This is a genomic window from Chryseobacterium pennae (assembly GCF_003385515.1).
GTDB lineage: Bacteria > Bacteroidota > Bacteroidia > Flavobacteriales > Weeksellaceae > Chryseobacterium > Chryseobacterium pennae.
This window is the reverse complement of sequence record NZ_QNVT01000023.1, coordinates 1-57671: the sequence shown is the minus strand read 5'-3', so window position 1 is coordinate 57671 and position 57671 is coordinate 1. Positions and strand designations below refer to the sequence as shown.

Below are 57671 nucleotides of genomic sequence, written 5' to 3'. Positions count from 1 at the left end.
GTTGCTAAACATTGTGTGACAGGTCATGAAGTCGCATTTTGGAGTGATGGCTTTACAGAAACACTTTGTGCAATAAGTGGATTCTCAAATCCTGAAATATATGATCTGCCGTTACAATGGAAGTTTAAAAAAGAGGAAGAGATCGGTGATTTTATATACAAGTTCCACGCAATGATTTCAACAACTCCTGAAGATTGCCTGAATGCAGCACATGAATTATTGGGAGTTCAAAAACAAGAAGATGGGACATTTAATCTTAATTGGCCAATGAAAATCTTTGTTGCCACAAAATTGTAATTTTTAATAACCTGATATAAAAATAAGCTACTTCAAAAAATGAGGTAGCTTATTTTATAATAATGTGTTCTTAATATGTTATTTTTTAATGAACATCTTGGAGAATTTCTCAATTTGAATAACATAATTTCCTTTGATCAGACTGCTTACATTGATTGTTCCGTTCTGAAGAGCACCTTCCATGATCAGTTTTCCGGACATATCATAGATTTTATATCTTTCTGACCTTGTATTGGAAAGGGTTAGGATATCCGTCACTGGGTTTGGATACAGCTTAATTTCTACAGAATCTTTCAGTTGAGTCTCTGCGGTAGACAACTCGCCGGCAGTTACAGAAATATCAGCGTTATTGATATCAAAAAAGATATGATTGCTTCCTTTTACCATGAATCTCCCCGAATTGGTTGCAACATTAGGGATTACTACTGGTTCAGAACCGTCATTCGGTGTTCCTGTCAATAAAGTAGTCCAGGTTTCTCCATTATCAGTAGACCAAAGGATATCTACATTGGCAGCATTGATATTATTAGAGGTTGTGCCTGCCACATTCCAGGTTATTGTTTGTGAAGTTCCTCCTACATAAGATACTGCAGCATTCTGTGATGTGATAATAAAAGGACCCGCAACAGCGTTCACTCTGATTTTTGCATCATCAGAATTGTTTCCTGCTCCTCCTAATCTGTTGTCTCTTACGGTTAATCTGAAATTCAGATCTCTTGAAACAGAAGATAAAGCCTCCACTCTTATTTCTGATCCCATTGTTTCTGTTGCTCCTGTTAAAATAGTAGTCATTTTAGGGAAATATCTTACAGGTGAAGCAGAGGGCACCCATGATCTGAATGTTGGCCCATTTGTTTTTGTTGATGTGGCCGCAGAGTTACTTCCTGTTTGAGAAGAAGTTCCCTTATCCATCTGTTCCCAGATATAGGTAAGTAAATCTCCATCTGTATCAGTTCCTGAGCCTGTAAGTACAAATGGTGTACTTTTAGGAATAGTGTAATCTGCTCCTGCATTGGCTGTAGGAACTGAATTACCTGTAGGTGTATTTACAGAACAGGTTTTAGATTTAATAGTATTGGTGATCTGTTGAATGCTTATGGCATGGAAAAATGTATCAGAGTGAGGCTGAACATCATAACTTGTAATTCCGGCATATCCCATAATTGTAGATCCGGAGCCCGGTTCAACAGATTGTAAATCGCTTTGTGTAGAGTAGGACCATGTATGGTTTCCTCCGAATTGATGTCCCATTTCATGAGCTACAAAATCAATGTCGAAAGTATCACCTTTAGGACCTCCACTGGAAGGAGATGTATAGCCACTTCCTTTATAATTGATAGGAGTATTAACGCCCTGACTTACAACAACAGACATGTCATTACTGCAAATACATCCTATACACCCTGCATCACCACCACCTCCTGTAGCTCCAAATAAATGTCCGATGTCAAAATTTTCATTACCTATTTTTGAATTCAGATCATTCATAAGCTCGAAGTTCCATTTGTACATTTCTATGGATAGAGAGTAAGGATCATTGTTTGCATTAGTATAAATAATTGTGTCATTATTAGGGATCAGAACCATTCTTGCAGCAAAATCATTTTCAAAAATACCATTGACACGGGTCATGGTATTATTCATGGCTGCTAAAGCATCGGCTTTGGTTCCTCCAAAATAATTTGCATATTCCCCGGTACAGGATAATGCCAGTCGGAATGTTCTTAATACAGCATCATCAGCATTTTTGGCTGTGATCACGTTGGATGTTCCCTTTTGTGCAGATTCCAGAACTTTGCATTCAAAATTATTCAGGTCATTTTTTCTGTCTGATCTTTTGTAAACAGCATAAGTGGAAAGATCTTTGGCATAAGGTTCAATAAAAACAGCTGATTTATCACCATAAATTTCCATAGAAGACAATCCTAAAGAAGAAATACTGAAATAAACCGTAGAAGTTTTATCTTCTATTCCCTGGCCAATATAAGATTTAATATCCGGATATTTGGCTGCTAATTCAGGATCGAAATTTGAATTTTCTGTTACCCTGAAACGCTCCATCTTTCCTGTTGAATTAGGAAGAGAAATAATAACTGAAGATTTTTCTGTTGCTCTTTTTGGTGTTCTTGTAAGTGCGCTTTTTAATCCATTAATATCCAAATGGAAAATTCTCGGATTGTCAATATTTTTCATATTTTCAAAAACGGGTGAAGAATTTTCCTGGGACCTTTTAGACCATAAACGGTCTGTTTGCGCAAAAGAAATGCCTGATAACACTAGCATCCCCATCATTAATAATTGTCTTTTCATGTTGCCGTGATTTTTTAGATCATTCAAAACTAAGAAATTTTTATTAAAATATTATTTTTCTTTAGAATAATTTAAAATAATAATTTGATAAAATAGATAACTAACTGAATATAAACAAATAAAAAACTGCTCTGTAATAGAGCAGTTTCACATCTTTTAATTTTTTATATTAAGGCAATTAATCCTTAATGAATCGTTTTGTTGTTTCTCCTATCTGAATCATATAGGCTCCTTTTATTAGGCTGCTTACATTGGCTGTGCCTCTTTGAAGTTTTCCTGAGTGTACCAGTTTTCCGGACATATCAAAGATTTTATATTCTTCAGTATTTGTATTTGAAATCGTTAGAACATCTTTCACAGGATTTGGATATAGTTTCATATCTGCTGATGTTTCTCTTGATACTTCTTTATCTACAAGTTTTATAGCCTTAGGAGTTACTGAGATATTGGCATTATTCACATCAAAGAAAATATGATTGGTTCCTTTTACCATAATTCTTCCAGATGTAGTAGCAGCATTGGGGATTGTTACAGCCTGCGAACCATCATTTGGGGTTGCTGCCAGTAGAGTAGTCCAGCTGCTTCCATTATTAGTCGACCAAAGGATGTCTACATTGGCCGTGTTTACACCATTTGAAGTAGTTCCTGCCACATTCCAGGTAATGGTTTGTGTACTTCCTCCAGCATAAGAAACCGCACTATTCTGTGAAGTAATATTGAAAGGACCTGCAGTGGCATTTACTGTAATCTTTGTATCATCAGAATTATTTCCAGATCCTCCAGCTCTGTTATCACGAACAGTAAGTCTGAAGTTTAATGTTCTTGCTACTGAAGAAAGCGCTTCAACAGTAATTTCTGAACCTGCTGTAGTGGTTGCTCCGGTTAATATGGAAGCCATTCTTGGAAAGTATCTTATAGGTGAGGTAGTAGGCGTCCATGATCTGAAATTAGGGCCTGATTTTTTTGTAGCACTGGCTGCAGAGCTAGTCCCTTTTTGAGTAGATGAAGCATTATCTATTTGTTCCCAAATATAGGTAAGGGAATCGCCATTTGCATCGGTGCCCGATCCGGTCAGCATAAAAGGTGTACTTTTAGGAATGGTATAATCTAATCCTGCATTGGCTGTAGGAATTGAATTTCCTGTAGATGTATCTACAGAACATGTTTTCGTTTTAATATTATTGGTAATCTGCTGAATGCTTATAGCATGGAAAAATGCATCAGAATTAGGCTGAATATCCTGATCTGTAATTCCTGCATACCCCATGATGGTAGAACCTGATCCGGGCTCCATATTGACTCCAGTGCCTTCATTGTCAAAAGAAAAGGTGTGATTGCCGCCGAACTGATGTCCCATTTCATGAGCTACATAATCGACATCAAAAGCATCACCTGAAGGGATAGCATTTGCTGGAGAGGTATAACCGCTTCCTTTATTCTTATCTAAAGTAGATGATGTATCATCTACACAAATGCAACCAATACATCCGGCATTGCCTCCGCCTCCTGTGGCTCCGAACAAATGTCCAATGTCATAGGCGTTATTTCCTATAACATCAGTCAGCGTATTTTGTAATTGCAAACTCCAGCCTTTGGTGTTATTAGCATTGATTTTAGCAGTTCCTACGTTTGCGTCTGAATAAGGGTCTGTAGAGGCGTTGGTATAAATTAATTGATCATTATTAGCAATAATAACCATTCTTGCTGAAAAATCTTTTTCAAAAATACCGTTTACACGGGTCATAGTATTGTTCATCGCTGCTAACGCCAGTGCTTTCGTTCCACCGAAATACGTTGTGTATTCTCCTGTACAGGAAAGAGCTAATTTAAATGTCCTCAGTGTTGAATCATTGGCATTTCTGGCAGCAATTTTTGAAGAAGTTCCTTTTTGGGCTGACTCTAGTACGGTACATTCAAACTTACTTAAGTTATCTTTTCTATCAGATTTCTTATAAATCACATAAGAAGATAAATCTTTAGTATAAGGTTCAATAAAAGTGGCCGATTTATCCCCATAAATTTCCATAAAAGAAAGCCCTAAAGGGGAAATACTAAAGTAAACTGTTGCGTCAGGATTTTCTATACCTTCTCCAATGTAAGACTTAATGTCCGGGTACTTTGATGCCAGTTCGGGCTGGAAATTTGAATTTTCTGTCACCTTAAACTTTTCCATCTTACCTTCCGCATTGGGGAAAGAAATGATAATTTGAGATTTTTCACCAGCAGTCAGTCTTTTAGGAGCACTTGCCAATGAATTTTTCAACCCATTGATATTTAATTGGAGAATTTTCGGGCTTCTTATATTAAGCATGTTTTCAAAAACGGGTGAAGAATTTCTTTCCACCCCTTGAGTCCATAGATGATCTGTCTGTGCGAAGGAAAAACCTGATAGTACAAGCATTCCCATCATCAATAATTGTTTTTTCATATAAAAGTGTAATTTTATTTATCTTGTTTAAAACTATGAAAAAAGGATTATTTAAAATTTAAAATTATCATAGGAAATTTCAATTATTAGCAATAGATTCTATGATTAAATGAAAAATAACAATTAAAACAGCGATAAAAAGAAAGACTGTTCCATGTAGAACAGTCTTTTGTGTTATTTTAATTTTAATAGTTATTAATTTATAATAAATCGTTTTGATACTTCACCGATCTGAATGGTATAAGCTCCTTTAATCAGGTTGCTTACATTCACAGATCCTCTCTGAAGTTTTCCTGAGTTAACTACTTTTCCTCCCATATCAAAGATTTTATATTCTTCAGATGTTGTATTGGAGATATACATAATATCTTTTACAGGGTTAGGGTATAGTTTGATATCTGTAATCAGATTATTTGTATTCGAAAGTTCTCCTCTTCCTGAAGAAACAATGTTAACAGTGTAATCTTCAACTTGTCCGTAGGTATAAGCTTCACAAGATGAAGTAGGAATAGAGCTGTATTTCATCATCACTCTCATTCTTGTTGAACCAAGAGTTGCTGTTGATGGAATAGTAACTGATCCTGTAACAGGCGTTGTTGTAGAACCTGCTTTTGACCATACAAGTTCACCACTGTCTGTAAAGTCTCCATCTCCGTTATAATCAATATACACAGCATAAGCCTCATTGTACTTCGTAGAAGTCCAAACCGGAGTGATAGAAAGTGTATAAGCAGTTCCTTTCGTTACGTTAGTAGAAACGGTTGTAAAGTTTTCATATCCTGCTGTTCCTGTTGAAGTATTATTGATAGTCCCGAATTTCACATTTCCTATTCTTTCATCAGCAGTATTGGATGCTGAAGCTGAACAGTAAGTAACAGTTCCGCCACCGGCAAGTGTTGTAACATTCACTGTATTACTTGAAGAGGAAGCATTACCTGCTGCATCTTTTGCTTTTACAGAGAAGCTATAGGTAGTGGACGGAGTTAAGCTTGTTACGGTATAGGTAGTAGATGCTGTAGAACCGATTAATGAAGCTCCCATGTAGACATCATATCCTGTAACGCCTACATTATCTGTAGCACCTGACCAGGAAAGGTTTGTACTTGTAGAAGTAGTTCCTGAAGCTGCAAGGGTAGGTGCTGTAGGAGCAACCGTATCAGGGGTTCCTGATCCTGCATTTACAGAAATATTGGCATTATTTACATCAAAGAAAATATGATTAGAACCTTTTACCATAAGTCTTCCTGTAGTGGTAGAAGCATTAGGAATTGTTACAGCTTGTGAACCATCGTTAGGAGTTGCTGATAATAGAGTAGTCCATGTATTCCCGCTGTCTGTAGACCAAAGAATATCTACATTAGCCGTATTTACACCATTAGCTGTAGTTCCTGCCACATCCCATGTTACGGTTTGTGAACTTCCGCCGGTATAAGTTGTTGCTGAGTTTTGAGACGTCACAGCAAAAGGCCCTGCAGTACTGTTTACTGTAATTACAGCATCATCTGAATTGTTTCCTGAACCTCCAGTCTTGTTGTCACGGGTGGTAAGTCTGAAATTTAATGTTCTTGCTACTGAAGAAAGGGCTTCTACAGTAATTTCCGAACCGGCTGTTGTGGTTGCTCCAGCTAAGATAGAAGCCATTCTTGGGAAATATCTTGTAGGAACAGTTGTTGGTGCCCATGATCTGAAGTTGGGGCCTGAAGCTTTTGTTGCGCTTGCAGCAGAGCTTGCTCCGGTTTGAGAAGAAGAAGCATTATCCATCTGTTCCCAGATATAGGTTAATGAATCTCCGTCTGCATCTGTTCCGGTTCCGGTTAATACGAATGGTGTTCCTTTTGGAATTGTATAGTCCGAGCCTGCATTTGCTGTTGGAATAGAATTTCCTGTATTCGTATTGACTGAACAGGTTTTAGCTTTAATATTATTGGTGATTTGTTGGATACTTACAGCATGGAAAAATGCATCGGAGTGAGGTTGAACATCCTGGCTGGTAATTCCTGCATATCCCATAATGGTTGATCCTGAACCCGGTTCCATATTCACACCTGTGCCTTCATTTCCATGAGAAAAGGTATGATTTCCACCGAATTGATGGCCCATTTCATGAGCTACATAATCGATATCAAAATTATCTCCTGAAGGAATTGAATCTGCAGGGGAAGTATAGCCACTTCCTTTTGAGCCATTGGTACAGATACAGCCAATACATCCTGCGTTTCCTCCACCTCCGGAAGCACCGAATAAGTGTCCGATATCGTAATTCGCTTCTCCAATAACAGAAGTAAGTGTACTTTGTAACTGAGAATTCCAGCTGCTCATTCCGGATGAAGCAGAATAAGGATCCGTAGAAGCATTCGTATAAATTACAGCATCATTATTAGCAATAAGAACCATTCTTGCCGCGAAATCTTTTTCAAAAACACCGTTCACACGGGTCATTGTGTTGTTCATTGCTGCCAGTGCCTGAGCTTTTGTTCCTCCAAAATAAGTAGTATATTCACCTGTACAGGATAATGCCAGTCTGAATGTTCTTAATTTAGCGTCATCGGCGTTAGGTCTTGCTGCAATACTGGTATTAGATACTCCTTTTTTAGCTACATCTATTACAGTACATTCAAATTTACTAAGATCATCATTTTTATCAGATTTTTTGTAAACAACATACGTAGAAAGATCTTTTGAATAAGGTTCAATAAAAACAGCTGATTTATCACCATAGATCTCCATAGACGACAGTCCTAGTGGAGAAATACTGAAATACACTGTTGAATTAGGATCTTCAAGCCCTTGGCCAACATAAGATTTAATGTCTGGATATTTGGCTGCCAATTCGGGAGTGAAGTTGGAATTTTCTTTTACTTTGAAATTTTCCATTTTACCATCAGAGTTCGGAAAGGAAATGATGACTTCTGATTTTTCGCCGACTGCCAGTCTCTTTGGTGCTTTAGCAAGGGCATTCTTCAATCCATCGATATTCAGGTTGAATAATTTGGGATTTCGAATGCTGGTTTTGTTTTCAAAAGGCTGTGAATCTGTTCTTGAAACTTCCTGAGACCAAAGGCGGTCAGTCTGTGCGAAGGCAACTCCGGTAATAAGAAGCATCCCAAGCAGGGTTAATTGTCTTTTCATATTAAATATTTGTTTTTATTATGGTAAATCGAAATTAATAAAAATTATATTACGAAAAACAAAAATTTTTAAGAATTTTTTTGACTGTTCATTTAACATATTATGTAATACATTGAATATCCTTAAAATGACAATGTCCCAAAATGAAAAAATGACATGCGTAATTTACGCATGTCATTCATTATCAATTAAAATAATTTTTAGTTACATTTTATCATCAGCAGTAGGGCCGTAAAGACCGGGAACTTTATTTCCGGTTGATCTTAAATAAACAACCAGCTCACCTCTGTGATGGTACAAATGATTGTAAAGAAAACCTCTTACAACCTGGATTCTTGGAGAAGCAGGGAATATAGCATTCCCATTCATTTCCATCTTCCATTCGTTGAAATAAGTGCTTTCATCGGAATCTTCCAGGACTTTCTGTGCTCTAGCTACATTTTCTTCAAATTTCGCTACAATATTTTCAGCTTTGGAAATATCACCTTTATCGTACTGATAGTTACCCATGTCAAAAACATCCTGGTTAAAGGTAGGGTCGTACCAGTTGTAAACTTCTGCAATATGAGAGGCTAGCTGACCGGTAGTCCAGTTTTTTTCAGACGGTTTCCAGTCTAAAGCGCTGTCAGGGATTGCTTTTAAAATTTTTCTGGTGTTTTCCGCTTCATGCAGAAATTCACCTAAAAGTGCCTGTTTGATCATTTGTATGAAGAGATTAAAATTATTTTGTAATATCTCTTCCGATCACCAGTCTCTGGATCTCAGAAGTTCCTTCACCAATAGTGCAAAGCTTAGAATCTCTGTAGAATTTCTCAGCTGGGAAGTCTTTTGTATATCCGTAACCTCCGAAGATCTGAACAGCATTGTTGGAAATTCTTACACAAGCTTCAGAAGCATATAATTTTGCCATTGCTCCTTCTTTTGTCATTTTTTGTTTCGCATTTTTCAATGTTGCTGCTCTTTGAATCAAAAGTTCTGAAGCATCAATTTCTGTAGCCATATCAGCCAGCATAAAGTTGATTGCCTGGAATTCAGAGATTGATTTTCCGAATTGGTGTCTTTCTTTAGCATATTTTAAAGCCGCTTTGTAAGCTCCTCTTGCAGTACCTAAACTTAATGCAGCGATAGAAATTCTACCTCCGTCAAGGATTTTCATAGCTTGCTTGAAACCTTCACCTACTTCACCTAAACGGTGAGAATCTGGTACGCGTACATTATCAAAAATTAATTCTGCCGTTTCAGAAGCACGCATTCCTAATTTATTTTCTTTTTTTCCTGAAGTAAATCCAGGCATTCCTTTTTCTAAAACAAAAGCCGTAGAGTTATTTTTAGCTCCTATTTCACCTGTTCTGGTCATTACTACCGCAATATCTCCTGAAATAGCATGGGTGATAAAGTTTTTAGCTCCGCTGATGATCCATTCATCACCATCTTTCACGGCAGTGGTAGACATACCTCCTGAATCTGAACCGGTGTTGTGCTCCGTTAACCCCCAAGCTCCGATTACTTTTCCGGAAGCCAACTGAGGAAGCCATTTATGTCTCTGTTCTTCATTTCCAAACTCATAAATATGATTTGTACAAAGAGAGTTGTGCGCGGCTACAGAAAGGCCAATAGACGGGTCTACCTGAGAAATTTCATCCAGGATAGTAACATATTCGTGATAACCTAAACCGGAACCTCCGTACTGCTCAGGAACTACGATTCCCATAAAACCCATTTCTCCCAGTTGGTGAAATAAATCTTTTGGAAAAGTCTGGCTTTCATCCCACTCCATAATATTCGGTCGGATATTCTTCTCTGCAAATTCTCTAGCTGTCTCCGCTATCATTTTGATGTTGTCAATTGTCTCTGTATTCATATTGATAATAGTTAGTTCCCAAAGATAACCAAATTGACGGAATGCTAAAAAAAATTATTACATCCATAATAGGATCGTACCCAATATTTTAATTTCCAATTTTTTATATTTCAATATTTAATGTTTTCTTAATAAAATATTCAAACTTTTGCGTATTTTATTTTACTAATTTAGCCTCCCAATTTTTAAGGCATGAAAAAAATTCTACTTCCTATTATTTTGATTTCTTCTTATATTTCTGCGCAGGCTCCTGCCGGATATTATAATGGTACAGCCGGATTAACTGGTTATGCCCTGAAATCTAAACTTCATGATATTATTTCAGAAAAAACTGTCAATTGGCATTATGATGATCTTCCTGGACTTTACAGCCAGACGGATCTAGATAAATATTATGATCATAATGCTTCTAATACGGAATATCTTCTGGATATCTATTCCGAAATCCCATCAGGACAAGATGCTTATGAATACAAAATAGATCAATTGGTTTCAGGTGCAAGTGCTGAAGGAATGGGGTATAACAGAGAGCACATGATGCCTCAAAGTACATTCAGCACAAGCTCTAAGATTAGTGATTATCCCATGTATTCTGATCTGAATTTTATTGTTCCGGCAGACGCCAGAATCAATCAGCTAAGAAATAACTATCCTTATGGAATAGCAGGTACTACTAATTATTATACTTTCACCAACACTTCGAAGATATCCAAGGCTGCAATTCCTAATTATCCTTATGCAGGAAGGGTGTACGAGCCTATTGATGAATTCAAAGGAGATGTTGCGAGAACTTTACTGTATTTCGCTGTGAGATATGAAGGTAAATTAGGCTCGTTTAATACGGCATACAGCACATCTGCAACAATAACACCCGCTACAGATCAATGCCCGCTTGACGGGACAGAAGAAAGAGCAATTGATATTCCTTATGTTGCTATGCTTAAGCAATGGAGTGCAATGGATCCTGTTTCACAGAGAGAAATCGATAGAAATAATGCAATATATACCATACAGAAAAATAGAAATCCGTTCATTGACCATCCCGAATGGATTGGCATGATCTGGTCTGAAACCCCGGATAATATTGCTCCTGCAGCTCCCGGATCTCTGGTTTCAACGCAACAAAATGCTTATTTTGTCAACCTGAATTGGGCTGCATCACCTGATACAGATATTTTAGGATACAGGGTGTATATGAATGACTCAGTAACCCCTGTTGCCGTTACCAAAGGAACTTCTATAACTATAGATCACCTGAACCCGTCTACGACCTATACATTTACAGTAAAGGCTTTTGATAAAGGATATCTGGAGTCTCCGTTCAGTAATGCTGTTACAGCTGCCACTATTGCTTCAGACTCATATGCTGCTGATCTTATGATCACAAAGTATATCTCAGGAACCAATAATATAACCAATACTATTAAGAATAATGCATTGGAAATTGTAAATAAGACGGGGCATGAAGTTAATTTAAATAATTATAGGGTTAATATTCAGCTTAAGAATAATGTTTCAGGAGCTATTTATAATGCAGATACTTATGAATTGGAAGGTAAAATAGGCAATAATGAAATTTTTGTAATCCTGAATCCCAAAGCTACTTTATCGTGTTATTCTAATAATCAGGCTAAATTTGTCACGGCTTCTGATCCCATGACTTTCAAAGGCGAAAGTTATGTAGAACTCGCTTATAATAAAACAATTACTGTAGACGCGATTGGTACAAAATACGTATCCAACAACAACGGTAATGTTTCATTATATAGAAAGAGCTCAGTCAATCAGCCCAATAGTACATTTTAGTATCGGAGAATGGGACTCTTATCCATCCAATTACTGTCAAAACCTTGGAACACTGTCCACAACAGAACTTATTGCATCCAAAGATAAAAAATTAGGAATATATCCAAACCCAGTATATGATCGCCTTTTTGTAAACGGGGAAATTGAAAAAATAAAAACAGCTCAGATCATTGATTTTTCAGGAAAAGTGATTCTCACAGAGAAAGATCCGTTCAGAAACAAGAAAGATATTTCTGTACAAGGAATTCCTACAGGAACCTATATTTTAAGACTGGATGATCACACCCAGCAGTTTATTAAGAAATAGAGCAAGAGTATATACTTCATACCAACCTAACAGGTTTTATTTTTTAGAGATAATTTAACCTTGCCGGGGTTTGAAACCCTGACAAGGTTATTTAGCCCTGATAGTAGCGGTTACCCCACAGCATACGGCAGGAAAAGCCGGGCGCGAGGAGTATGAGCGGATAGCAGGAAGCAGCTTCTCGAATAAAAAAATATAAAAAAAGTTGAGTTAATATTCCGCTCATCATGAAAACCTTTCATTTTATTTTACTTTTTTGTAATTTTAAAATTCATCTAAATCCTTAAAAACCTTACGGTTACTATATAATCGATATAAGCATATTCACTAATAATCAATATCTATAAGTGTTTCTGCTTATATTTTTTATTTATAAGTAATTATGCTTATATTTGCAGTATGATAGCGGTCATTACTGGTGATATTATAAATTCACAGCATGCAGACACTGAAGTTTGGATTACCAAGCTTAAAAATCTTCTCGAAACCTGGGGAAGTGCTCCTTATACATGGGAAATCTACAGGGGAGATGAATTTCAGTTTAAATGCAGTATTGACTCTGTTTTCTGGCGTTTTCTAGCCATAAAATCCCTTATTAAAAGTCAGGAAAACCTGGATGTAAGAATGGCCATAGGTATTGGTGAAGAAAGTTTTTCTTCTGAAAAGATCACTGAATCTAATGGTACTGCTTATGTGAATTCCGGGAGACTTCTGGACGATTTGAAGAGTGATGGGCACACCGTAGCAATTAAAACTTCAAACGATTCTGTAGACAGGGATCTTAATATTTTATTGAAATGGTCATCTAAGGATTTTGATAACTGGACTATGGCTACTTCAGAGATTATTCATGAAATGATCATGAATCAGGATATTACCCAGGAGGATCTTGCCAAAAGATTTGCTATTTCACAGTCTTCTATAAGCCAGAGACTGAAACGAGCCAACTATGAGCTCATCGTGGAAACCAATCAGTATTTCAGAAAGAAAATATCAGAACTATAAGCATGATCTTTATCAAACTCATATTGGCACATCTACTCGGAGATTTTATACTTCAGCCAAATTCATGGGTTGCTGATAAGGAGAACAATAAACTGAAAAGTAAGTTTTTATACTTTCATATTCTGATTCATATCGCTTTAAGTCTTATTTTTCTTTGGGATCTTCAACTTTGGTGGGTTGCTGTATTAATTGGCATTACGCACTTCATTATTGATGCTGCTAAGCTTAGTTTCCAGAAGGCAAAAACGAAAAAAAGATGGTTTTTCATAGATCAACTGCTTCATGTTTTAGTGATTGCAGGGGTGTCCTTTTATTTTGGTGAATTTAACTTCAGTTTTTTACAGAATCAGGAGTTTTTAAAAATACTTATGGCAGCCTTGTTTCTTACAACACCGGCTTCCATCTTTATCAAAATACTATTGTCATCCTGGACACCCGCTCCGGATGGACCCAACACTATTCAAACCGAATCTTTAACAAGTGCCGGAAAATATATCGGAATTTTAGAACGTCTGCTGGTATTCACTTTTATTATGGTGAATCACTGGGAAGGGGTAGGTTTCATGGTGGCTGCCAAATCTGTATTCAGGTTTAGCGACCTTGCACAGGCAAAACAGAGAAAGCTTACGGAATATGTATTAATTGGTACATTGTTAAGTTTTGGACTGGCGGTCTTAACAGGAATTATAATAAAATAAATCAATAAATCTAACTACAATTTAGAAAGTAAAATTATGAGTCAAAAGAAAGAAATGTTGTACGAGGGGAAAGCAAAACAGGTATTTGCTACCGATAATCCTGATGAAGTAGTAGTACGTTTCAAAGACGATGCTACAGCATTTAACGCTCAAAAGAAAGGCCAGGTTGACCTGAAAGGAGAGATGAACAACGCGATCACAACCCTTATTTTTGAATATTTAAATGAAAAAGGAATCAAAACTCATTTCATCAAACAATTGGACGAAAGAGAGCAGTTGGTAAAAAAAGTATCCATTATTCCTTTGGAAATGGTGGTAAGAAACTACTCTGCAGGAAGTATGGCACAAAGATTAGGAGTAGAGGAAGGAATCAAGTCTCCGGTAACAATCTTTGATATCTGCTATAAAAAAGACGAATTGGGAGATCCGCTTATCAACGATCACCATGCCGTATTTTTAGGAGCTGCTACTTATGAGGAACTTGATGAAATGTATGAATTAACATCAGACATTAATGAGATCCTTATCGATCTGTTCGATAAGATGAACATCATCCTTGTAGACTTCAAAATCGAATTAGGAAAAACTTCAGATGGCGAGATCATCCTTGCAGACGAGATTTCTCCTGATACATGCAGACTTTGGGATAAGGATACGATGAAGAAATTAGATAAAGATAGATTCAGAAGAGATTTAGGAGAAGTTACTGAGGCTTATGTAGAAATTTACAACCGTCTTAAAAATCTTTTACAGAAATAAGATTTCAGACATCAGATTTCACATATCAGACATTGGTGCTGAAAATACTTTGTTAGTTAAAACAAAATTAAAATTTGAAGTTAGCTTTTAGTCTGAGATCTGAAATCTGACTTCTAAGATCTACAATTAGAAAAAATAGAAATGAAAAGTTTAGACATTCATAAAAGTGAATATTTAAAACAGTTTGAAAACCAGGTTTACGGAAGGAATCTTTTCAGAACTCAGGAAGAGGAAAGATTAGATGCTCCTAATGAAGAATGTGGGATCTTCGGACTCTATTCAGATGAAGACCTGGATACTTTTTCTCTTTCACAGTTCGGGCTTTTTGCATTACAGCACAGAGGTCAGGAAGCATGTGGTATTTCCGTTTTAAAGGACGGTAGAATTACCAATATGAAAGATGAAGGACTGGTTTTAGATGTTTATAAAGACATTCAGGAACCTGAAACTTTTATGGGAAATTCTGCAATCGGACACACTCGTTATACGACTGCAGGAGATAAAAAGAAATATAACTTCCAGCCATTCTTCGCGAAAAACGAATATGACCAGATTATACTTTCTATAGCACACAACGGTAACCTTACCAATGCGAAAGAATTAAAAACAGAATTAGAAGCTGAAGGCGTAGTTTTCAGGGCGACTTCCGATTCTGAGGTGATCTTAAGGTTAATTCAGAAAAACCTAGATCTTGGACTTCGTGGAGCTATTAAAGCTACTATGGAGAAAATTAAAGGTGCTTATTCAGTAGTAGGAATGACAAGAAATAAATTCTTTGCTTTCAGAGACTTCAATGGTATTCGCCCATTAGTTTTAGGAGCTATTAATGAACATTCTTATGTAGTGGCTTCCGAATCTGTAGCATTAGATGCTGTAGGAGCTCAGTATGTACGTGATATTCTTCCCGGAGAGATCATTTATACCAATGAAAATGAGCCTGGAAAACTTCATTCTTATATGATGGATGAAGCCAAAGGAAAACAGAGAATCTGTTCTTTTGAATACATCTACTTTGCAAGACCTGACTCTACTTTAGAAAACATTAATGTTTATGAAATCAGAGAAAAATCCGGTGAAAAGATCTGGGAACAGGCTCCTGTAGATGCTGATTTGGTCATCGGGGTTCCTGATTCCGGAGTTCCTGCTGCTATTGGATTCTCAAAAGCTTCAGGAATACCTTTCCGTCCTGTTTTGATTAAAAACAGATACATCGGAAGAAGTTTCATTGTTCCTACACAGGAGATGAGAGAAAGGGTAGTGAACCTTAAGCTGAACCCGATTATTTCAGAGATGAAAGATAAAAGGGTAGTAATCATTGATGACTCTATTGTTCGTGGAACGACCTCTAAAAGACTGGTTAAGATTCTGAAAGATGCAGGCGTAAAAGAGATCCACTTCAGGAGTGTTTCTCCACCGATTATTGCTCCATGTTATCTGGGTATTGATACCCCGTCAAAAGATGATCTGATCTCAGCGAATATGTCTACAGAAGAACTTAGAAAGTATTTAGGAGTAGATTCTTTAGAGTTTTTAAGCATAGATAATTTAAAAGAAATTTTAGGATCTTCTAACCACTGTTTTGGATGCTTCACAGAAGAATATCCGGTAGGAAAAGGAGAGGAGGTAGAATTATTTAATTAATATTTCTTACATAGAATAGAGAGAGCCAGGTAGTAAATGCCTGGCTCTTTTTTTAATTATACATTATACTATGTCATTCCAGGGAATCTCAGAACTCTTTTTCATATTGCTTAAAACTATATTCAGAAAGACTTTATTTCATTCAAAAAAACGATGAAATGTAGCATAACCTTAATATTCCGGTATTATATAGTACACAGGTAAGTTTTAATTTTATACGATTAAAATTTAAGGATATGAAGAATGCATTTTTATCAGGCTTATTTCTTATTGCCACTCAATTATACTCGGCACAGTCTTTCGATAACCAGGCACATCGTGGCGGAAAATCTTTATATCCGGAGAATACGATCCCGGCTATGAAAAATGCCTTAAAAATGAATACTACCACCCTTGAAATGGATCTTGCTATTACAAAAGATAAAAAAGTGATCCTTTCTCACGATTCATTTCTATCCCCAGAGTTAGTTACAAAGCCAGATGGAACATATATTCCGAAAGATTCAGGGTTTTATTATAAGATTTACGAAATGACTTACGCAAAAATTAAGACATTTGATGTAGGCTTAAAGAAGCTCGACAATTATCCCGATCAAAAGAAAATAAAGGTTCAGAAACCCCTTTTTTCTGACGTAATAGATGCTGTTGAAAACTATGCCCGTGAATTGAAAAGGCCATTGCCTTATTATAATATAGAAACAAAAACACGTCCATTCTCTGATCATATTTTTCATCCGGAACCTAAAGAATTTGTAGACTTAATGATGAAAATTATTCTTGAAAAAGGAATTCAGGATAGAGCTATTATTCAGTCTTTCGACCCCAGAACACTTGAAATTATTCATAAAGAATATCCTAAAATAATGACAGCTCTACTTGTAGAAAAGGTTGATGATAAGAAATTAGCCCAACAGCAGTATTATTTTAAAAATATTCCCTTAGAGAAATTTAAGCTCTATCCAAATCATCTGAATGGAGTATCAGGAGATATGAAATTTTTAAGCTTTACACCAACCATCTATAGTCCGGACCACAGATTGGTTACCCCTGAACTTATACAGGAATGCCATTCATTAGGGATGAAGGTAATTCCATGGACTGTTAATACCAAAGAAAGGTTACAGGAATTAAAAAATATAGGAATTGATGGGGTGATTAGCGATGATCCCAGGATATTTGAATAATAGTTTAATGAAGAAAGGGTGAAAGTGTCAAATTTATAGTTTCATTTCTGAACTGCATCAAATATATCAGTTTCCAGATTCTAATGAGCCAAAATATAAATAGCCGGAAGAAATTCTTCCGGCTATTTTATGCGATGCATTTGCATGCATCTGGAGTTAAAAAATTGGTTAGTATTGATTAAAACTTATAGTTTAGACCTAATTGGAAAACTCTATTGTTATTGTATGCAGCTGTACTCATTTTATCAATCTTTGTTAAGCTGTTGGTATATCTTGCGTTGATTCCGATATTATTAGTAATATCATATCCTAAACCTAGAGCTAAACCAAAGTTAAATTTATTGATCTCATCTTTGTTAATGTCCTCAGAGTGAGACTGGGTAACAGTAGTGGTAGTACCTCCTACAGTATTTTTAGTAGTTACATCACCTTTCATTTTTCCGTTAATGAAATAACTGAATTCAGGTCCTGCTTCCACATAAAATTTATCCATTGGTCTCATCTGAACCATTAAAGGAACTGAAATATAATTCATTGTTACTTTATCCTGAACTGTTGTAGTTTTATCATAAACTGTTTCAGAAGAGATCACATCTCTTGCTCCCATTTGGTTATATAAAACTTCCGGCTGTAAGCTGAATTGTTTAGAGATTGGAATGTTCACAAAAGCTCCTGCATGGAAACCTAATTTCTGGCTGTTCATACCAAATTTCTGAGCACTGAAATACGCTGAGTTTCCTCCGGCTTTAATACCAAACCTTACAGGTTGAACATCTTTTTTAAGAGGTGATGTATTTACAGTTGTTGATTCCTGAGCGAAAGCTAATGTTCCAGCAGTTAATGCCAGTCCTAAAAATAACTTCTTCATAATTTTATTTTTTAATTTTACTATTTACTACTTGTTATGATCTTTCAATCATTCGCGGTTTATTTTGCAAAATGCTTGCCAAACTCAAAAAACATAGACATAGAGCTGCTCTCAAAAGGTTTTAAGATTTAAAAAAGATTCATAATATTATATTTTGTATAAAATATTTCAACATATATGGAATATTTGTAATAAATTTTATGTTAAATCTATGTCATATACCAAATATCTCTTAATCGGAAAAAAATGTTTTTTTTGAAATCGGGAAATCGGTTTTTGCTGGTGTTTTTTCTTGTAAATAAAAATACCGGGTGCTGAAAACACCCGGCATACATCGAAAAATAATAAATATCTATTTGAATTTATAGGCTACACCTACCTGAAAGGCATTGTTTCTTACCTTGTAATCATTATCAATATCCATAACATTAGTAAGTCCCGCAGTAAACCTTGCCGTTACCCCAAAGTTTTGAGTAAAATAATATCCTGCACCAATACCTATTCCGAAATTGAATCTGTTGTAAAAGTCCATATTTATTTTGTTAGAAAAACTGCTTCTATCAATGCTAGTTGAATTTCCTTGTCTTATTACAGTATTCTCATCTCCTTTATTCTTTCCTCCTAGTAATAATCCAAATTCAGGACCTGCCTCTACATAAAGCTGAGGAAGAATATTATACTGAACCATAATGGGAAGAACAAGATAATTTAAATTTGTTGTGTATTCTGTGTCCTGCCTTAAATGAGCATTACCATCAATAATATACCTGTATTTTTCTTCTGTTTTTGAACCTAATTGGCTAAAAAGAAGCTCAGGCTGAACACTGAATTTCTCTGCTACCGGAATATTAACAAAAACTCCTGCATTAAAACCTGGTTTCATTTTTTCATTACTGTCATACTCATCGTAAGTATAGCTATCATGACTACGGGAAAGAGTAGTAGCATTGAATCCTGCTTTCACTCCAAAAGTAATTGGAGAAGTTGATTTGGTTTTTTCCTGTGCATTAATTAAAAGACTTCCTGCAAATGCCAATCCTAGGAATAATTTTTTCATGATTATAAAAATTTAATTTTCTCACACTGTATCAAAATTCCAGCCAAAGAGGGGGAAATTGATAAAAGTCATATAAAAGCGAAAAAGTCAGATTTAACAAGTAAACCTGACTTTTTCTATTGAAATCAAAATGTATTTTATCTGTCTGGGAAATAATATTTCTCCCTTTATCTACGTCTCAGTTGTATATCCATATGTTTTTGGTTTTTCAACACTATCATAATCTGTAAAATCATAAAGTGAGATCTATAAATTAAAGATACTTTTGAAATGGATACAATCAATACATCATACGCAAATTCCTTGCCAAAAATATTAAATTCAGACATAAAAAAACCGGATTAAATTCATAATCCGGTTTTTCTTTAGTATAAGTTTATTATTAAACCTAAGTATAACTTAGAATTTATAAGCTAAACCAACTTGGAACGCTCCATTTTTAGAAGTATCAGCACCGCTAGGTCTGTTTTTAGCAATATCAGTTAATCCCGCAACATATCTTACGTTAACACCGATATTTGGAGTGAAATAATATCCTGCACCAAGTCCAAGAGCAAAATCAAAACCTTTAGTATAATCTTTCATATCAAAAGAGTTGTTGCTATCTTTCAATTTTGAATTGATCAGGAAGCTGAATTGAGGACCTGCTTCGAAGTAAAGGTTAGGAAGTGCATTATATTGGAACATTACTGGGATAGCGATATAATCCAAGTTCAGTTTTGTGTTGCTATCATAATCGTCTTTTGCTCCCATACCACTGTATAAAACTTCAGGCTGAACGCTGAAATCCTGAGCTACAGGGATATTTGCAAATACACCACCATAGAATCCAGCTTTAGATTTCATTCCGTCACCAGAAAGAGTAGAAACGTTAAGACCTGCTTTTAGTCCAAATCTAACTGGAGAAGAAGAAGCTGTATTTGATGAAGTTTTTTGTGCGAAAGAGAAAGTGCCTGCTACTAATGCAAGACCAAAAAGAATCTTTTTCATAAGTTTTTATTTAATAGTTTTTTTAGTTTTGTTTAACATTTTCTTTATAATCAAATTGTGTGCCAAAAAAAGCAAAAACGACGTCATTGATCTTTATAATAGAGTATAGAGGTTTTTTTCTACATTTTTAATATAAATAATTCATTAACATATTTTAACCTAAATTGGATTTAAGAATATTAACAGTAAAAAACTAAAGAGTAAAGGATTACAAATTCAGAGAAGTGGAGGTACAATCATTTTTTATTTTCAGATTAGCTCCTGTCCCTAAGCCTGAAACTGGTTTAATAAAATTCCTTTAAAAAGATTAGAATCATTCTTTCTGATCTTGATTCCATTTTTCTGTCTTATCTTTAAACTTTACTCTGAATCCATATGTATATGAGACCTTATACAAAAAAGACCAGGCTAAAAATAACCTGATCTTTCTATTGAATATAAAATTTGTTACTGAATGTTAGTAAGCTTATTTGAATTTATAAGCTAATCCTACCTGGAATACGTTGTTTCTTACTGCATCCGATCCACTAGGTCTGTCTTTTGCAATATCCGTTAAACCTGCAACATATCTTGCTGTGATTCCTAAGTTTGGTGTGAAGTAATATCCTGCACCAAGACCAATACCAAAGTTAAATGTACTCAGGTTGTCTTTGTAGTTATCTGTAGTAGATGACTGTCCTGTAGATTCATTTTTAAACTTGTTCTTAGCACTCACCATGAATCCGAACTCTGGTCCCGCTTCTAAATAAAGGTTAGGTAAGGCGTTGTACTGGAACATTACAGGTACTGTAATATAATCTAACTTAGTAGAAGCTGAATATTTAGTTCCTCCTAAAGTATAATCTGACTTATTACCATATTGTGAATACAATACCTCTGGCTGGATGCTGAATGAAGTAGCCACCGGAATGTTGGCAAATACACCTGCATTGAATCCTATTTTAGATTTCTGATCATCCAGGCCACTATCCTTTGAAAGTGAAGAAACGTTCATGCCTCCTTTTACCCCAAATGTTACCGGATTAGAAGAAGTTGTCTGTTGAGCGAACGCTAACGTGCTTGCAGTTACTGCTAATCCTAAAATTAACTTTTTCATAACTTTAATTTTTAAATTTTACTCTTTCTTAATTTTAAATTTTACTACTTGTTCACATTTCTGTGGAACGCTGGAAATCTTTCAAATTGCTTGCCAAAAAAATATTTTTGGGGAGAAAATCAGTGAAAAACACATAGTCAAGTACATGGGATTAAATTCAATTAGTTGATTTACAATATGTTATTTTATTAAATAAACATTTGTTTAGAAATTGTCTAAATTGACAATTTTGTCAAAAATAAGAGATGAATCAGGTAATATTCTTACTGTTTATTGTAAAATGAATCGCTTTAAAAGTGTCTTTTCGATTTGCGAATGGCCTTTATTATATAACCCGGATTTCTTTAAACAGCACAACTAAACCCAGTCTATCTCATTTTGCTTTATTAATTTTGTAGATCTTATAAAATGATAACCTGATACTCTTACAAAACAGATCATCGGATTTTGTAAGGATTTCCTAATCTCTAAAATATGAAAAAGTGCACATTGCTGCTGTTATTTCTTTTCTTTGAAAATACTTTTCAGGCCCAAATTGGTATTAATACCATAATGCCCAATCCTTCTTCCGTACTTGAGGTTGCAGGTTCTGACAAAGGAATCTTAATTCCCCGAATTGCATTGACTGGAAGTTCGGATACCATAACAATACCGTCTCCTGCTCATTCTTTAATGATTTATAATACATCTTCTGCAAATGGAATGGCTTCAGGATATTATTACTGGAGTACACCTGCCGGACGATGGACAAAGGTATTGGATGATTTAACCCCTATCGTGATGACAGGATGGAGCCTTACTGGCAACTCAGGTATGGTAAACGGAGTTAACTTTATAGGGACTTCTGATAATATAGATGTTATTTTTAAAAGAAATAATATAGTATCCGGTGTATTAAATACGACCAATACTATATTTGGAGTAAATAGCCTGACGGCCAATACTACGGGTCTTAATAATACTGCGGTAGGTGTCAATAACTTAATTTCAAATACCATAGGCAGTATGAATACAGCTATAGGTGCAGAAGTATTGAGCAGCAATAAATCCGGAATACAGAATACCGGTTACGGATACCGGGCTCTCTATTCGAATCTGGATGGAAATAATAATGTTGCCAATGGTTATTTTTCCCTTTTTTCCGCTAAAAGTACTATAGCTAATGTAGGTATTGGGGCAAGTTCGCTTAGGGAACTGATCTCCGGCGATTATAACATTGGAATAGGAGGAGATGCTTTACGGATGATTCCCGGGGGAAGAGGAAATACTGCAATTGGCGGATCTGCAGGATCTAATTTAAATACAGCTAATAATTATAACACATTTATCGGTTTCCGGGCAGGTACAGGGCTTGTTTCGGGAAAATCGAATACCATTATCGGAGCGAATGTAAGTGGATTGCCGGCTTCTCTTTCAAATAACATTATTATTGCCGATGGGGATGGAAACAGAAGAATTAATATTGATCAGAACGGAAATATCGGTATTGGAACAGATACCCCAAAATTCCCGTTGGATATTCGCTTAAAGACAGCTTCATGGCCTTTGGCTGCATCAAGTCTTACCTATTATGGAATAAGCCCAGATTCGGGATCTCCTGACGGGATATTAACTACCTATCCGAATTACACCAATGATATAGGAACTTTCAATAGTAATACTTCTATTTATGCAGATGGAAATATTATATCGGTAGGAAAACTGAGTGTGGCACAAACTTCTCTTTTTTCAGATATAAGAATCAAAAATATCCTAGGAAAGTCAGACTCTGCAAAGGATTTAACGATCTTAAAAGAGCTGAATATTACCGATTATCTTATGAAAGATGAGGCTGTATATGGGAAACAAGAATTTAAAAAAGTGATTGCTCAGGAAGTAGAAACTGTATATCCGCAGGCAGTTAGTAAGAATAGTGTGAAAACTTTTATTCCTAATATTTATCAGCCGGCCCAACAAAATAAAGAGGTTTTTACCTTTGATAAACCTGTTGTTATTTCTAAAGATGATAAATTTCTTAAAGTATATGATGAAACCGGAGAAATTGTTTTGGAAATAAAAGATAGTACCCCTAACAGTATTACAGTTTATTTGAAAGATAAAAAAATTAAAGGAAAGCTATTTGTTTATGGTACAGAAGTATCTGATCTGAGAACAGTGGATTATGACGCACTATCTATGCTGAATATTTCTGCAACTCAGGAACTGGCAAAAAAAATAGAAACGTTAGAAAATGAAAATAAAGCATTAAAAAAATCGACTATGGACATGCAGCAAAAACAGATCATTTTGGAAGAACGTTTAAAACGGCTGGAATCATCTTTTGCAAAATAGAAACATTCTAAAAATTAATAAAATAAATAGTAAACCCTGCTGAATAAATAGCAGGGTTTTAATTTAATATGATGTCCAGATAATGCTATATAAAATGATTATGCATTATTCAGGTTTCTGTAGAAAGATAATGATTCAAGGATATTTTTTTGACTGCATTGGTGATCATAATTGCAGGCACCTATTTCTGTAAGCAGAGAGAAATTAATCTTACTGTCCACATTCTTTTTATCGTTTAATAATAAAGCGGTAATATCTTCATCTTTAAAATCACTGATATCTAAGTAAGGGTAGTATCTCTGGATGTTTTCAATGATCATTTTTGCATCTTCTTCTGAAATAAGGTTTTCCAGGTATGCCAAATGAGCTTCACTGATCATTCCCATAGCAACAGCTTCTCCGTGGAGGATAGGATTCCCCTGCTGTAAACAAAGGCTTTCAACTGCATGCCCAATAGTGTGTCCGAAGTTCAGGGTTTTTCTGATATTACTTTCATGGAAATCTTTTTCGACAACGTTCTGTTTGATATCCATAGATGTCTGAATATGTGGAGTTACCGCTTCCACATCAATTTTACTAATCTGGGTAAGCTGGTTCCAATGTGCCTTATCAGCTATCAGTCCATGTTTAAGCATTTCAGCGAATCCGCTTCTTAATTCTTTAAAAGGTAATGTTCCTAAAAATTTAGGATAAATAAAAATTTGCTCCGGGAATGCAAATGTTCCGACCATATTTTTATAATGAATCAGGTCTATTCCTGTTTTCCCGCCAATAGAAGCATCACACATGGATAAAAGGGTAGTAGGAATGTTGATAAACTGTATTCCTCTTTTATACGTAGACGCTACAAAACCGCCCATATCTGTAATCACGCCACCACCAAGATTGATAATCAATGCTTTCCTGTCTGCCTGCATTTCCGTAAGAATTTCCCAAAGCTGATTGGCTGTCTGGATATTTTTCATTTCTTCTCCTGCTTCAATCTCCAGAATTTCAAACCCAAGATCCCTTTCCATATTGCCTAGAAGAACAGGAAGGCAGTATTCATGAGTGTTTTCATCCACCAAAATAAAAATTTTACTGAATGTTTTCCTGTGAAGGAAATCGTTGAGTTGAGAAAAATTATCGTTTAATATTGTTATCATCTTCGAAAATATGTAAGGTTAAAATGTAAACTATTCTGCAAAGTTATGATTCTTAATTTTTAACTCGTAACTAAATTACTATCTTTGCAGAAATTTTTAGAATGAGCAGAGATAATAATAATTCAGACAGACCAAAGAGACCAAGAATTTCAACCAAGAAAAGTTCTGATGATTCTCGTGCTTCCAGATCTGGAAATTCTTCAGGATCAAAACCTTTTAAAAAACCGTTCTCTAAAGACGGAGGAAGAAAAGGACCCGAACATTCAGGATCCAACTCAAGATTTGAAAAGAAACCGTTTAAGAAAAATACTGAGAGTTTTAATAACTCAAGTGATGATTCTGAATCAAAATCGGAAAGCAGAGCTTATATCACGAATAAAAGTGAGAGCTATGAAAGAAAATCTTTTGGAAAACCTAAGAGAGGTGGAAAAAGCTTTGATACAAGAGACAAGTATGAAAGAGGCAGTCTGAAATATGGTAGAAGACCTTCTGCTAATGGAGAGGACAGAAATGATGACAAAACAAGATCTTTTGTACAGAAAAGAAGGCTGAACAAGATTGATAAAGACATTCATAAAGACACCATCCGTCTTAATAAGTATATTGCTAATTCCGGAATCTGTAGCAGGAGAGAGGCTGATGAGCTTATCACTCAAGGTCTTGTAGAGGTAAACGGAAAAGCAGTAACTGAAATGGGATATCAGGTACAGAAAACCGACAGAGTTGTTTTTGACGGACAAAACATTACACCGGAAAAACCTGTGTATGTACTTCTGAACAAACCAAAAGGGTATATTTCTACTACTAAGGATGATAAAGCAAGAAAAACAGTAATGGATCTTGTAGCGAATGCTTCTCCTTACAGACTTTTTCCGGTGGGAAGATTAGACCGTTCTACTACAGGGGTTATCTTATTAACTAATGACGGACACATGACTAAAAAACTGACGCATCCATCTTTCGATGCTAAGAAGATTTATCATGTAACGTTGGATAAGAAACTGACTGCTGAAGATTTACGTCTTATTGCAGAAGGAATCCGTCTTGATGAAGGAGTAGCAGTAGTGGATCAGATTTCTTATATTGAAGGTAAGCCTAAAAATGAGATCGGAATTGAAATCCACATCGGATGGAACCGTGTTATCAGAAGAATTTTCCAAAGATTAGGATACGAAGTAGAATCTTTAGACCGAGTAATGTTTGCCGGATTAACGAAGAAGAACATTAAAAGAGGGCACTGGAGAATCCTTTCAGAACTGGAAGTAAACAACCTTAAAATGCTTTAAAATAATGATGAGCTTTGAATTTTCAGATTCAGGCCTTGATTGAAATCATTATTGCTAAACAGTAATTTTAAGCGTAAAGAATAAAAAAGCGCGGAAACCAGTTTCCGCGCTTTTTTGTATTAATAATTTAACCTAAAGCTGTCTCATCTATTTTAAAAGTATATTATTTAAAAATAAATGTCACATTTTTGAGACATTTGTCGTAATTTTGGGACAATAAAAAATGTATGAATACTCAGCAAAAAATTATTGATGCGGCGATATCAGTTTTAAATGAGAATTTTTCGGCAACATTGGAGGATATTGCAGTAAGCTGTGGTATTAACAGAAGGACACTTCACCGATATTTTAAAAGCCGAAATGAACTGTTGGAAGCATCTCATAAGAATATGGTGGAGGCATGGGAGCAGGCAGCTATTAAAGCTTGTGACAGCTCAGAAGATCCTTTAGTACAGCTTGAACATTTATTATATGCAGGAATTGACAGTGGAACAAAGTATGCTTTTCTCATTAAACTGAATGGCTATGGTAAATCCTCTTCAACAGCTTATGAAAGTAAACAGAGTGCTGCCTATTTAAAAAAAAGAAATCAATTATTTAACACCCTTCAGGAATTACAAAAACAGCAGATGATAGATGACCAGTTTCCATTACCCTGGATAAGAATTCTTTTCACCAGTGTGATCACGGCAACGATTGCTGCGTTAAGGTCCGGAGATATTGCTCAAAATGAAGTAAAAAGACTGGCCTGGTATTCATTCAGTAGAAGTATTGGTATACAATTAAATAAAATATGATACATTCATTTTTAATGATAGGTCAGTCAAATATGGCTGGCCGGGGATATAGTAAAGAAGTCCTGCCTATCTATGATGAACATATTAAAATGCAGAGAAACGGACTATGGCAAATCATGTCCGAACCTATTAATTTCGACCGTCCCAGTGCTGGTATAGGGCTTGCAGCTTCATTTGCAGCGTCCTGGAGGCTGGATAACCAGCAGGATGAGATAGGATTAATTCCATGTGCTGACGGAGGAACCAGCCTTGATGATTGGGCCGTAGATGGTGCTTTGTTTGAAAATGCAATTTCACAAGCCAAACTTGCCCAACGAACAAGCCGGATTGCTGGCATCCTGTGGCATCAGGGCGAAAACGACTGTTCGCCTGAAAAAGCTGAGAGATACGTTGAAAAATTTTCTGTGATAATAGAAAGGTTACGTCAGGAATTAAATATTCCGGAAGTTCCTCTTATAATAGGTGGTTTAGGAGACTTTCTATCCAATGGGATCTTTGGGCAGTATTTTGCTTCATATCCTTTAATTAATCACACATTGGAAGAATTTGCGACAACTCATGCAAACTGTTATTTTGTTACTGCAAAAGGACTTACAGCCAATGTTGACAGCATCCATTTTAATGCTTTGTCACAAAGGTTATTGGGTATCAGATATTATAATGCTTTTCGGGATTTAAAACATCTTCCTGATCCTCATCATGATGAAGAAAGTATATTGGCAACAATCTATAATCGTCCTTATACCAGAACCGAAAAAATTAAACTGCTGGAACATGAATTTGCAGTTGGAAATATGGACCCTAAAGATTTTCTGTCAGAATTAACCCTATTGAATCGGGCGTAATATTAATATCCAAAAAAATAAAACAGCATCACCATTGATGCTGTTTTATTTTTTTGATACATTTTGGTATATCATTATTATTTTATCCCAGTATGGTTACTCCTTTCTCAATCATTTCATAAATAGCGTCTCTTCCATTATCCGGCTTTACATTTACAGCTTTGGTTCCGTTAAAGTGAAGACAAGTGATATATCCATTTGTTACAGCATCCTGAGCTGTGAATTTCACACAATAATCCATTGCTAATCCTACGATTTCCACTAACTGAATATCATGGTATTTCAGGAAATCATCCAATCCGGTTTTCATGAAGTGATTATTATCCTGGAAGCCACTATAACTGTCAATTTCAATATTCTTTCCTTTCTGTATAATATGAGTAACTTTACTTTGGTTTAGATCTTTATGGAATTCTGCCCCGAAAGTTCCCTGTACACAGTGATCCGGCCACATAAACTGAGGAACACTATTAAGAATAATACTTTCTCCTACTTCACGTCCGTTGCTGCTTGCAAAACTTTTATGTCCTGCAGGATGCCAGTCCTGAGTTAAAATGATCTGGTCATATTCATTTTCTTCCATCAGAAGATTGATATAAGGAATAATTTCATTAGCTCCCGGTACGGCCAATGCTCCGCCTTCACAAAAGTCATTCTGTACATCGACGATTATTAATGCTTTTTTCATATTTTGATTTCTCGAATTTTTGATAAATTTACAAAACTACCCCGCAAAAACTTGTCCAAAAATTAATTATCGGACAAATCGGCAAAAAAAATAAAGGAGGGAAGCTGGAACTTACTTTTAGTGTTCCAACTACTAGCTGTCACTATAAAATAGCTTTTAATAGAGGAACTTTATTTTTTTACGATCATTATTACTTCCTTTTTCTGTCACTCATCATCCAGCCTTTTAGCGTATCTTTGCAGCAAATAAATAGTTTTTATGTCATTTGAATCGTTAGGATTATCACACAATATTATTCGTTCTGTCAAAAAGTTAGGATACTTAAAACCTTTTCCTATTCAGGAACAGGCGGTACCTGTTATTCTGGAAGGGAAAGATCTGATGGGAATTGCACAGACAGGTTCCGGGAAAACAGCTTGTTTTGTAATGCCTATTTTAGAAAAATTACAGAACACAGAAGCTAAAAAAGATCGTAATGTTCAGGTTTTAGTATTGGTTCCTACGCGTGAATTAGCGATTCAGATTGATGATGTTTTCAGGGCTTTTACAGAAAATCTGAAGCGTGAAATACGTACCATGGCCGTTTATGGTGGTGTTTCTATCAATCCACAGATGAAAGGAATGTTTGGTGTGGAAGTTCTTATCGCAACACCAGGACGTTTATTGGATTTAATAGATCATAATGCTTTGAGTATTTCAGGAATTCAACATTTGGTAATTGATGAAGCAGATAAAATGTTTCAGTTAGGTTTTGGTGAAGAAATGAATAAGCTTTTTGCTTTAATGCCTGTAGTGAAACAAACTACTTTATTTTCGGCGACTTTAAATGATAAAGTGGCTGAAATGAAAGAACGTTTATCTATTAATCCTACGATTATTGAAATTAAAAAAGAGGAAGTTGAAATTGATAATATCGAGCAATTCGCTTATCATGTTTCTCCAGAAAACAAAGGACCTTTTTTAAGATATTTAATTAAAGAAAAGAAAGTTGAGAAAGCATTGATATTTGTTTCGTCTACGAGAGCTGCTGATAATTTGGTGGAAAAGCTTAAGAAGAATAAAATCAAAGCTGTAGCTATTCACAGTCAGAAATCTCAAGGTGCCCGAAGAAATAATCTGGAGGAATTTAAATCTAATGGAGCGCAAATCCTGGTGGCTACAGACTTAATTGGCCGTGGAATTCATATCGATTATCTGCCTTGTGTTATTAATTATGAATTACCACGTTCGCCTTTGGATTACATTCACCGTATCGGTAGAACAGGGCGTGCCAACGAAAAAGGAACTGCTATTAATATTCTGACAGATGATGAACTGCAGCACTTCAGGGTCATTCAAAAGAAAATGGGTAAAAAAGTAACCTTAGAAAGAACAGAGGGAATTGATCTTCATGGTTACTAAACAATAAATTAAAATAAGAAGCTCCAATGATATAAATTTGGAGCTTTTTTATTTTTCATAAATAATCATTACAATTAACATTTTTTTCATATTCAGGTTTCTTGAATTTTAATAAATTTACAGAACCAGATAAAGTTTTGTCCAAAACCAAATTAAGGGCAATTCAACAATAATTAAAAGTTAAAAACCTGAACAATGAGTGAGCTTGAGAACAAAAAATTTCCAATAGGACCGTTTGAAGCACCGGAAAACATCTGTGATACTACTTTAGATACCTATATTAAAGCCATTAAAGACTTTCCCGGAAAATTGAAGAACCTCATTGAACATTTTACAGACGAACAATTTGATACGCCTTACAGAGAAGGAGGGTGGACTGTAAGACAGCTTGTTAATCATATTGCTGACAGCCACGCCAACAGTTTTATCCGTTTTAAGCTAGCTCTTACTGAAGATAATCCAACCATAAAACCTTATGATGAAGCTAAATGGGCTGAACTTCAGGACAGCATTCATATGCCTGTAAAACCGGCAATGAGAATGATAAAAGGAACACACCAACGATGGACGACACTCCTTAAAAGTCTTACCAATAAACAGTTTGAAAGAACTTTTCACCATCCTGAACATAACAGGAATTACAATTTAAGAGATAATCTTGCATTGTACGTCTGGCATTGTAACCATCATTTTACGCATATTGAAAATCTGAAGAAAGAAAAAGGTTGGTAAAAAAATACCTGAACAATCCAATATACTTTAAGGAAATTACAGACAGAATTTCCAGATTATCTGCCGACAGCCAAAGAAGATGGGGAAAAATGGATGTCTGCCAGATGCTAACGCACTGTGACCTAGTTCTTCAGGTTGCCTTGCGGAAAATTGAACTTCCCCGCATTAATCTTCTGTTTGAGACAATAGGAACCGTTACAAAACTGGAAATGTATGTTTTCAATAACGGAATTCCCAGAAACATGCCTACTTTTCAAAAACTAATCGTTAATTTTGAGTGTGATTTTGATGAATCAAAAACCAATCTGCTGAAAACACTGGAGGAATTCCGGGAATTCTGTGACAACAGAAAACTGCCGGACAGCCACAGATTATTCGGGAAAATGACTGAAAAAGATTGGGAATTTTTAGAGTATAAACATCTTAATCATCACTTAAAACAATTTAATGTATGAGTTTTTTTGACAAAATATTCGGTGGAAATAATCAAGCCTCTGATCAAAAATCTTTCTGGAAAAATATAAAGTCTGAAGAAGACCTGGAAAAAGCCATTGAAAGTTCTTATCAACATAGAATAGCGATATTCAAACATTCAACAAGCTGCTTTATCAGCAAGACTGTATTGAAGAATTTTGAAAAGGAGATTGAAAATGCAGATCAGGAGGTAGAAGTCTATTACCTTGATCTATTGGCTCACCGACCTCTTTCCAATAAAATAGCTGAGGATTTCGAAATAAGACATGAGAGTCCGCAGCTGATTGTTATTGAAAACGGAAAGCCCGTTAACAGCGCTTCGCACCAGGACATTTCTTTAAGCCAGATCGTATAATGAAGAATATTAATAATTATTTAGCCAAAGTTTTAAATGTTCCTCTTCAAAGTGTGAACACCTGCAGCCTGCATTATGAAGTGAAGAAGATTCCTAAGAACCAGTTTCTTCTTCAGTATGGCGAAATATGCAGACATATATTCTTTGTAGAGAAAGGATTGTTGAAAATGTATTCCATTGATAAGAACGGAAAAGAACACATTATACAGTTTGCCCCTGAAAGCTGGCTGATCTCTGACCGAAGCAGCCTTTATTTCAATGAAAAATCCAATTATTATATTGAAGCGGTAGAAGATTCAGAAGTTTTGTTTCTGCATCCTGATTTCTTCAACAAATTAGTAGAACAATTCCCGAACAGTATTGAACGCAGTGATTTTCTGCTTCAGAAGCATATCAGAAGTCTTCAAAACAGAATCAATTCGTTATTAGGGGAGACTGCAGAAGAAAGATATATGAAATTCATTAAAATGTATCCGGATTTACTTCTCAGAGTTCCTCAATGGATGATTGCTTCTTATCTTGGTATTACTCCCGAAAGTTTAAGCCGTGTAAGGAAAGAGTTGGCAAGGAAAAACTTCGTTCCGGATAATAAATAAAAAAAGGCTGGAAGCTGGAAGAGGGAGGTTGGAAGTTATATTGAACATAAAATGACTTTAACAGCTATTGTTGTAGCATTTTATAATTAACAATAAGAATACCTTCACGCTTCAATAACTTCCATCTTCCAGCCTCCTTCTTCCTTACTTCAAATAAATCCTTTTGGCTAATTGCCCAACCTGTCTGAGTTTAGCTTGCGTATCTTCTGACCATGGAAGTCCAAAGCAAAGCCTCATACAGTTTTCAAACTGCTCCTGAAAGGTAAACATTCGGCCAGGTGCTATGCTTATATTCTGCTTAATGGCAAGATCATAAAGTTCTGTAGTCCGAATTTTCTTATCGAATTCTACCCATAAAGATAAACCTCCCTGTGGACGGCTGGTTTTGGTTCCTTCCGGAAAAGATTCCGCTATGGTTTGTACATAATTCTGATAATTACTCTGCAGCGTTTTTCTCAGCTGTTGCAGATGCTTTTCATACCTGCCGGATTTCATGAAATTAGCCACCGCTTCATTGACTATCGAAATAGAGGAGGTGGAATGTAAAAGTTTAAGCTTTAAGATCTTGTCCTTGTATTTTCCGGGAGCAATCCAGCCTACACGGTATCCGGGAGCCAATGTTTTTGAAATGGAGTTGCAGTAGAGTACATTTCCATCCTTATCAAAGGATTTACAGCATTTTGGACGACTGGATCCAAAATAAAGATCTCCATACACATCATCCTCAATTAACGGGATGTTATTTTCTGACAGAATTTTTACAATCTCTTTTTTATTTTCATCAGGCATACAGCTTCCCAGGGGAGAATTGAAATTAGGAATCAACAGGCAGAGATCAATTTTCGGAATTGATTTCTTTAAAGCATCAATTTCTATACCTGTAGTGGGGTGAGTGGGAAGTTCCAGAACTTTTAGCCCTAGTCCGTTAGCCAACTGCAAAATTCCTGGATAACACGGACTTTCAATCGCAATGGTGTCACCGGGTTTTCCCAATGCCATTAAACAGAAGGACAAGGCATTCATCCCGCCATTGGTCGTCACTATATCATTTTCATTAAGATTTCCGCCCCATTGCAGGGAACGGACAGCAATCATTCTTCTGAGTTTCAGATTTCCCTGAAGTTCTTCATACTCCGTTCCGCCTTCTTTTAATTCTCTGATGGCATGTACAATTTCTTTTTTCAGTTTAGCCTGCGGGAGAAGATCTCCGGATGGAATTCCAATGGAAAAGAACGTGATATCCTTTTTTCCCATATTTTCATAGACTTTACTGATCAGTTCATCAGGTTCGTCATTATTGGCAATTAAAGAAGGACGGCTCACTTCAGGTAATGGAAGCTTCGCAGACAATAGTTGACTTACAAAATAACCGGATTGTGGCTTAGATTCTACCAGAGACAGAGATTCCAGCTCAAGGAAAACACGTTTTGCCGTATTCATGCTCACCTGATGCTCACTGCATAACATTCTTACGGAAGGAAGTTTGTCACCCGCCTTTAATACACCGTTTCTGATCTGAGAAGCAATGCCATCTGCAATTTCTGTATATAAAAATTCTTTACTCATCTTTTTTCAACTGTACTCATGCAAATATACAAAACTGATACTGTGTTTGTTTAATTATCCTATTTAATTTTGCCTAATAATTAAAACTTTTCAAAATGATGACAGATACAATTTCAAAAGACCAGGCTGTAAGTGGCTGGATTAATGGTTTTATAGGAGTATTGCTTTTTAGCGGCTCTATGCCGGCGACCAAGCTCGCAGTGATGGAAATGAGTCCTATATTTGCTACTATTGCACGTGCTGTAATTGCCGGAGTTCTGGCTCTTTCAGTATTGCTGATATATAAAGAAAAACGTCCTGCAAAAAATCAGTTATTTTCTCTGGCTCTTGTAGCTATAGGCTGTGTAATAGGATTTCCGTTGCTTTCTTCACTGGCATTGCAATATCTTACCTCTGCCCATTCTATTGTATTTTTAGGAATGCTTCCTTTAGCTACTGCTATTTTTGGGGTGTTCCGGGGTGGAGAAAAACCACATCCGGTATTCTGGATTTTTTCTGTAATCGGAAGCCTTTTAGTGGTTGGATATGCTTTTTCTCAGGGAATCTCAGCTTCTCCAATTGGAGATGTCCTGATGCTTCTGGCTATCATCCTTTGTGGAATGGGATATGCAGAAGGGGCTAAGCTTTCTAAAACACTGGGCGGATGGCAGGTGATTTCTTGGGCACTCGTTTTATCTTTACCGGTTATGCTTCCTTTATTCTTTATTTATTTTCCCTCTAATATTGAAACGATAAGTTTCAAAGGATGGTTTGGACTGGGCTATATTTCCCTGTTCAGCATGTTCATTGGGTTTATATTCTGGTATAAAGGATTAGCTCAGGGTGGAATTACTACGGTAGGACAACTTCAGTTATTACAACCGTTTTTCGGGCTTGCTTTGGCAGCTTATCTTCTTCACGAGCAGGTAAGTATCGGAATGTTGGGAATTACTGTAGGAGTAATCTTATGTGTGGTAGGAACTAAAAAGTTTGCGAAATAATTAAAAATAAAATACATTATCGATATAAACAGCTGTTTCAAAACAGTCTATGTTAATCCATAACATTACAATATATAGAGTTAAAACCCCATTTTCACCTTTATGAAAATGGGGTTTTAAATTCATAAAAATACACATATTGTAATTTAATAAAAAAAACACCAATTAATATAAATAGGATAATTAATAAAAGGTATTATTTAAATATTGATTAATATATTTAACTTTGTTTAACATTAATAACAATAATTAAGGTTTGATTTTTGCATTTATTTGTCATCAATTCCTAATGATATTTTTACTAAGACTGAAAGAAGGAGAAAGCAATATTTAAAAAAGTAATTATGGTTATTGACGAAAGCATTTTACAATCAGCGGGAGCTGAAATAAGAGAATATAAGTCTACGGAAAATATTTTCTGTGAAGGAGATACTCCCAATTATTATTATCAGATCATTAGTGGAGAAGTAAAGCTCAACAATTATAATGAAGAGGGAAAAGAATTTATACAGAATTTTTTATCAGAGGGACAAAGTTGTGGAGAATCTATTCTTTTTATAGAGAAACCTTACCCTATGAATGCGGAAGCAGTTACAGACTGTAGCATTTTGCGGCTTCATAAATCTGCATTTTTTAGTCTATTGAATCAGTCTCCCAAGCTATGTATGGAAGTAAGCAGTTTTTTATCACAACGGCTTTATTATAAATTTGTTATGATGCTCAATATCTCTTCTCAAAATCCAGCCATCAGACTGAAAGGATTAATGGATTACCTTAAGAGTTTTCAGGATGATGAAAGTCCCTATTCTTTTATGATTCCATTAACGAGGCAGCAGATGGCCAGCCTTACAGGTCTTTGCGTAGAAACTGCTATTAGAACAATCAAACACATGGAAAAGGCTAAGATAGTCAGAATTGAGAATCGTAAAATATTGTATTAATGATATAGCTTTTCGCAATTTTCCACTAAAATTTATATGACAATATGAAAACAATAAGCTGCATGAATATTGATGAAGATCTTCTTTATTCTTTTGGAGGAGAAGACAGAGTCTATAAAAAAAAGGAAATGATTTTTAAAGAAGGAGATCATGCACAGTATTACTTCCAGATCGTTAAAGGGAAAGTAAAGCTTAATAATTATAATGAAGACGGAAAGGAATTCATTCATAATATTTTAGGAAAAAATCAAAGTTTCGGAGATCCACTTCTCTTTTTGGATCAGACGTATCCTTATCCCATGAATGCTGTATGTCTGGAAGGTTCTGAAATTATAAGATTGCCCAAAGATCATTTTATAGAAATGATAAAGAAACACCCTAATCTTTCTCTTGAAATGAATGCCTGTTTTTCACAGCAGGTTTATTTTAAACTCATTATGATGCAAAGTATGTCTGCTCAAAATCCGATACAGCGTCTGAAAGGACTTTTGAATTACCTAAAAAGCTATCATGACGGTGACTGCACTCATTGTTTTACTATAGAGTTTACGAGGCAGCAGCTTGCCAATCTTACAGGGTTGCGTGTAGAAACAGTGATCCGTACCTTAAAAAAAATGGAACAGGGTGGGGATATCCTCTTTAAAGACAGAAAAATTCTATATTAATATTCCATAACATGATTCAAGTCATAAAAAAGTGAGTTATTCGGACGTACATTTGATTGATCAGTTTTCTAAAGCTCCTACGAACAAAGGCATCCTAAAACTCAGAAACAATAACCAATTCTAACAACTAATAACTTTTTATATATGGTATTTGAAAATGACACTTTACAGCATTCTGAACTGAATGATAAAAATAATGCGATTGAAAATGAGTCTTTATTTCCGAGTATTATCAATTCATATGGAGTGACAGCCTTTCTGATTAAGTCTTTAGAAAAGGTGAAAAAAAATGCAAAATGTGAAATATTAAAAAATACTATTGATAACTATATAAAAGAATATATTCTGCATATCCGTGAATTTCATATTAGAAATGTAATAGTTATTTCTGATATGGATACTGAAATAAGAATTGACAATCCATCCTTTACTTTATATGCCAAAACTGCTTATTATAAAGTATTGAAAGAAGAAGAATCTATTAATAAACTGCTTAATATGCTGGAACATGGTAAGAAATAAACAGTGTTTCTTTTAATTACCTATAAAAACACCTTCACACCAATCCTCTTCAATATATTTATTATAAAAGAGCACTTTTTACCTTTATAGATCCTGAAATTGTTGATGGTAGCTAGCCAAAAGTAATTTTTATCTCCATGACCTTTAAAAATAAATGTGCAGAAACCCTAATCAAATTTTTTAAATAATAATGTTATGGAATTTCAAAAAAATCTTCTCGACTATATAAGCCATTGCTTGATGACGGCAGATGAAACCATTTCTGTCGCTGAAAGTGTAACATCAGGATGTTTACAACTGGCTTTTTCACAAATGCCTAATGCTTCTTTACTATACAAAGGTGGAATGACTACCTATACTTTACCAGAAAAAGTAAGATTATTAAAAGTAAACAAGAAAGAGGCTGAGGAATGCGAATGCGTTTCGGAAAATGTTGCAAAAACCATGGCATTACAGGTAGCTAATCTTTTTGAATCTGACTGGTCTATTTCTACAACGGGCTATTGTACCCCAATCCGCAACTCATCCTATAAAATCTTTGCCTATTTCTCATTTTCCTATAAAGGAGAGATCATTCTTACTAAAAAGCTGGAACTACATCCCAAAACTCAAGCTCTGAATGCCCAGCTTTATTATACAGAGTTTATTTTAGGATGCTTTAAAAGTGAGCTCAACAGGCTTTTAATTTTAAAATAAATTTTTCTTTTAAAAACTGAAGCAGAATCAGCAATATAAAACCTTTAGCTTTTTGGCACTTTAGGCTTTGCTTTCATCACAGCAAAATACGATGAGGTAAATGCAGAAAGACTTTGATAGCCTACTTTATATGCTACTTCACTTAAAGTAAACTGTTGCGTATCAATTAACTCAATACTTTTTAAAATCCGGGTCAGCTGAAGGTATTTTTGCAGGGTAATTCCTGTTTCATTCTTAAAAATTCTCTGCAGACTTCGAACTGACATCTGAGCCTTAGCCGCGAGAGCATCAATATCCAGGTTATATTTAAAATTGGAATTGATATCATTACATACAGGAATCAGTCTGGTGTCTTTGGGTATAGGAATTTCCAAACCATTACTTTCTTTACAAAAGTTAGGAAGACTTCTCAGAATTGCTTTAAAGAAAACATCCTGCTCTTCATTTTCAACCAATGATTGGTTCCATTTTGAAGCATAAAGCAACATTTCTTTTAAAACAAGAGGAACCGCAAATACGTGGACATTCTGATAGAACTCTTCTTCGAACACCGATTTAAATAAAAAAGCCATTAGATTAACCGTTTTTGCTTCGGAAGTAATTTTATGAGCTCTTCCGGAAGGAATCCAGATTACATGATGCTGTGGAACAAGGTAGATTTTCTGATCAATATGAAAATACTGATAGCCATCTTCCACAAAAGTTAACTGAGCACGATTGTGAACATGCTCATAATCATCATGTTTCCAGTCTTTTTCACACCAAACATATGCTTCTTTTCCAATGGTGTCTACAAACTGGCTCTCTGTTTTTTCAATCAGGCCGCATTTCATACTGTCGTTTTGTATATATTTTTTGGCAAATTTAATAAAAACGCCATTATTAATTTTGTATTATTAATTTATATACTCTTCAGAATGAAAAAAATATGTTCTTTTTTTATTTTAATTTTACTATTTAACACCACACAGATTATGGCACAGAATAAAGCTAAAATATTGGTTCTTATCCATTCAGATAACGGTGGAACTTATGAACTTGCAAAGGAAATCGCCAAGGGCATTGAGAGTGAGAACAACGCAACTTCTTATATCAAACTGGTAAAGCCATCACAGAATCCAAGCTTAAAGAGCCTTCCTGTTGCAACCATAGATGAACTTCCTAACTATGATGGAATTGCTTTCGGATCACCAGTTTATTTCGGAAATATCAGTACTGGCATGAGTGAGTTTTTATCTAAAACCGTTCCGCTTTGGACCAATCATGCTTTAGAAGGAGTTCCTGCAAGCGTTTTTATGTCTGCAGGAAGCGGGGCAGGAAAAGAATTGGCTCTTCAGGCCTTCTGGAACAGCCTTGCCGTGCATGGAATGATTTTAGTTTCTAATGGTATCCGCGGAACTGAAGAGCTTAATAAAGCTATTCCACAAGGAAATTCAGTATTGGGAATTACCACAATGGCTTCTCTGAAAGATGTTGAACGCCCTACCAAAGGAGAGAGAACTCTGGCTGAACTTCAGGGGAGAAATTTTGCAAAAGTATCATTGGCGTTGAAAGATACCCGTCCGAAAAAAACAACTTCCATCGTTGAAAATCACCAGAGTTTTAATGAAATTTTAAAACAAAAGAATATTGTTCTTCCACAAGTTCCCAAACCTGCAGGAAGCTACCAGCCCTTTGTACGTTCCGGAAACCTTGTTTTCATCAATCAGGTTGCTTTAAAAGACGGAAAGATCTTAAATCCAGGAAAGTTAGGGGTAGATGTTACCGAACAACAGGTAAAAGAAGCTACCAAAGCTACTATGCTGAATGTTCTGTCTGTTCTTAACGAAGCTGTAGGCGGTGATCTGGGTAGAGTAAAACAATGTGTACAGCTTACCGGCATCTTCAATACAAAAGATGATTATACCCAACATGCGGATCTGATGAACATAGCTTCTAACCTTACAGCTGAGGTTTTTGGTGATAAAGGAAAGCACGCGAGAGCAACATTTGGAGCTTCTTCTATTCCTGTGAATTCTTCGGTGGAGATTCAGGCTGTTTTTGAAGTAGAGTAGTTATTTTCCCGCAGATTTCATGGATTTCACAGATGATGTGAATAAAAATATAGCAAAGTTTATAGCGCAGATTTATGTATTTGCGCTATTTGTTTTTTATCTCGCAGATCTTGTTGATTTCTAAGTTTTTTTCCACAGATTTCACAGATGATTATGGAGAAAATCATCATGAAATTATAAAGCAGGAGAATAAGATCCGTATTATTTGCAGGATCTGCGAGAACTTCTATTAAGAAAACTGTTTAAAGATTTCAGCTATAATCGGTATGCTTTGTTCCAGCTGTTCTTCTGAGACTGAACCATAGCTTAATCTGAACCCATTGATATAATTCCTGCTGTATTGTTTTGGATGAATGATCTTGATGTTTTTTTCCAATAGCAATGCCGTCACTTTATCCCAATCTAATGTTTCTTTTGGAATAATCCAAAATGCCAATCCGCCTTCAGGTAGAGTAAAATGGGCAACCACTTTCATATATTTAGTTAAAAGACCATATACAAAATCTCTTTTATTTTTATAGTGAGCTGTTGCTTTTCTGATGTGTTTCTTTACCGCTCCTTCTTTGATGAGCTGCAAAACGGCCTGTTCCATGATAACATCTCCATGTACATCAATAATTTTTCTTAAGCTTCCTATTTTTTGCAGTAAATCCAGGTTCTTAGTTGCCAGATAGCCAATCCTTAATGCCGGAGCTACCACCTTACTTAAGGTTCCTACATAGACATAATTATTGAGTTCAGGAAAGCTTGAAATAGGCAGGATAGGGCGATATCCGAAATGAAATTCATTATCATAATCATCTTCGATAATGGTAATATTATGTTGATTAGCAAGCTCAATCAGTTTTAGTCGTCTTGATAAGCTTAAAGTAACCATTGTAGGATACTGCCTGTGAGGAGTGATATAAATGGCTTTGATATTCTTATGCTGGGTTAAAAGCTTTTCTATAACCTCTACATGAATACCGTTTTCATCTACAGGCACAGGCAGAAGCTTTGCTCCTGCGTACTCAAAAGCCTGCCATGCCGGCTGATAACCCGGATCTTCTACAATAACGCAGCCCCCGGCAGTTAAAAGACTCTGAGCTGTCAGAAACATTGCCATCTGGCTTCCTCTTGTAATGGATATTTCATGTTCATTAATCTGCATGCCCCGTCGATGGTTCAGCATCTGGGAAATCATTTTTCTGAATTCTATCTCTCCATGCTCATCTCCGTATCCCATCATCTGCCATTTGGCTTTGATTCCGAAGATCTGTCGATAAGCTCTTGCCAGTTCGGTAACAGGAGCTATTTTGCTGTCTGGATGACCATCATCGAAATTAATCATAACACCTTGAACAGTTGTGGGATGATCCAAAGCATCAGAAGCTCTTCGTATCCTTTTTTCATGCAAAGCAGGAAGCTGTTCTGAAACAAAGATGCCTTTTCTTTCTTTAGAAATTACCCATTCTTCATTGAGTAAAACCTGATAAGCTTCCACTACCGTATTTCTATTAATTTTCAGCATCATTGCCAGATTTCTGCTGCCTGGAAGGGCATCACCGGGCTTCAGCCTTCCTGAACGGATATCTCCAATAAGGGTATCTGCAATTTGTAAATAAACTGCTTTATCAAGCTTTTTATCAATTTCAAATTCTAATTTCCAAGGTCGTAGCATCTGGACTATCTATTTATGTAAAAACTGAATCATTTAAACAGTCCAAATATAGAATAATTTTGTCATGCAATAAAGCACAGAACTTTAAAATTTTAAAATTATGGACAAAAAAGAGTTCAGTTCAAAAGACTTTCACGAAACATATGCAAGACCAAAGTATGTAAAGCCTGGCCATTTAATTCATAAAAATGTAGAAAATGCAGGAGAGCATAATCAGTTTTCAACAGAAAGAAAACATCCGGTTTTCTTTGTAGATCTTCCAAGTAAAAATGTAAGTATGACAATAGGTGGCTTAATTCCCGGACAGCAAACGAACAGACACCGACATACGTATGAAACTGTTCTATTCGTCATTGAAGGAAAGGGCTGGACAGAAGTGGAAGATGAAAAAGTACATTGGGAAGCCGGAGATGCCGTTTATATTCCCTCATGGGCATGGCATAAGCACCAAAACCTGAGCGATACGGAACCTGCAAAATATATTGCCTGTGAGAATGCCCCTCAACTGCAAAACTTAGGAGTTGCGCTGAGAGAAGAAGAAGGCAGGGATCTTTAACCCCCAATGATTTAAACCATTAAGAGACCATCTTTGCCGATTTTACTGACCACGGATATGATTTTTTTTCAAAGTGAAATTTTACCTAGACTTAAACCTCTCTTAATGGTTAATTATTTTTAATTTTTAAACAAACAAAACATGAAAAATGTGCCATTTAAAGGGATTATAGCTTATCCCATAACACCTTTTGATGAAAATGAAAAAGTAGATATTCCTCTTTTCAAACGCTTGGTAGAAAGACTGATTACTTCAGGAAGCCACGGTATTGCTCCATTGGGAAGTACAGGGGTAATGCCCTATCTGTCTGATGAAGAAAAGGAAGAGGTTACAGAAGCGACGTTACAACAGGTAAAAGGAAGAATCCCGACTCTTGTAGGGGTTTCCAATCTTACCACAGAGAAAACGGTTCATCATGCTCAATTTGCGGAGAATGCAGGAGCTGATGCAGTGATGATTATTCCTATGAGTTACTGGAAACTTACAGATGATGAAATTGTAACACATTATGATGCTGTTGCCCGTAAGATTTCTATCCCGATTATGGCTTACAATAATCCGGCAACAAGTGGAGTAGACATGTCTCCATCTCTTTTGAAAAGACTGCTTGAAATTCCTAATGTAACCATGATTAAAGAAAGTACGGGAGATATTCAGAGAATGCATTATCTGAGAAGAGAACTGGGAGAGGACGTGGCTTTTTATAACGGTTCAAACCCTTTGGCTTTGGCTGCATTTTCTGCTGGTGCAAGAGGCTGGTGTACTGCCGCACCCAATCTTATTCCAGAGCTTACTATCAGTCTTTATAATGCGGTTGAAGAGGGTAATCTTGAGAAAGCAAAAACTATTTTCTATCAACAGTTCGATCTTTTAAAATTTATTGTCAGCAAAGGATTGCCAAGAGCTGTGAAATCTGGTCTGAATATTCTGGGCGAAGATGGCGGGAATTTGAGAAGTCCTTTAAAACCTTTACATGAAAAGGAAACAGAAGAATTAAAAAATATTATGAAAACCCTTATTAATTAATACAATCTTATGAAAAAATCCATTTTTTATCATGCAGGATGTCCTGTATGTATCAGTGTAGAACATGATATTATCAGCCTTATAGGGTTAGAAAATGTTGAAATTATCCACTTGGGTAATGAAAAAAATAAAATTGAAGAGGCCGAAAAAGCAGGGGTGAAGTCTGTACCTGCTTTGGTAACACCTGGCGGAAACGTTCTTCATATTAATTTTGGAGCCTCTATAGAAGATGTGAAAAATTAGCATTATTAATATTGTATAAACGGCCCAATTTACTGGGCCGTTTTTTATGGTATTAAATTATAGCATTTCCTTCTACACCATCAGCATTATTAGTTTTATGGCCTGTTATTGCTGAAGCCACAAAACTAAAGAGGCTTACCAGTTTTCCAGCTTTGGTATCCCAGTAATAGGTTTCTTTAGGTTCTACACGGATAATGGTAACATTAGGGTCATCTTTTCCGTCAAACCAGGCTTTTGCAAGAGGTGACCATTTTTCTTCTATTGTTTGTTTATCTTTATAAACAGAAGCCTTTCCATATACTGAAAGATACTGAGCGTCTTTATTGTTCATGAAAAACAACTGTACTCTCCGGTCTTCTTTTATTTCAAAATTCTTATTGCTGGTTCCACTGCTGATAAACCAGAGGTTTCCGCTGTCATCTGTCTCCTGCAAGGTCATAGGTCGGGAATTGACAGGTACCGTTTCCAGTTCTGTACAGAACATGCATATTTTAGCATTTTCTGACAGTTCTTTGATCTTTTTAATCGCTTCGAGATGGGTTAAATTGTGTGTTGACATCGTATTATATTTTAAGTGATTGGTTGAATAGTAAAGAGTTCTATAGAAAATAGAATCATATCTGTTAAAACATTCAAATACCCGACCAAATGGGATAAAAATGTGGTACCTGTGCTTAAGTTTAACATATACTTACAACTTTTTTGTAATTGTTGGAAAACGCAAGGTCGCAAAGATTTTAAACAATATGCCTATTTTAAGGCGCAAGAAAATCAAAGATTCTCAGCAAGAGTTCCGCAGACTTTTATTAATGCTGTATCCTGTAAACTTATATACAGAATATTTGCTGTGATAAAAAGAGATGAATCTTTTGTAAATTTAACAAGATATAATTTACATACATCTTAGAATACATTATGATTTTATTCATGTATCCGTGGCTAAAAAAATCTTATGAATCCTTGACAATAATACATTCTAATTTGTTTCATTTTCTTCCATATTATCAGCATTCTGTGGCAAAAATTTTACGTACATTTGAATATGCAGATTTCACCTCCAAAATATCTGGCACCCTTCATCCGGCATTATCTCTTTTTGGAAAGCAATGAAAAGGATATCAAGAACGTCAGGTTATTTACTGATGGCAGTACCGGATTGATTTTATCTGCTAATATGCATCTGTATTCTCATCTTTCCGGAGACCAAATGCCCCTTTCATTTTTTTACGGAAGTTTGAACAACTATAAAGATTTTTATTCAAAAGGTACATTTTCATTCATAGCCGTCGTTTTTCAACCTTACTTTTTAAATATTCTCCTGAAAACTTCTGCAAAAGAGGTCAGAAACCAAATTATTTCTGTTGAAGATGTATTGAAAGATAAGTTCCAGCCTTTTCAGGAAAAACTTTTTTATAAAACAGATCCTTTGACCCTTATTGCTGATCTGAATGCCTTCTTTATGAAATTTTTATTTGAGGAAGTTGGCCCCGATTACCATTTAATAGCTGCTGTTCAGCAATATATCCTTCAGCATAAAGGTGTTGTTCCCTCAAAAGATCTGGAAAAATTCACTGGATACTCTGAACGTCATCTGGAACGGAAATTTGAAGATTCTATGGGACTATCTCCTAAAAAATACAGTAATATTATCCGGCTTCATTATTTCCTAAGTCTTATAAATCAAGGAATGACTAATGAAAATATGACTTTGCTTTCTTATTATGCAGGGTATTCCGACCAGTCCCATCTGATCCGAGAATTTAAAAAAAATGTGGGATTAACTCCGGGGCAATATGCTAAAACAAAAAATAAAATGGCGGTCAACTTTATTGAATTATAATTCACATGTCGGTTTTATACAATTTTTCTTTGGCAGACTGAAATAGATTTGCTGAAAAAAAACAATGAATATTAAAATTTCAACGGCACAGTTTGAAAACAAAAGTGGAGATAAGGAATATAACTTATCTGTTATTGAAAAACTAGCTCAAAAAGCTTCTTACGAGGGCTCTGATGTAATTGTTTTTCACGAATGTTCCATCACAGGATATACTTTTGCCCGAAAACTTTCCAAAGATCAGCTTCTGGATATTGCTGAGTTTATTCCTGATGGTGAAAGTATTCAAAGGCTACAGCAGATCGCGAATCAATATAATATCACAATTCTGGTGGGACTTTTTGAAAAGGATGAAAATAACAATCTTTTCAAAGCGTATGTATGCGTAGATAAAACAGGATTGAAGGCAAAATACAGAAAATTACATCCCTTTATCAATCCTCATCTTAGTCCGGGTAATGAATATTGTGTATTTGAAATTCTGGGATGGAAATGCGGTATTCTGATCTGCTATGATAATAATATTATTGAAAATGTAAGAGCGACCAGACTTCTGGGTGCTGATATTATTTTCATGCCTCATGTAACCATGTGTACGCCTTCCACAAGACCGGGAGCTGGTTTTGTAGATCCCCAGCTTTGGGAGAACAGGGTAGACGATCCTACGTCTTTACGTCTGGAGTTTAATGGAATGAAAGGGAGAGACTGGCTGATGAAATGGCTTCCCGCCAGGGCTTATGACAATGGAGCTTATATTGTTTTTTCAAATCCTATTGGGATGGATGATGACCAGCTTAAAAATGGATGTTCAATGATTATTGATCCTTTTGGTGATGTTATTGCAGAATGTTGTTCGTTTGAGGATAGTTTTGAATCGGCTGTTTTGACTCCTGAAAAACTTACTCAGGCAGGAGGATACAGATATCTGAATGCAAGAAGACCGGAACTTTACAGAGAAATTATAGGGCAGGAACATTCATCTGTACAGAAAGTAGTATGGCTGAATGAGGAAGAAAGTTAAACAATCATTTTATGATAGAAAAATAAAGATATAATAAAGGAATCAGGGCAGATCGAAGATCTGCCCTGATTTATTTTAACTTGACGCAAAGTTTATATTATTATGCTGCTTTATTTTAAAGGCAGTAAAGTCATAGGAATCAATAAGTTGATTTTGACTAAGTTAATGATATAATCTTACAATCTTGGTCTGTCTGGTTTTGTTGGATCAATGGTCTCGTCTGGATTATCAGGTTTGATGGGTTCTGCCCCCTTAGAAGTAGATAATTTTATTTTAGTGGAATCTATTTTTACCCCTTGTTTACTTAAATTCGCATCAATTTTCATGGCCGCATCTTTCGGAGTAACATTTTCATCTCGTTCAGAAGAGCAGGAGTGAAGTGCAAATACGATAGCAGTACTTGCTGCTAAAATAACTAGTTTTTTCATGGTAATTGTTTTACATTGAGTGGTAAATATACAAATTAATAGGATATTAGAACATTACCAAGGTTTGTCTGATTTTGTTGGATCAATGACCTCATTTATATTTGTAGCCTTGTTTTTTAATTTTTGTTTTGTATCAATTTTCGTGACTGTCTCCTGCAAAATAATATTTCCTGTCCGCTCAGAAGAGTAGAAATGAAACGAAAATACAATAGCAGTACTTAAAGTAACTAATTTTTTCATAGTAATTGTTTTACAATAGGTTGTGAAAATACTATTAATCTATAATATTTCACTATGTATTTTATGCATTTATTAATTCACAATATAACAGATAACTCTTAAATGAAATTTCTTTTAAACCTATCATAAATAAAGATTTACGATAAACCGTGAAATTGTAAATAACTTATATTTCTATATTTGTGGAAAAATTAATACATGAAAAGACTTTATGCGTTTCCAATTTTGTTTTTCAGCATTATTGTGTTTTCTCAGGAATTAAAATTTGAGGAAGTCATTCAAACGGATTCAAGTTTAACAAAAGAAGAACTTTTTAGCAGAGCAAGAACTTGGGCAGGGCAGAATTTCAAATCAGGCAAAAATTCAATAACAACTGAAGATGCGCAATTAGGAGAGGTTAGTGGAGTAGGAGAATTTGATTATAGAGCTGATAAAAAATACATGGGATACTCATGTATTGAGGGACCTTTGTCTTATAAGTTTAGTATTTATTTTAAAGATGGAAAATATAAATATTCATTTAACTCCCTCATTCATAATGGATCAAGAGGTTCTGGATGTAAACGATTGGATTATGGGCAATTAACCTTATCTGAAAAAGCGCCAGTAAAAGGAAAGATGATTGCAGATGATTATGCATGGTTTGATGTAAAAGAAAAGACTGGAGCGAAAATTAAATTATTAATAGCTCAATTAATAGATGTAATGAAGAAATCAAATGAAACTAATAACGATTGGTAAGATGAAAAATATATTAATGATTGGAGTGCTACTTTTTGGAACCTTACTAAGTGGGCAGGAGTTAAAATATGAAGAAGTAGTTACTGTAGATTCTACAGCAACGAAAGATGAATTATACAACCGCGCACGAAATTGGATTGGTAGTAATTTTAATAAAAAAACAAGTTCGGTTGAAGTTGATGATAAAGTTCTTGGAGAAATTAGTGCCAGTGGAATAATAGAATATAGGAATAAGAAAAGTTATTTTGGATCTGGATGTGTTGAAGGACCTATTAGGCTAACATTAAGTATTTACCTGAAAGATGGGAAGTATAAATATTCGTTTCACACATTTGATCATCAAGGCTCTGGAGGCTATGGATGCAGGAAAACGGACTATGGCATTATAACTAGTGCTGAAAAAGCGCCAAAGCCCACTTGGGGAGAGCCAAATGAAAAGGCATGGAACGATTTAAAGGATGTAATTGACATGAATGTGCAGCTGAATATAAAAGATCTAAAGGAAGCAATGAACAAAAAACACGAAACAAGTAACGACTGGTAATATAAAAAGGAGATCTTAAATCTCCTTTTATTTTTTTATAATCACTGATCAGAATTGTAACTTATCAAATTATAGTAGGTATTTAGAAATTAAACTCTTTCATTTAAAAAATCAAACTTCATAAATCTCAGCATCTGTAAACACAAAAAACCTGCTGTTTTTAGGAAGATTTTTCGTGTCCAAACCTGTAAATTCACTGAATGCGGGAAGTAACAGCTGGTTTTTACTAATCGCAAAACAGGGAAGTCTGATTCTTTTTACAGCAGAATTTAAAACAACTCCAGGGTGAATATGACCGGTGATCTGAAACCCGGATCTTGCCTTATCAAAATCATGAATCAACGTAAACATCCCCAATTCTAATAATGAGGCTTTAAAATCCAGACAGAGCTTTTTCTCCAAGGCTTCTGAAATACGGTCATGATTTCCCTCAATAAGATAAAACTGTAAATCAGGATACTGATTTCTCCATTTACAAAATTCATCCACATCAGAATTGTCACCGGCATGAAGTAGATCGCCAACAACGATACATTTTTCAGGCTGAAAATACTCAATCAATGCGGATAATCTCTGCAGATCACTTTTCATAATATGATTGGCTACAGCAATACCGTTTTTACGGAAATGAGCCGTTTTACCTATATGGAGATCAGAAAGAATCAGAGCTTTTTCTTTTTTCCAAAATACAGCACGCTGATTGGTAAGGGTAAGAGCTTCATTTTGAATGGTAATTTCTTTAAGGGTTATAAACACGGTGGATCAGTTCAGGGTTTTGGGATTAAAGTGTAGCGTTTCGTACTCAAGGTTCTTTTAATAATAATTATTCTTCTCTTCTGCTTACATGAAAATTTTCATCAAAAATATAAGTGATCGGAATTCCGGTTGCAATTTCTCTTTCCAGAATTTCGTCAGGAGACAGGTGCTCCAGATACATGATGAGTGCACGAAGGCTATTTCCATGAGCAACAATCAGTACATTTTCATTTTTTTTCAGGAGAGGGGCAATTTCCTTTTCGAAATAAGGAATCACCCTGTTATAAGTATCTTTAAGGCTCTCTCCACCCGGTGGAACCACATCATAAGAGCGGCGCCAGGTATAAACCTGTTCATCTCCGTATTTCAATGCTGTTTCGGCTTTATTAAGACCTTCAAGATTTCCGTAAGAGCGTTCATTCAAAGCTTTATCCATCACAATAGGAATATTGGGTTTTCCTATTTCATCAAGAATGATGGAAAGGGTATGTTTTGCTCTGAGTAATACAGAAGTAAAGGCAATGTCTATTTTTTCTTTTTTTAAGGCAATTCCTGCATTTTTTGCTTCTTCAATTCCTGTTTCTGTAATATCGATATCCTGCCATCCCGTGAATCTGTTTTCAAGATTCCAGAGCGACTGTCCGTGACGGACTAAAAACAATTTTGCCATTATTTGAATTTTTTACTCTTCTAAGAAGATACTCTAAGTTACGAAATTATTGAAATTTTATCGCTATAAAAAGAAACATTTTTTAACTCCTTTAAAGCTGATAATGATCATCAGTAAAGGGGTTTCAAAGTTTAAGCATTCTTTTAATTCTTGCATCCAGCCCTTCACTGGAAAGGGTCTGTCTAAGGCTGTCTACTTTGATTGGGAAACTTAAAGGAGTAAAAGAACGGGAATGTTTTAAAATAACCGTAGATTTTTCAATTCTTTTAAAAGCTTCCACAAGCCGTTGTTCCTGGAGCTGTATGTTAAAAACTTCGGTGTAGGATTGTCTGATTAAAAAATGCCCAGAATCATAGTCTTCCAGTACTTTAAAGATCAATCCGGCTGAACTCTGTAATGATTTATTGGATCGTTGTTTCCCTGCATAATTTTGAATCACCATCCCGGAAATCACTGCAATATCTCTGAATCTTCTTCTTGCCATTTCAGCAGAATTGATACTGGCAATCACATCATTCATCAGGTTATCTCTGGTTAATATCTGCTGTAAATTTTCTTCATTCAGCGGTATTTCCTTATCACTGAACAATTCAAATCCGTAATCGTTCATTGCCATTGAAAAGGAAATAGGAGCTAATTTTGAGATACGGTAAGCAATTAATGCAGCCATCACTTCGTGTACCAGACGGCCTTCAAAAGGATACATAAACAGATGATAGCCTTCACGGTTTTTAATCATCTCCACCAAAAATTCATTTTCTTTAGGAATATGAGAGTTTTCTTCCTGATTGATTAAGAGCGGATGCAGGAACTTCAATTCTTTTTCTGAAGTCTTCGGGTTTAAAGCATGTGAAAGCTTTTCTCTTAAAAAATGTCCAAGATCAGAACTTAAAGGCAGCCTTCCGCCAAGATAACTTGGAACCAGGGCTTTTCCTTTTGCCGATCTTACATAAACGGTCATATCTTTAATCATCGCTACCTCCAGAGTTCGGCCTGCCAGAATAAACCTTTCTTCTTTTTTCAGCTTGGAAATAAAATATTCTTCAATCATTCCTACATAACCGCCCGAAATAAACTTGACCTTCAACATGGCATCACTAACAATGACTCCCATATTCATACGGTGGAGCATGGCTATTTTTCGGGAAGTTACCTTGTACAAACCATCTTCCATAATCACAACTTTATGGAACTCTTCATAGCTTTTTAAAACACTGCCGCCAATGGTGAGAAATTCAAGGATGCTTTTCCATTCTTCTTCCATGATTTCCTGAAAAGCATATACTTTTTTAATTCTTTCGTAGGTTTCATCGGGATAAAAACCGTTTCCAACAGCTAAAGTCATCAGGAACTGAACCAAAACATCAAAACACAGAACCACAGGCTCTCTGGGTTCCACTACTTTTTGTTTTACAGCTTCTTTTAAGGCGGATACTTCAATCAATTCTAAAGAATGGGTAGGAACACAATAGATCTTAGAGGTTTCAAAAGGGGAGTGCCCGCTGCGTCCGGCCCGCTGAAGAAATCTGGCTACTCCTTTTGCTGATCCGATCTGAATCACTGTATCAACAGGTTTAAAATCTATTCCAAGATCTAATGATGAAGTGGAAACAACAGCTTTTAATTTTCCTGAGCTAAGGTTTTCTTCGATCCAGATTCTCAAATGAGCATCAATGGAACTGTGATGGATTGCAATCTGTCCTGCAAAATCAGGATAGGCACCCAATAATAGCTGATACCACATTTCACTCTGACTTCTTGTATTGGTAAAAACAATGGTAGATTTTGAGTCTAAAATAATAGGAACTACTTTATCTGCGAGTTTATGCCCAAGGTGTCCGGCCCATGGTAATATTTCAACTTCATCCGGAAAGACAGGGATAATATCTATTTTTTTATGTTCTTTGGCTGTGATTTTCGTTTTCTTAATATCATATGGAATCAGAATATCCATTGCTTCATCCAGGTTTCCAATGGTAGCCGTAATTCCCCAGATTTTTATTTTGGGAACATATTTCCTAAGCTGTGATATTCCCAGTTCTATCATGACACCTCGTTTTGAACCTAATAATTCATGCCATTCATCCACTACAACACATTTCATATCCCTGAAAAAATTCTCATGGTTTTTCTGAGCGAGCAGAAGGTGGAGACTTTCAGGAGTTACCACAAGGATTTCAGGCATCTTTTTTACCTGCTGCCGCCGGACTTTAGGATCCGTATCGCCATTTCTTACACCTACCACCCAATCTAACCCGATTTCGTCCATGGCTTCCTGCATGGCTTTGGCTATATCTTTGGATAAAGACCGAAGTGGTGTAATCCAGACCATTTTAAGCCCTTTTTTATAACTTTCAGGATGGTTGAGGAAATCAGTGACCAATGCTAAAAAAACAGAAAAGGTCTTCCCAAATCCTGTAGGCGCAACAACCATACCGCTGTATCCGCTTCCGAATTTCCGCCATGTATCGGTCTGAAATTTAAATGGGGACATATCCTTATCCTTCATCCACTGCTGAATGATAGTAAATCCATCGGTATTTTCAAAAGCTGCCACTTTATTGTATTAATTTTTTGATTTCTTCGAGGGTATCAATTTCATCTACAGTTTTATCTTTCCGCCATCTTACAATTCTTGGAAACCGAAGTGCTACACCGCTTTTATGACGGTTGCTGAATCCGATTCCTTCAAAAGCAATTTCAAAGACAAGCTCTGCTTTTACGGTTCGTACGGGTCCGAATTTCTCAACCGCATTTTTAGTCACAAATTTACTGACCTCCATTATCTCTTTATCAGTCAATCCTGAATAAGCTTTCGCAATGGTCACCAATTTATCTTCGTTTTTCACAGCAAAAGTATAATCAGTGTAATAGGCACTTCGCCTGCCACTTCCTTTTTGGGCATAGATCAGTACCGCATCAATGGTAAAAGGATTGATTTTCCATTTCCACCAGTCGCCCTTTTTTCTTCCTGCATGGTAAGGTGAGCTTTTTTGTTTTAGCATTAAGCCTTCACTGTTTATCGCTCTTGAGTTCTCCCGGATCTCGTTCAGCTCTTCCCATTCTTCAAAATCAATACGCTGCGAAAGCTTTATATTTTCTGTATTTTCATTCAATAATAATTCTTCCAGCAGGGCCCTTCTTGCTACAATGGGTTTGTCTCTCAAATCATTGTTCTCCAGTTCCAACAGATCGTAGGTAAATACTTCTATCGGGATTTCAGTAAGCATTTTTCTGGTTAAAGTTTTTCTGTTTAACCTTTTCTGTAATTCATTGAAATTTAAAATCTTACCATCCTTTACTGCAAGTATTTCTCCATCTAATACAAAGTTTCCTTTCATCATCTTTACAGCTTCTGCAATCTCAGGAAACTGGTCTGTGACAAGTTCTTCGCCTCTGGACCAGATAAAAACTTCATCATTTCTGCGGATGATCTGTCCGCGAATGCCATCCCATTTATATTCTACCTGCCATTCATCGGGCTGTCCCAATTCCTCAAGATTCTTTTCAAGAGGGTAGGCCAGACAGAAAGGATAGGGTTTGGAATTATCAGGATTGATATTTTCAGCTGAAATTAATTCTTTAAAAGATGTTTCATCAGGCAGCCATTTTCCCATTAAACTGTGCATCAGTGTACTGGATTCCTGCCCGGAGAATTTTGTCAACGAATTGATCAATGTTTTGTCTGACACTCCAATTCTAAAACTCCCACCAATTAGTTTATTGAAAATTAAGCGTTCTGTATAATCCAATCCGTTCCATGAATGGAGTACGAATTCTTTTTTATCTGTTTCTTTTTTATCTTTTAAATCAATAATATCCTTCATCCACTGAGAAAGACTGCGTTCAATTTTTTTCTGTGGCGGCGGAAGGATCAGTGAAAGAGTTTCTCCAAGGTCCCCAACAGAGGAATAGCTTTCCTGAAAAAGCCACAAAGGAAGTCCTGTGATTTCCAATGCCCATTCTTTCATAAGATTGGTATTAACATTTCTTTTGGGCCTTTTTCCTGTGAACAGTGCAATAAACCATACTTTATCTTCATCCGGAGCACGCTCCAGATAATCAATGATAGCATCTATTTTAGCATTGGTTTTATTGGTGGTTTCCAAGGCGTTGATAAGATCTGCAAAATGTCTCATGATTCAGAATTTTCAATGGTTTCTTTTTCTGATACTTCTTCATCTTCACCAAACAGCGTTTCTACAACATCTGCTTTAATCCCAGTTTCATTCAGGTATTTTGAAAATACCTCTGTCTGCCCGTGGGTCACATGTACAAGCTCTGCTTCTGTAGCTTTTACTGTCCGCAGTAGGCCTTTCCAATCGGCATGATCGCTCATGGCAAATCCGGCATCTGCACTGCGCCATCTTCTGGCCCCGCGAACCTGCATCCACCCTGAACATATTGCCGTAGCAGGATCAGGAATTTTTTTGATCACATTACTGTCTAGCAAAGCCGGGGGAACAATAACAATTTCATGCTCCATCTCTTTCGGACGTTCTCTGAAATCGCCAATAGTATATTCAGGAAGATTGATTCCTACCGCTTCAAAGGCTTCATTAAGTTTTCCAATAGAGTAGTGAACATAGAGTTTACCCAGTCCTTCTACAGCTTTCATAATACGCTGGGCTTTTCCCAGAGAATATCCAATGAACACTGAGGTTTTGCTGTTTTCCTGGTTTTTCAATACCCAGTTCTGAAGCTTATTATTAAGATCATCTACTTCCAGCCAGTTATAAATAGGTAGCCCGAAAGTACTTTCTGTAACAAATTCATTACACTTCACCAGTTCAAAAGGAGTGCTCAGACCATCTTCCTGAACTTTATAGTCTCCGGAAATGACAGTCACAAATCCTTTGTATTCTAATCTTATCTGTGCAGAACCAATAATATGTCCGGCAGGATGAAGCGAGACATTTACACCATTAATATTGGTCTTCTCACCATATTCAACGCTCTGGCATTCAATATCCTTTCCAATTCTTTGGTATAAAATAGGTTTGGTAAAATGGTGACAAAGATATTTCTTCATTCCCCAGCGGGCATGATCGGCATGTCCGTGAGTAATAATTGCCATATCTACAGGCCTCCAGGGGTCTATATAGAATTTTCCCTGAGGACAGTAAATTCCTTTTTTGGTAAATGTGATTAGTTTCAATGGTGTGATTGGTTTGTATAAAATGCTTCAAAAACTTAACCAATTTACAATAAACTGTTTATTTTTTTATAGTTCAAAGCTAAATATAATCGATGTTTTGATTGAAAATATGTAATTGGAAAACGAAGTCGTGCGGGTTTTTCAGTAGATTCTGTTTCTAAACGCATAAGGATTTTATCTGCGATAAAATTGTAGACGGCTGATGATTGCCACTAATTCACGAATATTTTTGTTTGTTAATAACGCAATATGTCATTCCGTAGGAATCTAAACTATGTGTTAAATTCCCAATGTAAAAAGCAAAAATTTTATGAATCATACTATTTATTAAGTTTTGGCTAAAGCCAATGGAATTTGGGTTATTTAAATAAATGAGTTAAAGTCTGTTTCTATTGAATTCTCATTTAGAGAACTCTGAATCATATAGAGAAAAAAATAAGCTGCTTCATCTTGAAACAGCTTGTTTTGTTATTTTGCATTTAACACTTCATTTACATACTCAATCCATTGATGTTCCGGAATGGTTGTATCTATAAAATAATCCGGTTGAATTCCTTTTCCGTCTATGGCCATGTCCGGAATACGGAAGCTTTTTGAGAGGCTGTACCCGAATTTGATATCATTGCATGGAGAAGTAACGTAATACATATTTGAAATATCCAGCACTCCAGCAGTTGTTGTTCCAAAAAGTTTAACCTTTTTACTTTGTTTTGCTGCGAGTAAAAATTCTTCAGCAGTACTTCCGTTTCCTTTATTGATAATGATTCCTACGTTTTTCGGATAAGGATAAATGGTATCAAGTTTATCAATGCCTACTGTGTTGTCATCCTCCTGTAAAGAAACAAACTGTCCTAATTTTGCATTTAATTTATCGTAAGATTTTTTCAGAAACTCTCTGTCTTCTTTTGATATTCCATATTTTTCATAGTTCTCATAAAGAAACATCATTCTTTGATTATTCAGTTTGGTAGAATAAAATTGTGTTCTGACAGTTCTGATAGGGTTGGTATAAAGATAGGGGGTGATATTCTTGTAACTGGAATCATTTCCGCCACCGTTGTTCCGGATATCAATAATCAGATTTTCAGTGCTCTCAATTTTGGTTTTATTAGCTGCAATTACACTGTCAATATTTTTTTTCAAGGCTCCGCTAAAAGAGGAAATTCTCAAAAGAAGGGTCGTCTTATTCAGCTCTTTTAAAAAAGGTTTCTGGGCCATAGCTGCTTCATAATAGGTTTCAACTCCTTTTTCACGTTCAAACTTCGGAGAAATTCTTTTTAAGGTAAAATCTCCGATTTCCAGATAATTTTTGCCCACAAAATGAATATTATTCACCTCCTGTTTGGTTTTATCTCTTACATAAAAAACACCTGTTGTTTTATCAGCATTGATGATCAGCTTTACTTCATTAGGTTTCCAATTTTCAGCACCTGACTTGATAATAAAGCCTTTGTAAGTATCTCCAAACTTTTTAATTCCTATAGTATAAGGATCAGTCTCCCAAATTCCTTCCAGGTCAGACTCTTTTTTAGATTCAATTTCTTTTTTAAACTTTTCAAGATCTACCTTTACAAGATCAGATTTTATTGTTTCCTTAGCCTGAGGTTGAGGCTCTGCCTGCTCTTTATTACTTTCTATTTTTGAAATTGAAAAATGGCCGGATCTGAAAAACTTGAGCCAATCATAAATTGTCTGGTTACATTCTGTATCTGATTTTACATTTCGTATTTTGTTAAGAAATTCATTATTGTGAGCCTGATAAGCCGGAACTCCTTTTTTATCAATGACATACTGAAAACCTGCATCATTTTCCTCGAATGTTTTTTTCACCCACTGATAATTACTTTCACATGTACAATTCTGGGCAAAGGTCCAGGCAGAAGATGTGACAAGAATTAAAACGAGTGTTTTAATTTTAATCATAAATTAGTTTTTATTTTTTGAAAGATACGAATCTCAACAATAATTCCAATTGCTCTATTATCTTATTTCACTTCTAAAAGGGAGCTTTTGAACAATAAAACAATGAGCTTTTGATATGGGATACTTAATTCAAATGAGGGAGTATCAAGAACTCTGAAGGAAAGATATTGGGTGCTATTACGTCTTCGGGCAGAACTCCAGAAAAGGATAAAGAAATTGCAGGTGCAATGGGTTAAATTTCAGATATTTGTAAGATGGAAAAGACTTCTGAGATCATATTTGATAAACTTGTGTATTCATGTGCTTTTGAGTCTTATAAAGGACATGAAGAATTTATTCCTGATCATTTTTTAGGATTTCAACTGTCGGGAGAAACGCATGCCTTCCATGAACAGGGCAAAACTGTAATTAAGGAAAATACAGTAGTTCTGGTAAGGAAAAATCAACTTATCAGGACGATGAAATATCCTTCAAAGAATGAAAAGTATCAGTTTCTTTCCATTACACTGGATACAGATACCCTCAGACAGTATTCTGCAGAAAATAAAATAATGGCAGATCTCCCATTTTCTGATCAGCAAAAACTGTTTTTTGAACCGGATGCTTTTTTTAAGACCTATTTTATGTCACTTATCCCTTATGTTGATAAAACAAAAGACATCCCGCCAAGATTGGCTGCATTAAAAGTAAAAGAAGCTATAGAACTTCTTCTGCAGAGTAATCCTGATGTAAAAAACCTCTTATTTGATTTCTCAGAACCTCATAAAATTGATCTGAAGGAATTTATGAATAAGAATTTTATGTTTAACGTATCTCTAGAATCTTTTGCCAAGCTTACAGGACGTAGTCTTTCCGGATTTAAGCGTGATTTTAATAAGCTCTTCAACATGAGTCCAAAACAATGGCTGAAAGAAAGAAGATTAAAGGAAGCCTATTATTTAATTAAAAATAAGGAAAAACGGCCGTCAGATATTTATCTGGACCTGGGGTTTGAAAATCTGTCTCATTTTTATTTTTCATTCAAACAGAAATTTGGAGTTACAACCACTGAAGTATAAGGTGAAAACACAATGAATATAGGCTACACCAGCTGCTGAAAATAAAAATATCAAATTTTATAATAGGCTGAAAAGACAAAAAGACACAGAGGTTTTACTTACCTTGTGAATAGTTTTAAGACATAAGAATATTCCGCTCAATATGGGATTTTCAGCAAACTTACACCTTATTTTTAGCCACGAATGCACGAATAAAAATCATTCGTGTATTCTAAGACATATGCAAATTATATCTTGTTAAATTTACAAAAGGTTCCTCTCTTTTTACCACAGCAAATATTCTATAGATCAGTTTGCAACATA

The 57671-nt window shown here is 35.6% G+C and carries 54 protein-coding genes (1 of these 54 running past the window's edge); 31 read left to right on the top strand and 23 right to left on the bottom strand.

All coding sequences use genetic code 11. The features are described 5' to 3' along the window. Positions 1-297: the final stretch of a class I SAM-dependent methyltransferase gene (locus tag DRF65_RS20190; protein ID WP_115972552.1), read on the top strand. 471 nt of this gene lie to the left of the window's left edge; only the last 297 of its 768 coding nucleotides appear in the window; its start codon lies beyond the left edge, outside the window; its stop codon occupies positions 295-297. 78 nt (positions 298-375) lie between these two features. Here DRF65_RS20190 and DRF65_RS20185 read toward each other — a convergent pair whose 3' ends face one another. From DRF65_RS20185 to DRF65_RS20165, 5 genes are all read right to left on the bottom strand, one after another. Next, entirely contained in the window at positions 376-2607 is a 2232-nt protein-coding gene (locus DRF65_RS20185; RefSeq protein ID WP_115972551.1) for a zinc-dependent metalloprotease, read from the bottom strand. A gap of 178 nt (positions 2608-2785) precedes the next feature. Beyond that, complete coding sequence (locus DRF65_RS20180) at positions 2786-5035, bottom strand: zinc-dependent metalloprotease (RefSeq protein ID WP_115972550.1); 2250 nt, start codon at positions 5033-5035, stop codon at positions 2786-2788. A 195-nt stretch (positions 5036-5230) separates the two neighbouring features. Further along, the gene (locus DRF65_RS20175) at positions 5231-8164 is read right to left on the bottom strand and encodes a reprolysin-like metallopeptidase (RefSeq protein ID WP_115972549.1); all 2934 of its coding nucleotides are present in this window, start codon (positions 8162-8164) and stop codon (positions 5231-5233) included. Between the two features lie 204 nt (positions 8165-8368). Further along, positions 8369-8866, bottom strand: a complete 498-nt coding sequence (locus DRF65_RS20170) for a DinB family protein (protein ID WP_115972548.1) — start codon at positions 8864-8866, stop codon at positions 8369-8371. A gap of 19 nt (positions 8867-8885) precedes the next feature. Beyond that, positions 8886-10025 carry an acyl-CoA dehydrogenase family protein gene (locus tag DRF65_RS20165; RefSeq protein ID WP_115972547.1) on the bottom strand — a complete coding sequence of 380 codons (1140 nt, stop codon included), beginning with the start codon at positions 10023-10025 and terminating at the stop codon, positions 8886-8888. A gap of 192 nt (positions 10026-10217) precedes the next feature. Between DRF65_RS20165 and DRF65_RS20160 the strand changes: the two genes are divergently transcribed. The 7 genes from DRF65_RS20160 to DRF65_RS20135 all read left to right on the top strand — a co-directional run bounded on the left by DRF65_RS20160 (position 10218) and on the right by DRF65_RS20135 (position 17422). Beyond that, positions 10218-11831 carry an endonuclease gene (locus tag DRF65_RS20160; protein WP_228438834.1) on the top strand — a complete coding sequence of 538 codons (1614 nt, stop codon included), beginning with the start codon at positions 10218-10220 and terminating at the stop codon, positions 11829-11831. Further along, a complete protein-coding gene (locus DRF65_RS28945) occupies positions 11779-12138 on the top strand; it encodes a T9SS type A sorting domain-containing protein (RefSeq protein WP_228438832.1) in 360 nt (119 codons plus the stop codon). Before DRF65_RS20160 ends, DRF65_RS28945 begins: the two co-directional genes overlap by 53 nt. 396 nt (positions 12139-12534) lie before the next feature. Then, a complete protein-coding gene (locus tag DRF65_RS20155) occupies positions 12535-13140 on the top strand; it encodes a SatD family protein (RefSeq protein WP_115972546.1) in 606 nt (201 codons plus the stop codon). A gap of 2 nt (positions 13141-13142) precedes the next feature. Then, entirely contained in the window at positions 13143-13838 is a 696-nt protein-coding gene (locus DRF65_RS20150; protein WP_115972545.1) for a DUF3307 domain-containing protein, read from the top strand. A gap of 36 nt (positions 13839-13874) precedes the next feature. Further along, positions 13875-14597 (top strand): phosphoribosylaminoimidazolesuccinocarboxamide synthase, encoded by a 723-nt coding sequence (gene purC, locus DRF65_RS20145; RefSeq protein ID WP_115972544.1) that lies wholly within the window; start codon positions 13875-13877, stop codon positions 14595-14597. Positions 14598-14738: 141 nt separating this feature from the next. After that, positions 14739-16238 (top strand): amidophosphoribosyltransferase, encoded by a 1500-nt coding sequence (gene purF, locus DRF65_RS20140; protein WP_115972543.1) that lies wholly within the window; start codon positions 14739-14741, stop codon positions 16236-16238. Positions 16239-16474: 236 nt separating this feature from the next. Further along, positions 16475-17422 carry a glycerophosphodiester phosphodiesterase family protein gene (locus DRF65_RS20135; RefSeq protein WP_115972542.1) on the top strand — a complete coding sequence of 316 codons (948 nt, stop codon included), beginning with the start codon at positions 16475-16477 and terminating at the stop codon, positions 17420-17422. 178 nt (positions 17423-17600) lie between these two features. Here DRF65_RS20135 and DRF65_RS20130 read toward each other — a convergent pair whose 3' ends face one another. From DRF65_RS20130 to DRF65_RS20115, 4 genes are all read right to left on the bottom strand, one after another. After that, positions 17601-18290, bottom strand: a complete 690-nt coding sequence (locus DRF65_RS20130) for a porin family protein (protein ID WP_115972541.1) — start codon at positions 18288-18290, stop codon at positions 17601-17603. A gap of 352 nt (positions 18291-18642) precedes the next feature. Further along, positions 18643-19347 (bottom strand): porin family protein, encoded by a 705-nt coding sequence (locus DRF65_RS20125; protein ID WP_115972540.1) that lies wholly within the window; start codon positions 19345-19347, stop codon positions 18643-18645. Positions 19348-19746: 399 nt separating this feature from the next. Next, positions 19747-20337 (bottom strand): porin family protein, encoded by a 591-nt coding sequence (locus DRF65_RS20120; protein ID WP_115972539.1) that lies wholly within the window; start codon positions 20335-20337, stop codon positions 19747-19749. A gap of 466 nt (positions 20338-20803) precedes the next feature. Next, a complete protein-coding gene (locus tag DRF65_RS20115; RefSeq protein WP_115972538.1) occupies positions 20804-21433 on the bottom strand; it encodes a porin family protein in 630 nt (209 codons plus the stop codon). A 474-nt stretch (positions 21434-21907) separates the two neighbouring features. Between DRF65_RS20115 and DRF65_RS20110 the strand changes: the two genes are divergently transcribed. Then, positions 21908-23764 carry a tail fiber domain-containing protein gene (locus DRF65_RS20110; protein WP_115972537.1) on the top strand — a complete coding sequence of 619 codons (1857 nt, stop codon included), beginning with the start codon at positions 21908-21910 and terminating at the stop codon, positions 23762-23764. A gap of 98 nt (positions 23765-23862) precedes the next feature. Here DRF65_RS20110 and aroB read toward each other — a convergent pair whose 3' ends face one another. After that, a complete protein-coding gene (gene aroB, locus DRF65_RS20105; protein ID WP_115972536.1) occupies positions 23863-24909 on the bottom strand; it encodes a 3-dehydroquinate synthase in 1047 nt (348 codons plus the stop codon). Positions 24910-25010: 101 nt separating this feature from the next. On the opposite strand from aroB, the gene DRF65_RS20100 reads away from it, so the two are divergent. From DRF65_RS20100 to DRF65_RS20090, 3 genes are all read left to right on the top strand, one after another. Further along, positions 25011-26195, top strand: coding sequence for a pseudouridine synthase (locus DRF65_RS20100; protein ID WP_115972535.1), 1185 nt, complete (start codon positions 25011-25013; stop codon positions 26193-26195). 227 nt (positions 26196-26422) lie between these two features. Beyond that, positions 26423-26992, top strand: a complete 570-nt coding sequence (locus DRF65_RS20095; RefSeq protein WP_115972534.1) for a TetR/AcrR family transcriptional regulator — start codon at positions 26423-26425, stop codon at positions 26990-26992. Further along, complete coding sequence (locus tag DRF65_RS20090; RefSeq protein WP_115972533.1) at positions 26989-27837, top strand: sialate O-acetylesterase; 849 nt, start codon at positions 26989-26991, stop codon at positions 27835-27837. Before DRF65_RS20095 ends, DRF65_RS20090 begins: the two co-directional genes overlap by 4 nt. 82 nt (positions 27838-27919) lie before the next feature. Here the strand turns inward: DRF65_RS20090 and pncA are convergent, their stop codons facing one another. Beyond that, on the bottom strand, positions 27920-28525 hold the full coding sequence (pncA, locus tag DRF65_RS20085; protein WP_115972532.1) for a bifunctional nicotinamidase/pyrazinamidase: 606 nt from the start codon (positions 28523-28525) through the stop codon (positions 27920-27922). A gap of 258 nt (positions 28526-28783) precedes the next feature. Between pncA and DRF65_RS20080 the strand changes: the two genes are divergently transcribed. The 5 genes from DRF65_RS20080 (at position 28784) to DRF65_RS20060 (ending at position 32083) form a co-directional block, all read left to right on the top strand. After that, positions 28784-29926, top strand: a complete 1143-nt coding sequence (locus DRF65_RS20080; RefSeq protein WP_115972531.1) for a DEAD/DEAH box helicase — start codon at positions 28784-28786, stop codon at positions 29924-29926. Positions 29927-30121: 195 nt separating this feature from the next. After that, positions 30122-30658 carry a YfiT family bacillithiol transferase gene (locus DRF65_RS20075; protein WP_115972530.1) on the top strand — a complete coding sequence of 179 codons (537 nt, stop codon included), beginning with the start codon at positions 30122-30124 and terminating at the stop codon, positions 30656-30658. After that, the gene (locus DRF65_RS20070) at positions 30652-31113 is read left to right on the top strand and encodes a DUF1569 domain-containing protein (RefSeq protein ID WP_228438830.1); all 462 of its coding nucleotides are present in this window, start codon (positions 30652-30654) and stop codon (positions 31111-31113) included. The genes DRF65_RS20075 and DRF65_RS20070 overlap by 7 nt, the downstream gene beginning before the upstream one ends. Beyond that, complete coding sequence (gene ytxJ / locus DRF65_RS20065) at positions 31110-31487, top strand: bacillithiol system redox-active protein YtxJ (protein ID WP_115972529.1); 378 nt, start codon at positions 31110-31112, stop codon at positions 31485-31487. The genes DRF65_RS20070 and ytxJ overlap by 4 nt, the downstream gene beginning before the upstream one ends. Next, the gene (locus DRF65_RS20060; protein ID WP_066693650.1) at positions 31487-32083 is read left to right on the top strand and encodes a Crp/Fnr family transcriptional regulator; all 597 of its coding nucleotides are present in this window, start codon (positions 31487-31489) and stop codon (positions 32081-32083) included. Before ytxJ ends, DRF65_RS20060 begins: the two co-directional genes overlap by 1 nt. 144 nt (positions 32084-32227) lie before the next feature. Here DRF65_RS20060 and DRF65_RS20055 read toward each other — a convergent pair whose 3' ends face one another. Then, positions 32228-33649, bottom strand: a complete 1422-nt coding sequence (locus DRF65_RS20055) for an aminotransferase-like domain-containing protein (protein ID WP_115972528.1) — start codon at positions 33647-33649, stop codon at positions 32228-32230. A 95-nt stretch (positions 33650-33744) separates the two neighbouring features. On the opposite strand from DRF65_RS20055, the gene DRF65_RS20050 reads away from it, so the two are divergent. From DRF65_RS20050 to DRF65_RS20030, 5 genes are all read left to right on the top strand, one after another. After that, a complete protein-coding gene (locus DRF65_RS20050; RefSeq protein ID WP_115972527.1) occupies positions 33745-34629 on the top strand; it encodes a DMT family transporter in 885 nt (294 codons plus the stop codon). A gap of 344 nt (positions 34630-34973) precedes the next feature. Next, positions 34974-35570, top strand: a complete 597-nt coding sequence (locus DRF65_RS20045; RefSeq protein WP_115972526.1) for a Crp/Fnr family transcriptional regulator — start codon at positions 34974-34976, stop codon at positions 35568-35570. A gap of 44 nt (positions 35571-35614) precedes the next feature. Then, the gene (locus DRF65_RS20040; RefSeq protein WP_228438827.1) at positions 35615-36235 is read left to right on the top strand and encodes a Crp/Fnr family transcriptional regulator; all 621 of its coding nucleotides are present in this window, start codon (positions 35615-35617) and stop codon (positions 36233-36235) included. A 144-nt stretch (positions 36236-36379) separates the two neighbouring features. Further along, positions 36380-36757: a hypothetical protein gene (locus DRF65_RS20035; protein ID WP_115972525.1), complete on the top strand. Its 378-nt coding sequence runs from the start codon at positions 36380-36382 to the stop codon at positions 36755-36757. A gap of 195 nt (positions 36758-36952) precedes the next feature. Continuing rightward, positions 36953-37453: a CinA family protein gene (locus DRF65_RS20030; RefSeq protein WP_115972524.1), complete on the top strand. Its 501-nt coding sequence runs from the start codon at positions 36953-36955 to the stop codon at positions 37451-37453. A 44-nt stretch (positions 37454-37497) separates the two neighbouring features. On the opposite strand, the gene DRF65_RS20025 is transcribed toward DRF65_RS20030, so the two are convergent. Continuing rightward, complete coding sequence (locus DRF65_RS20025; RefSeq protein ID WP_228438825.1) at positions 37498-38286, bottom strand: AraC family transcriptional regulator; 789 nt, start codon at positions 38284-38286, stop codon at positions 37498-37500. A gap of 84 nt (positions 38287-38370) precedes the next feature. On the opposite strand from DRF65_RS20025, the gene DRF65_RS20020 reads away from it, so the two are divergent. Continuing rightward, on the top strand, positions 38371-39507 hold the full coding sequence (locus DRF65_RS20020) for an Atu1372/SO_1960 family protein (RefSeq protein WP_115972522.1): 1137 nt from the start codon (positions 38371-38373) through the stop codon (positions 39505-39507). A 229-nt stretch (positions 39508-39736) separates the two neighbouring features. Here DRF65_RS20020 and pdxR read toward each other — a convergent pair whose 3' ends face one another. Beyond that, positions 39737-41167, bottom strand: a complete 1431-nt coding sequence (gene pdxR / locus DRF65_RS20015; protein WP_115972521.1) for a MocR-like pyridoxine biosynthesis transcription factor PdxR — start codon at positions 41165-41167, stop codon at positions 39737-39739. Positions 41168-41267: 100 nt separating this feature from the next. Between pdxR and DRF65_RS20010 the strand changes: the two genes are divergently transcribed. The 3 genes from DRF65_RS20010 (at position 41268) to DRF65_RS20000 (ending at position 42992) form a co-directional block, all read left to right on the top strand. After that, the gene (locus tag DRF65_RS20010) at positions 41268-41723 is read left to right on the top strand and encodes a cupin domain-containing protein (protein ID WP_115972520.1); all 456 of its coding nucleotides are present in this window, start codon (positions 41268-41270) and stop codon (positions 41721-41723) included. Positions 41724-41864: 141 nt separating this feature from the next. Then, the gene (locus tag DRF65_RS20005) at positions 41865-42749 is read left to right on the top strand and encodes a dihydrodipicolinate synthase family protein (RefSeq protein ID WP_115972519.1); all 885 of its coding nucleotides are present in this window, start codon (positions 41865-41867) and stop codon (positions 42747-42749) included. Positions 42750-42758: 9 nt separating this feature from the next. Further along, positions 42759-42992 (top strand): thioredoxin family protein, encoded by a 234-nt coding sequence (locus DRF65_RS20000; protein ID WP_115972518.1) that lies wholly within the window; start codon positions 42759-42761, stop codon positions 42990-42992. A gap of 52 nt (positions 42993-43044) precedes the next feature. Here DRF65_RS20000 and DRF65_RS19995 read toward each other — a convergent pair whose 3' ends face one another. Further along, positions 43045-43551: a pyridoxamine 5'-phosphate oxidase family protein gene (locus tag DRF65_RS19995; protein WP_115972517.1), complete on the bottom strand. Its 507-nt coding sequence runs from the start codon at positions 43549-43551 to the stop codon at positions 43045-43047. A gap of 483 nt (positions 43552-44034) precedes the next feature. Here DRF65_RS19995 and DRF65_RS19990 point away from each other — a divergent pair, with 483 nt between their 5' ends. Continuing rightward, positions 44035-44832: a helix-turn-helix domain-containing protein gene (locus DRF65_RS19990; RefSeq protein ID WP_115972516.1), complete on the top strand. Its 798-nt coding sequence runs from the start codon at positions 44035-44037 to the stop codon at positions 44830-44832. A gap of 64 nt (positions 44833-44896) precedes the next feature. Continuing rightward, the gene (locus DRF65_RS19985; RefSeq protein ID WP_115972515.1) at positions 44897-45850 is read left to right on the top strand and encodes a nitrilase family protein; all 954 of its coding nucleotides are present in this window, start codon (positions 44897-44899) and stop codon (positions 45848-45850) included. Positions 45851-46026: 176 nt separating this feature from the next. Here the strand turns inward: DRF65_RS19985 and DRF65_RS19980 are convergent, their stop codons facing one another. Both DRF65_RS19980 and DRF65_RS19975 read right to left on the bottom strand, forming a co-directional pair. Then, positions 46027-46278, bottom strand: a complete 252-nt coding sequence (locus tag DRF65_RS19980; protein ID WP_115972514.1) for a hypothetical protein — start codon at positions 46276-46278, stop codon at positions 46027-46029. A 54-nt stretch (positions 46279-46332) separates the two neighbouring features. After that, positions 46333-46518 (bottom strand): hypothetical protein, encoded by a 186-nt coding sequence (locus tag DRF65_RS19975; protein WP_115972513.1) that lies wholly within the window; start codon positions 46516-46518, stop codon positions 46333-46335. Positions 46519-46716: 198 nt separating this feature from the next. Between DRF65_RS19975 and DRF65_RS19970 the strand changes: the two genes are divergently transcribed. Both DRF65_RS19970 and DRF65_RS19965 read left to right on the top strand, forming a co-directional pair. Continuing rightward, positions 46717-47259 carry a DUF4468 domain-containing protein gene (locus DRF65_RS19970; RefSeq protein WP_115972512.1) on the top strand — a complete coding sequence of 181 codons (543 nt, stop codon included), beginning with the start codon at positions 46717-46719 and terminating at the stop codon, positions 47257-47259. 1 nt (position 47260) lies between these two features. Further along, positions 47261-47803: a DUF4468 domain-containing protein gene (locus DRF65_RS19965; protein ID WP_165852277.1), complete on the top strand. Its 543-nt coding sequence runs from the start codon at positions 47261-47263 to the stop codon at positions 47801-47803. A 111-nt stretch (positions 47804-47914) separates the two neighbouring features. Here the strand turns inward: DRF65_RS19965 and pdeM are convergent, their stop codons facing one another. The 6 genes from pdeM to DRF65_RS19935 form a co-directional block, all read right to left on the bottom strand. After that, positions 47915-48559, bottom strand: coding sequence for a ligase-associated DNA damage response endonuclease PdeM (gene pdeM, locus DRF65_RS19960; protein WP_115972510.1), 645 nt, complete (start codon positions 48557-48559; stop codon positions 47915-47917). Between the two features lie 67 nt (positions 48560-48626). Beyond that, positions 48627-49229, bottom strand: coding sequence for a 2,3-bisphosphoglycerate-dependent phosphoglycerate mutase (locus tag DRF65_RS19955; protein WP_115972509.1), 603 nt, complete (start codon positions 49227-49229; stop codon positions 48627-48629). A 124-nt stretch (positions 49230-49353) separates the two neighbouring features. Continuing rightward, entirely contained in the window at positions 49354-51786 is a 2433-nt protein-coding gene (locus tag DRF65_RS19950; protein ID WP_115972508.1) for a ligase-associated DNA damage response DEXH box helicase, read from the bottom strand. 1 nt (position 51787) lies between these two features. Continuing rightward, positions 51788-53368 carry an ATP-dependent DNA ligase gene (locus tag DRF65_RS19945; protein ID WP_115972507.1) on the bottom strand — a complete coding sequence of 527 codons (1581 nt, stop codon included), beginning with the start codon at positions 53366-53368 and terminating at the stop codon, positions 51788-51790. Continuing rightward, positions 53365-54387, bottom strand: a complete 1023-nt coding sequence (locus tag DRF65_RS19940; RefSeq protein WP_115972506.1) for a ligase-associated DNA damage response exonuclease — start codon at positions 54385-54387, stop codon at positions 53365-53367. Before DRF65_RS19940 ends, DRF65_RS19945 begins: the two co-directional genes overlap by 4 nt. 468 nt (positions 54388-54855) lie before the next feature. Further along, on the bottom strand, positions 54856-56310 hold the full coding sequence (locus tag DRF65_RS19935; protein ID WP_115972505.1) for a S41 family peptidase: 1455 nt from the start codon (positions 56308-56310) through the stop codon (positions 54856-54858). Positions 56311-56564: 254 nt separating this feature from the next. Between DRF65_RS19935 and DRF65_RS19925 the strand changes: the two genes are divergently transcribed. Beyond that, a complete protein-coding gene (locus DRF65_RS19925; RefSeq protein WP_115972504.1) occupies positions 56565-57368 on the top strand; it encodes a helix-turn-helix domain-containing protein in 804 nt (267 codons plus the stop codon). Positions 57369-57671 lie beyond the last annotated feature (303 nt).

Coding starts and splice junctions, on each gene's coding strand:
- DRF65_RS20185 (WP_115972551.1), bottom strand. CDS start 2,607: ATGAAAAGACAATTATTAATGATGGGGATGCTAGTGTTATCAGGCATT.
- DRF65_RS20180 (WP_115972550.1), bottom strand. CDS start 5,035: ATGAAAAAACAATTATTGATGATGGGAATGCTTGTACTATCAGGTTTT.
- DRF65_RS20175 (WP_115972549.1), bottom strand. CDS start 8,164: ATGAAAAGACAATTAACCCTGCTTGGGATGCTTCTTATTACCGGAGTT.
- DRF65_RS20170 (WP_115972548.1), bottom strand. CDS start 8,866: ATGATCAAACAGGCACTTTTAGGTGAATTTCTGCATGAAGCGGAAAAC.
- DRF65_RS20165 (WP_115972547.1), bottom strand. CDS start 10,025: ATGAATACAGAGACAATTGACAACATCAAAATGATAGCGGAGACAGCT.
- DRF65_RS20160 (WP_228438834.1), top strand. CDS start 10,218: ATGAAAAAAATTCTACTTCCTATTATTTTGATTTCTTCTTATATTTCT.
- DRF65_RS28945 (WP_228438832.1), top strand. CDS start 11,779: ATGTTTCATTATATAGAAAGAGCTCAGTCAATCAGCCCAATAGTACAT.
- DRF65_RS20155 (WP_115972546.1), top strand. CDS start 12,535: ATGATAGCGGTCATTACTGGTGATATTATAAATTCACAGCATGCAGAC.
- DRF65_RS20150 (WP_115972545.1), top strand. CDS start 13,143: ATGATCTTTATCAAACTCATATTGGCACATCTACTCGGAGATTTTATA.
- purC (WP_115972544.1), top strand. CDS start 13,875: ATGAGTCAAAAGAAAGAAATGTTGTACGAGGGGAAAGCAAAACAGGTA.
- purF (WP_115972543.1), top strand. CDS start 14,739: ATGAAAAGTTTAGACATTCATAAAAGTGAATATTTAAAACAGTTTGAA.
- DRF65_RS20135 (WP_115972542.1), top strand. CDS start 16,475: ATGAAGAATGCATTTTTATCAGGCTTATTTCTTATTGCCACTCAATTA.
- DRF65_RS20130 (WP_115972541.1), bottom strand. CDS start 18,290: ATGAAGAAGTTATTTTTAGGACTGGCATTAACTGCTGGAACATTAGCT.
- DRF65_RS20125 (WP_115972540.1), bottom strand. CDS start 19,347: ATGAAAAAATTATTCCTAGGATTGGCATTTGCAGGAAGTCTTTTAATT.
- DRF65_RS20120 (WP_115972539.1), bottom strand. CDS start 20,337: ATGAAAAAGATTCTTTTTGGTCTTGCATTAGTAGCAGGCACTTTCTCT.
- DRF65_RS20115 (WP_115972538.1), bottom strand. CDS start 21,433: ATGAAAAAGTTAATTTTAGGATTAGCAGTAACTGCAAGCACGTTAGCG.
- DRF65_RS20110 (WP_115972537.1), top strand. CDS start 21,908: ATGAAAAAGTGCACATTGCTGCTGTTATTTCTTTTCTTTGAAAATACT.
- aroB (WP_115972536.1), bottom strand. CDS start 24,909: ATGATAACAATATTAAACGATAATTTTTCTCAACTCAACGATTTCCTT.
- DRF65_RS20100 (WP_115972535.1), top strand. CDS start 25,011: ATGAGCAGAGATAATAATAATTCAGACAGACCAAAGAGACCAAGAATT.
- DRF65_RS20095 (WP_115972534.1), top strand. CDS start 26,423: ATGAATACTCAGCAAAAAATTATTGATGCGGCGATATCAGTTTTAAAT.
- DRF65_RS20090 (WP_115972533.1), top strand. CDS start 26,989: ATGATACATTCATTTTTAATGATAGGTCAGTCAAATATGGCTGGCCGG.
- pncA (WP_115972532.1), bottom strand. CDS start 28,525: ATGAAAAAAGCATTAATAATCGTCGATGTACAGAATGACTTTTGTGAA.
- DRF65_RS20080 (WP_115972531.1), top strand. CDS start 28,784: ATGTCATTTGAATCGTTAGGATTATCACACAATATTATTCGTTCTGTC.
- DRF65_RS20075 (WP_115972530.1), top strand. CDS start 30,122: ATGAGTGAGCTTGAGAACAAAAAATTTCCAATAGGACCGTTTGAAGCA.
- ytxJ (WP_115972529.1), top strand. CDS start 31,110: ATGAGTTTTTTTGACAAAATATTCGGTGGAAATAATCAAGCCTCTGAT.
- DRF65_RS20060 (WP_066693650.1), top strand. CDS start 31,487: ATGAAGAATATTAATAATTATTTAGCCAAAGTTTTAAATGTTCCTCTT.
- DRF65_RS20055 (WP_115972528.1), bottom strand. CDS start 33,649: ATGAGTAAAGAATTTTTATATACAGAAATTGCAGATGGCATTGCTTCT.
- DRF65_RS20050 (WP_115972527.1), top strand. CDS start 33,745: ATGATGACAGATACAATTTCAAAAGACCAGGCTGTAAGTGGCTGGATT.
- DRF65_RS20045 (WP_115972526.1), top strand. CDS start 34,974: ATGGTTATTGACGAAAGCATTTTACAATCAGCGGGAGCTGAAATAAGA.
- DRF65_RS20040 (WP_228438827.1), top strand. CDS start 35,615: ATGAAAACAATAAGCTGCATGAATATTGATGAAGATCTTCTTTATTCT.
- DRF65_RS20035 (WP_115972525.1), top strand. CDS start 36,380: ATGGTATTTGAAAATGACACTTTACAGCATTCTGAACTGAATGATAAA.
- DRF65_RS20030 (WP_115972524.1), top strand. CDS start 36,953: ATGGAATTTCAAAAAAATCTTCTCGACTATATAAGCCATTGCTTGATG.
- DRF65_RS20025 (WP_228438825.1), bottom strand. CDS start 38,286: ATGAAATGCGGCCTGATTGAAAAAACAGAGAGCCAGTTTGTAGACACC.
- DRF65_RS20020 (WP_115972522.1), top strand. CDS start 38,371: ATGAAAAAAATATGTTCTTTTTTTATTTTAATTTTACTATTTAACACC.
- pdxR (WP_115972521.1), bottom strand. CDS start 41,167: ATGCTACGACCTTGGAAATTAGAATTTGAAATTGATAAAAAGCTTGAT.
- DRF65_RS20010 (WP_115972520.1), top strand. CDS start 41,268: ATGGACAAAAAAGAGTTCAGTTCAAAAGACTTTCACGAAACATATGCA.
- DRF65_RS20005 (WP_115972519.1), top strand. CDS start 41,865: ATGAAAAATGTGCCATTTAAAGGGATTATAGCTTATCCCATAACACCT.
- DRF65_RS20000 (WP_115972518.1), top strand. CDS start 42,759: ATGAAAAAATCCATTTTTTATCATGCAGGATGTCCTGTATGTATCAGT.
- DRF65_RS19995 (WP_115972517.1), bottom strand. CDS start 43,551: ATGTCAACACACAATTTAACCCATCTCGAAGCGATTAAAAAGATCAAA.
- DRF65_RS19990 (WP_115972516.1), top strand. CDS start 44,035: ATGCAGATTTCACCTCCAAAATATCTGGCACCCTTCATCCGGCATTAT.
- DRF65_RS19985 (WP_115972515.1), top strand. CDS start 44,897: ATGAATATTAAAATTTCAACGGCACAGTTTGAAAACAAAAGTGGAGAT.
- DRF65_RS19980 (WP_115972514.1), bottom strand. CDS start 46,278: ATGAAAAAACTAGTTATTTTAGCAGCAAGTACTGCTATCGTATTTGCA.
- DRF65_RS19975 (WP_115972513.1), bottom strand. CDS start 46,518: ATGAAAAAATTAGTTACTTTAAGTACTGCTATTGTATTTTCGTTTCAT.
- DRF65_RS19970 (WP_115972512.1), top strand. CDS start 46,717: ATGAAAAGACTTTATGCGTTTCCAATTTTGTTTTTCAGCATTATTGTG.
- DRF65_RS19965 (WP_165852277.1), top strand. CDS start 47,261: ATGAAAAATATATTAATGATTGGAGTGCTACTTTTTGGAACCTTACTA.
- DRF65_RS19955 (WP_115972509.1), bottom strand. CDS start 49,229: ATGGCAAAATTGTTTTTAGTCCGTCACGGACAGTCGCTCTGGAATCTT.
- DRF65_RS19945 (WP_115972507.1), bottom strand. CDS start 53,368: ATGAGACATTTTGCAGATCTTATCAACGCCTTGGAAACCACCAATAAA.
- DRF65_RS19935 (WP_115972505.1), bottom strand. CDS start 56,310: ATGATTAAAATTAAAACACTCGTTTTAATTCTTGTCACATCTTCTGCC.
- DRF65_RS19925 (WP_115972504.1), top strand. CDS start 56,565: ATGGAAAAGACTTCTGAGATCATATTTGATAAACTTGTGTATTCATGT.